The 57671-nt window shown below is 43.5% G+C and carries 15 protein-coding genes (1 of these 15 running past the window's edge); 6 read left to right on the forward strand and 9 right to left on the reverse strand.

The window, feature by feature from the left end; translation table 11 throughout:
* Positions 1-377, reverse strand: a 377-nt coding sequence (locus F7734_RS04745; protein ID WP_155743615.1) for a DUF92 domain-containing protein, incomplete at its 3' end; no start/stop codon positions are given.
* Between the two features lie 371 nt (positions 378-748).
* Between F7734_RS04745 and F7734_RS04750 the strand changes: the two genes are divergently transcribed.
* Positions 749-2842, forward strand: coding sequence for a S8 family serine peptidase (locus F7734_RS04750; protein ID WP_155743616.1), 2094 nt, complete (start codon positions 749-751; stop codon positions 2840-2842).
* A gap of 252 nt (positions 2843-3094) precedes the next feature.
* A complete protein-coding gene (locus F7734_RS04755; protein WP_155743617.1) occupies positions 3095-4831 on the forward strand; it encodes a C2 family cysteine protease in 1737 nt (578 codons plus the stop codon).
* Between the two features lie 16 nt (positions 4832-4847).
* Here the strand turns inward: F7734_RS04755 and F7734_RS04760 are convergent, their stop codons facing one another.
* The 8 genes from F7734_RS04760 to F7734_RS04800 form a co-directional block, all read right to left on the reverse strand.
* Positions 4848-5657, reverse strand: coding sequence for a class I SAM-dependent methyltransferase (locus tag F7734_RS04760; protein ID WP_155743618.1), 810 nt, complete (start codon positions 5655-5657; stop codon positions 4848-4850).
* 58 nt (positions 5658-5715) lie between these two features.
* The gene (locus F7734_RS04765; RefSeq protein WP_155743619.1) at positions 5716-6759 is read right to left on the reverse strand and encodes a thioesterase domain-containing protein; all 1044 of its coding nucleotides are present in this window, start codon (positions 6757-6759) and stop codon (positions 5716-5718) included.
* Positions 6756-12443 carry a type I polyketide synthase gene (locus tag F7734_RS04770; RefSeq protein ID WP_155743620.1) on the reverse strand — a complete coding sequence of 1896 codons (5688 nt, stop codon included), beginning with the start codon at positions 12441-12443 and terminating at the stop codon, positions 6756-6758. The genes F7734_RS04765 and F7734_RS04770 overlap by 4 nt, the downstream gene beginning before the upstream one ends.
* Position 12444: 1 nt before the next feature.
* Positions 12445-15669: a type I polyketide synthase gene (locus F7734_RS04775; protein ID WP_155743621.1), complete on the reverse strand. Its 3225-nt coding sequence runs from the start codon at positions 15667-15669 to the stop codon at positions 12445-12447.
* Between the two features lie 602 nt (positions 15670-16271).
* Positions 16272-18119, reverse strand: coding sequence for an AarF/UbiB family protein (locus F7734_RS04780; protein WP_207714018.1), 1848 nt, complete (start codon positions 18117-18119; stop codon positions 16272-16274).
* 289 nt (positions 18120-18408) lie between these two features.
* Positions 18409-21468, reverse strand: coding sequence for a hypothetical protein (locus F7734_RS04785; protein WP_155743623.1), 3060 nt, complete (start codon positions 21466-21468; stop codon positions 18409-18411).
* A 190-nt stretch (positions 21469-21658) separates the two neighbouring features.
* Complete coding sequence (locus tag F7734_RS04790; protein WP_166481735.1) at positions 21659-22846, reverse strand: glycosyltransferase family 4 protein; 1188 nt, start codon at positions 22844-22846, stop codon at positions 21659-21661.
* 676 nt (positions 22847-23522) lie between these two features.
* Positions 23523-23762 (reverse strand): hypothetical protein, encoded by a 240-nt coding sequence (locus F7734_RS04800; RefSeq protein ID WP_155743624.1) that lies wholly within the window; start codon positions 23760-23762, stop codon positions 23523-23525.
* A 2508-nt stretch (positions 23763-26270) separates the two neighbouring features.
* Between F7734_RS04800 and F7734_RS04810 the strand changes: the two genes are divergently transcribed.
* The 4 genes from F7734_RS04810 to F7734_RS04825 all read left to right on the forward strand — a co-directional run.
* Positions 26271-40760: an amino acid adenylation domain-containing protein gene (locus tag F7734_RS04810; RefSeq protein WP_155743626.1), complete on the forward strand. Its 14490-nt coding sequence runs from the start codon at positions 26271-26273 to the stop codon at positions 40758-40760.
* A 39-nt stretch (positions 40761-40799) separates the two neighbouring features.
* Positions 40800-56039, forward strand: a complete 15240-nt coding sequence (locus F7734_RS04815) for an SDR family NAD(P)-dependent oxidoreductase (RefSeq protein ID WP_155743627.1) — start codon at positions 40800-40802, stop codon at positions 56037-56039.
* A gap of 203 nt (positions 56040-56242) precedes the next feature.
* Positions 56243-57169 (forward strand): phytanoyl-CoA dioxygenase family protein, encoded by a 927-nt coding sequence (locus tag F7734_RS04820; protein WP_155743628.1) that lies wholly within the window; start codon positions 56243-56245, stop codon positions 57167-57169.
* A gap of 4 nt (positions 57170-57173) precedes the next feature.
* Positions 57174-57671 carry the 5' portion of a phytanoyl-CoA dioxygenase family protein gene (locus F7734_RS04825; protein WP_155743629.1) on the forward strand. 411 nt of this gene lie beyond the right edge of the window, so 498 of the gene's 909 nt are visible here — the first part of the coding sequence; it begins with the start codon at positions 57174-57176; its stop codon lies beyond the right edge, outside the window.

The following is a 57671-nucleotide window of genomic DNA, read 5'->3' on the forward strand; positions in this document are numbered from 1 at the left end:
GGGCAAAGGGGGTAGGGAGTAGGGAGAACTCCGGAATGAATAACACCTACGCCGATAGCACATAATGCTCCAGTGAGGGCTGAACCCCAAACGTTTTCTGGACCTCTAGCACCAGAACGCTTTTCCGCTATACCTTCTGCTTCCTTTTGTGCCATACCGACACGGGTTACAAAAGAACCAACAAGAAAATAGAACATAACTACTACATATCCCTGCCAACCTAGTATTCCCCAAATCAGAGTCCCAAGTAACCATGCGTGAAAATATCCTGTCGGTGTTAGTAGCTTTTTAGGCGCAATCCAAGCCAAGCCAAGCAAGAAGGTGTTAAGTCCCACTCCAACCAACCAAGGATTTACAGAATTAAGTAAAGAAATCATTAACGTTTGATGTTTTCAAGTATTTTTGCCGAAGTACCAATAGGATATCTAATTTGGTGCATTTGCGGATTGCTTGCTGCAACCCCTAATTCTGTTAAAGCATTTAACTGACAACACACAAAAATTGTATAGAGTCAAGAAATATAGTATAAAAAAATACTTTATTTCTATCTCATAAGCAAGTTTAATGTGGGGATGTGTTGGTAGACACAAATAAATGTCTCTTTTAAGAATTTCTATCCAATTGCATAAATAGTCTTTAAAGTTCCAGTAAAATTTTCATTTTATTTTGATAAATTTATACACAAGGAGATTTTTTTTTGGGAAAAGAAAGATTGTGATGTAAGTAGATATCCCGTGCAGCATAGAGTATGTCCGTGACATTATCCCCAGATTCTCTAGAGACCAGTTGTAACTCGAATATTTTAAACAATGCGACCCACATTACAGATGCCGTAAATATACTTAGTAATGAATTATTCACAAAAAGTTGGTATAGTCGTAGTAGTTTTAAACACGACTTTTGTAATTTAAGCGATGATGTGGATGTAGACCCAAATCGATTTGAAAATGATAATGAAATTGATGTAGATGAAGCAATTAATGTTTCTCAACTTGGTAGTACAAGTCTTAAGTCAATTGACACAAAATTTGAAACAGGAAACGATCGCGATCGCGTTTATTCACATGAAAGTTTTGTTGCAGAATACACCCTAAGTATTTCAGCAACATCTACAGGTATTATTAGTAACACTTATGACACTTCTTCACCCATTGCAATTCATTCCTATACTGACAGCTTCAGCGATTGGGTAGAGAGTTTCGAGAGCGACTGCTATAAATTCAACCTTGAGTTCACTGGCAATCTTCAACTGGAACTCAACGATTTAAGTGCCAATGCTGATGTGGAGTTACAAGACATCAATGGTATCTCCCTTGGAAGTTCTAAAGGTGCAGGCAACACAGACAAAGCGAAAGCGACAAAGCTATCACCAGGCACGTATTACGTTAGGGTTTATGCAGACACTAACAGTAGTAAAACGTACTATACCCTAAGTATTTCAGCAACCCCTCTCAACGAAGATACATCTCCCATACCCACTTCTAGCGCTAGCAATACACAGTCAAATCCTACTGCTAGTAGCAACCCGCCAACACCTGCTACAGCAGTAACATCTCAAACTTCAAGCAACGGTACACGTATTGTCAGAGGAGATCTAGGAGCTAACACCTTTATTTATGAATCCAGTCCGGGAATCTCAGTATTCTTAGGTAATGGCAATGTTGACTTTGGTAGCGGACAGCGAGACTCGTTGCATTTATCAAACATTTCTTTCACAACAGTTTCTTTAAAACTTGCCAATACTAGCGGCGGAGGTGTACTTTATAACCCAGGTAACGGCACTCGTTTATTTGATGGCATTGAGTTGAGTGATGGCAGACAAATTCTTTTTGAAGGCATTGACTGCGTTGTATTTACAGACAAAGAGCTTAATTTGTCCGTAGAACCCAATGACCCTATGTTTAGTAAGCAATGGAACTTGCACATGATGGATGTGCAAGATGCTTGGCGTTTCACTCAAGGTAACTCAAATGTTCTTGTAGGAGTTCAGGATACAGGTCTACCTGTTCTCAATGGTAATACTCACTTAGATTTAGGAGTTACTACTTATATTCCAAATAACTACGTGGACGAGATGAGTACTAGCGGTGTCACTACTCATGGTCTTTCAACTCAATCAGTTATTAATGCCCAGATTAATAATGGTGTAGGAATGAGTGGTGTTGGAAATTTCGAGGTCTTTCACATTGATGTTCTGGGTGGCGACGCTCACGACTCTACTTTGGTAGATGCCACGCAAGAAATGATTCGTAAGGCAAATACAGAAAATCGGCGTTTGGTGATTAACTTTAGCTTAACTGGAGGATACTCGACCCTACTGGAGCAACTGGTTGTTAATAACCAAAACGTTTTATTTGTCTTTGCATCTGGTAACACTGGAGCAGACACTCTTACAGAACCGGCAATTTTAGCTCAATACAAAAACGCCATAGCAGTAGGTGCTTCTTGGGGACGTAAAGACTACTATGGTAATCCAAAAAACTTGGGAGAACGTATTTCCTACATTAACTGGTGGAGTTCTAATGGTGGCACAGAGCTAACCATTATGGCACCTGGTGAAGTCATTGCCGCTAATGGCACTCAACAAAGCACATCTTCTGCATTCGAGTTTGGTTTTAACTCCAACTTTAACGGAACTTCAGCCGCCGTACCACACGTGACTGGAATTGCTGGATTACTTTGGAGTGTTAACAAGAACCTGTCTGCTTTCCAAATCAAGGAAATTTTGTCGCAAACAGCTTACGATTTGGGTACTCCCGGTCATGACAAATATTACGGTCACGGTTTTGTGAATGCTGGTGCTGCGGTACGTAGAGCATTAGCTATTGGGATGGGTGCTTGACAATGACCAATGACCAATGACCAGTGACCACCGATCGGTGGTCACTGGTAAAAGTGTTTGTACTGAAAAGAAAAGATTTTTTTGTTAAAAAAAATACGTGCTTTTAGCGTGGCTGTTTTAAAGTTTCAACAAGCATTATTAAATAACATACCTTCAATCTCACGCATTAAGCTTTTTGTGAAACCTTAGCCTAGCTTAGGTTCTGATTGGTGTGTCTACCAAATCTCTGCGGCAATAGGACACATATATTTTATGCAAAACGATTTTACCAGTCATAGCCTTAACACGTCTTTAAGTATAAATCTTACTGCAAGCAACCAAACTTTTGCAGGCTCATTAGGTCGGCGCAATCCAGATGATTGCTATAGTTTTAGCCTCAGTGGTAGTAGTAGTCTGAGTCTAAGTCTTGATAGTCTTTCAGCAAATGCAGATTTACAGTTGCTCGATGGCAATGGTTCAACTATTGCAGGTTCACACAACCGTCACAACACGGATGAATCTTTAGGTATTACTGTAGGTGCAGGCACTTATTACATTCAAGTTTCTCGTGTTGGAAGTGCAAATACCAGTTATAACTTAAAAGCTTTTAAAAATGAAGCTCCACAATCCCTACAATTCAACACTTATAAAGGCTCTTATGAAGCTGGCGAGACAGTCAATCTCACCAATACTAGGGTTTTCGATCCTAACGGTGCAAATGACTTGGCACGAGTTGACTTTTGGTTGCAAAAAGATGGGAGTAATTGGCAAGATATTAGTGACGCCGTACAGTTTACTGTTGATAACGCTGACAGTCGTTACGGCAGTTTTACATACTCTCTGAATAGCCTATCTAGCGGTATTTACCAGTTACAAGCAAAAGCTTATGACAAACTGGGTAATAGCACTCAAAGTACGCAAACAACCTTCAAGGTTGGAGCAGCATCAGATTGGTTCGACCAAAATATTCAAGATGAAGTCATACGTTCGGCAACAAGGTCACGTTTTGGTGATGGTTTGTTAGATCGCAACGATATGGTCTCTATTCTTCGCGAGTCAAAAGATGGGAATGTGGTGGATGCCACTGAACTAGCAGATATCCGTACATTGATAGGTAATACCTCTTACATAAAAATATCCGAACACGTTAGAGTGTTATCTAACAAAGTTGCAAACAATGACACTGCTAATCAAAAGTATCAAGGAAATTCTTTAGGCAATTTGGTTGCTGGTAGTAGCGATGTTCAACTAGAAAACTTAATTAACAAGTGGTTTTATGGGAGCGATCGCCCGCAAACCTCTTACACCTATCAGTATGCAAGTGGCTCTTTGTTCCAAAATGGTGTTAGTTACGAGGACATAAAACAAGGCGGTATGAATGACTGCTATTTCCTAGCAGGGCTGGCATCAACAGCCTCTCGTACCCTCAATACAATAGAAAGCATGTTCATTGACAATGGTGACAATACCTTTACAATACGCTTTTGGCGAAATGGAGTTGCAGACTACGTTACAGTAGACAGATATTTACCCACTGATACCTCTGGAGCTTTTGTTTATGCAAGTAAAGGCAGTCACTACAGCAATGGTGGGAATGAATTATGGGTTGCTTTTGCGGAAAAAGCTTATGCTCAATTAAACGAATCGGGATGGATTTATCAAAACAATACCAATACTTACGAAGGTATTGGTAAAGGAGGGTACATGAGTGATGCTTTTGCACAAATCACTGGCAAAAAAGCTGCGCTGGGGAAAGCTATTGACTGTAACTCAATTATCAATGCCTTCAATTCCGGACAACTTGTTGGATTTGGTTCAAAAACTAATGGAGTGGCAGCAAATATAGTAGCCGGTCACGCTTACTCACTTGTAGGTTATGACGCTTCTACCCAAAAATTTACCCTTTTCAATCCTTGGGGGATGAACACAAACGCTTCCAAACCCGGTATTATCGAAGTCAGTTGGAGTGAAGTACAGTCAAACTTTAGTTACTGGGATACTACTGTGTAAGTGGTTAACAACCTTCTTATAACTTGGTTTCAAGAATCAAATAAGCATTACGAAAATAAGACAGTTGAGTAAGTAATTTTAACACCAATCTTACTAGCCAGGGCCAACGCTCTGGATATAGCTGATATAGAGACCAGACATTGACTAGATGCAATCCCATCGCTGTCACCTCTTGTTCATTCTTGACATACCACTGATGGGATGCTCCAATTTGACTAAAAACCTTACTACCCACCTTTGCATAATTGCCTAAAATGTCCAATACTAATGAAGCACCTGAAAACCGAGAACGCATTTGAGAGACTAAGTGCTGCACCTCATTGACCTTAAAGTAGGGCAGTAAGCCTTCTGCAATAAATAAAATGTTTTCAGGTGCTACATCGGGCACAGCACTCATCCAGTCAAAATCCATCACTGAAGCACTAATAAACTGGTGCTGCTGTGTCTGTGTATCTAACTTATGGCGTAGTTCAGTTACTACAGGCAAATCCAGTTCCAGCCAACGATAACTTTTCTCCCCGATGCGGTGAAACCGAGTAGATAATCCAGCCCCCAATTCCACGACAACAGGATTGGAATGATTAGCAATATGACGAGATGCTATTTGGTCATGATGGTAAGCTCGTACAGCAAAGCTAATTTGATTGAGCTTTGATTTGCTATAAATTGCTTCTAGCCCGTTATCCCAAGGCAAGAGTTTGCTCCACTCAACAGCTAGTGGGTCTTGAAAAAGAGGATGAGGATGAAGTTGTTCATCAGCTCGTCCCCTAAGGGTCAAGAGCATAGTGCTAGGCACACCAGTAAGTTCTGTAATGATTTGAGACATGAAAGTAATAGTCCGTTTATGCAGTCATACATCTGAAATGGAGAAGAGCTTAGATGAGTTACTGTTCATTGCTACTGAGAGCTTGCTCAATGCAGTCTTTTAGCTTCTGAGCGAGGATACTCACATTAGGTTGGTCAACCATATATTCGTGATAGCCTGGAATAACGTGTAACTCAATATTAGCGATCGCCTCTTCCCAACCCAAAGTTGGTTCCAACGCAGAAACATTTTGGGAGAAGCTCAACACTCCTTTTTCTGCCCGAAACAGAACGCTCCTACCTGAGTAAAGTGGTGGCGAGTAATTACGCATTGCTTCGCAGTTGAGCGATTGAACTCGTAGTAAACGTTCGACTTCAGAAGGAATCAGGTCTGCTTGTTTGAACTGCTCGCAAATCAAGACTGCTTGCTGCTTAATAGGCATTCTTCGTAACTCTTCCAACGAGATTGAAAGTGTTTCCCCTTCTATAACAACTTTTTGGGATAGTATTGACTGCTCGGGCAGATGAGACGGTGTATAAGTATCCAGCAATCCTAAAAAAGGGACCTGCTCGCCTTGGGTTTTCAGCTCGTGAGCCATTTGCAAAGCCACGATGCCACCGAAAGACCAGCCCATTAAGATGTATGGACCGTGGGGCTGGACTTCCCGTACAGCCCTTAGGTAAAGGGTAGCCATATCTTCCACCCGCGTGAGTGGCTCCTCTCCCTCTTCTATACCCAGCGATTTCAATCCGTAGAAGGGTCGATCGCTACCCAACAATCGGGCTAACTCATGGTAGCAAATAACTAGGCCAGTATAAGGGTGTACGCAAAAGATCGGCACCTTGGAGCCTCTCGACTGAATTGGAACCAGAGGAGAAGGGGAAACAACTCTCCTATTTTGATGCGGACTAGCAGTTAGCTGCTCCACATTTACGGAATCAACATTAAAAATATCTGGGCGATCGCGTAGCAACTCTAGGATTTCTGATTTGTGCTGCTTCAGTTGGGTTAATACTGAAGAAGTTAATTCTCCCTTGGAAGTGCGATAACGCAGCTTTTCACCCTCACTCCATAATTCCCAACCTTGGATGGCAAGATCCTGCAAAAACTCAATTAAATTCACAGTTCCCCTTCTAGAACATCTATACTTCCAAAAATTTTCGTAATTAAATGTTCGGCAAAGTCTTGAATATTGGAAAATTCAAACAAAACTGTTGCAGAAAGCACACAACCCAAATTGGTCTGTAGCAAATTCCTTAACTCTAAAGCCAGCAAAGAATCCATCCCCATATCAAAAAATCCTAGCTGTGGGTCTAGCATTTGAGAGTCAGGGAATCCTAATAACTGACCCACGACACCTTGGAGATAATTCGTCATAAGTTGGGGGCGATCGCTAGCCCGAGCTGCCTTTAGTTTTAGCAAAAACTCGTTGGTCTGAGTTTCTTTTGCTACAGACTGGGAATCAATAAATGCTTCCAATACAGGCATCTTCATCCCTGGTGGCAATTGTTTTGCAAACTGAGACCAGTTCACGGGAAATACCCCTACTAAAGTCGCTGATTGACCCAACAACCGATCCAAAATTTGCAAACCTTCCTCCGGCGGAATGCTACTCATACCCAGAGAGCGAATCCGGCTTTGGAACTGATCTGCCAAACGGGCTGCCATGCCTCCTTCTCCCCAAGCTCCCCAGTTCACGCTCAATCCGGGCAAACCTAGTGCCCGACGATGAGAAGCCAAGCCATCTAGAAAAGCGTTAGCCGCTGCATAATTACCTTGACCAGTGGAACCTAACAGAGATGCTGCTGAGGAGAAACACACAAAGAAGTCCAAAGGCAACTCTTGGGTTAATTGGTGCAGATGCCATGCTCCTTGAACTTTCGGAGCCATCACTTTCGTAAACCGTTCCCAGTTCATCTGCTGTAAAACCCCATCATCCAAAACTCCTGCTGCGTGAATCACACCTTGCAATGGCGGTAGGGATGCTTGAACCTTTTCCAAAATGCTGGCTGCATCTTGTTTGACAGAGACATCTCCCAACAGCACTGAGACTTCTACTCCGGCTTCCTCTAGTTGGGTGATGGTTTGTTGTGCTTTCTCTGAGGGTTTCCGTCGCCCAGTCAAGACCAAATGTTTAGCGCCCTTATCTGCTAGCCACTTAGCCAGCTGTAGTCCTAAAGCTCCCAGTCCACCAGTAATGAGGTAACTGCCTTCAGGGGTAATGATAATTTCTTGCTGCTGTTCGGTGGTTGTCTGCTTTTGTTGGCGCACAAGTCGCGCTACCCGACGTTCTCCCTGACGGTAAGCAATCTGGTTTTCGTCGTCTTTTGAGATAAGTTCTTGATATAGCAGTTGTACCAGTCCTTCTTCTTTGGTGTTTGGTTCCAAATCGAGTAACCGACATTGCAGTTCTGGATGTTCGAGAGCTACTACCCGACCTAATCCCCACACTGGTGTCTGTTGCACTTGCACTGCTTCATGGTCTGTACCTACACTCACCGCACCTTGGGTAACTACCCACAGAGGCGCTACCTGTTGCTGTTGGGTCTGTACCAAGGCTTGCACCAGATGCAGCAGACTGGCACAACCATATTCTATGGCTTTTTCTAACTGACTGTTAGTTGTTGGCACAGCCCACAGATGAACAATTCCCTGAAGTTGTGAGTTTTGAGAAGTGATTTCACCCAACAAACGTTTAAATTCTTCTGGAACAGTGGGGTTAAGTTGGTAGTGTTTGTTGTCTATCTGCTGATAACTTAAACCAGGAGATACTAAAATACATTCTTCACCCAATTTTTTCACTAATTCTTCTGCCACAGCACCAGGTTCTATAAACAGCAACCAGTTCCCTGTTGTCTGTTTTTGCTTTTGTTCTTCTGGAGTTGATTGTTTCTGGGGTTGCCATTCTAATTCGTAGAGCCAGCGCTGTGGTGTTACCTCTGAGTAAGATGACAGTTGAGCTAGCATTTGCTGATTCCACTCAGCAATTTTCTCTTTGGATAACTGCTGTTGCTTTTGCGCTGTTAGCAATACATAGCTGGCTATTCCCTTGCTGAGAACTTTCCCTAATTGATAGTAAGATTTGAACCCTGCTTTAACGTTTTCGTCGCGATTTTTTTGATACAACTGTTCCAAACGTTGCTCAAAGTCTGGATCGTACAAAAAGTTAGATATTTCCGGACTCACATCAATGGCTGCTACTAACTGGAGTTGATGTTGAGAGAGTAACTCTACCCACTCCGATTTAGTAATAAAGTAGGAAGATGTTTCTTGATGATCGATGGTAAATTCGCTGTTAGAGATGAAATCTGCTAACACCAAATATCCCTGTTGGTTTAAATGATTGCCGATATTAGTAAATAATGACTTTTTATCCAGAATGTGGTGGGCTACCTCAAACCCGAATACCAAATCATAGCGATCGGGAAATTCATCTTTGGCACTATCTCGATTAAAGATTTTTACTCGTTCTTGTAGTTGCTTTTCTGCTACTTTTGTGCTCCCCAGTTTTGCTTGTTCGCTGGAAATTGTGTATCCATTCAATTGCAGATGCTCATACTTTTGAGCTAGCTGAATTAAATCGGAAGCATATCCGCAGCCAAAGTCTAAAACTTTTTGACAAGATGAGAAATCTACTTGAGCAAACAATAATTTTCTCAAATCTTTTTGAGACTCAACAATCATCTGACGAGATTGTTCTTGATTCGCCTCTGTAAGACATTTAATCCAAGAAAAACCGGGAACTTTGTCCGGGAATAAACCAAAAGTTAAGAATGCTGATTCCGATCTTGCATCTGCCTGATTTCCTGCTTGCTCTTGACCCAAGATTGCTACGGCATTGTAATATTCGTGAACTATACCCCCTTTGAATTCCAGATAATTTTGCTGTCTTTTAACCAGAAGTTCGAGTAACTTTGGCAGTAATTGTCGCTCTTGTGCGGTCAGTTCCCCTGCTAGTTCTAATTCCTGAGCTAACTCCTCGGTTGCTCCTTGGTTCAGCAAGTTGACAATTGGTGTTGAAACAGTTTTATCGTTGTTTTCTTCCACTTCCCACCAATAGCGTTGCCTTTGAAACGGATAGGTTGGCAGTGCTACTTTACAACGGGGATAATCTCGGTCAAATCCTGACCAGTCTACTGCTACTCCTTGTGTGTATAATTGCCCTAAACTTGAAAGCATTTGTTGCCAATCTTGTTGAGGCGGACGTAACGAAGGCAGCCAGGTGCCTACGTCTTCTGGCAAACATTGACGACCCATTCCCAGGAGTGTTGGCTTTGGTCCAATTTCTAAAAACAGTTTATATCCTTCGCTATGCACGGTTTGCATACTCTGAGCAAAAAGCACGGGTTGCTGGACATGATCGATCCAATACTCTGGGGTAGCAATTTCAGGTGTTGCCTGTTGTCCGGTAACATTAGAAATTAACGGAATTCGCGGTTGAGTGTAGGTGATTTCTTTGGCTACGACTTCAAACTCCGCAAGCATGGGTTCCATGAGAGGGGAGTGGAAGGCATGAGACACTTGTAGGGGTTTGGTCTTGATTCCCATCTCTGCCAAACTGCTACAAATTGCTTGGATGGCTTCACCAACACCGGAAATCACAATGCTGTCGGGACCGTTGATGGCTGCGATTGCTACCTTGCCTGCATAAGATGCGATCGCCGAGCGCACCTGCGCCTCTGATGCTAACACTGACACCATCTCTCCGCCACTAGGCAACTGCTGCATTAACCTTCCCCTGGTCGCAATCAGTTTCAGCCCTTCTTCTAGGCTGAATACTCCTGCTACAGCTGCTGCCACATATTCACCTACACTATGACCCATGACCACGTCTGGTTTGATGCCCCAAGACTGCCACAACTGAGCCAAGGCATATTCTACTGCAAATAAGGCACTTTGAGTGTAGGCAGTTCGATCTAGAAGTGAGGTATTTTCTCCTTGTGCTGTTTCCTGTGGATAAAGCACTTCTAACAAGGGCTTGTCTAGTAGTGGTCGTAGAATTTCGTTGCATTGTTCTAGGGTTTTCCGAAAGGTGGGTTGAGTCTGGTACAACTCCAAACCCATGTTGACATACTGAGAACCCTGACCCGTAAAGAGAAAAGCTATTTTGGGCAAGCTCGTGCTGTTGGGGATTTGACCAGAAAATAGTCCTGTCACCTCTTTACATGCTGTCAGGTTGCTGAGTTTTGTAGCAAGTTCAGCTTTATCAGAGGTCATCAATGCTAGTCGATAATTAAAATGAGCTCGCCCTGTATTTGCGGTGTGGCAAATGTCTTCTAGTGCTAATTCTGGATAATTTTTTAGATGATTGGAATAACTATTAACGAGTTCTTCAAGAGCTTTTTGAGTTTTCGCTGAAAGCGCTAGTATGTGTGATGTACGCTCTAAAGACTTTTCAGTTTTGACTTGTTCTGGCGCTTCTTCTAGAATCATATGTACGTTTGTACCACTAATTCCGAAGGCACTGATACCTGCTTTCCTAGGTTGATTGCCTTGATGCCAGGGGATTGCTGAAGTGGGAACGACTAGAGGAAGTTGATGCCAAGGGATATGGGGATTGGGTTTTTTAAGGTGCAAATGGGGCGGTATTTCTTGATTCTGAAGCGATAAAACCACCTTAATCAAAGCTGAGATTCCTGCTGCTGCTTCCAAATGCCCGACATTTGTTTTTACTGAACCAACTACCAAGGGTTGATTGTGAGGACGGTTTTTACCATAAACTGCTGCTAAAGACTCTAGCTCAATGGGGTCTCCAAGGGATGTTCCTGTCCCGTGAGCTTCGACGTAGCTCACCTGATTCGGCTCTACTCTGGCATTTTGTAGTGCTTGCTGAATCACTTCTTTCTGAGCCATCTTGTTGGGAACTGTCAGACCGCTACTAGGTCCGTCGTGGTTGGTAGCCGAACCTCGAATCACCGCTAAAATTGAATCCCCATCTGCTATGGCATCACTGAGACGCTTTAGGACTACCATCCCACATCCTTCCCCCTGCCCGTAACCATCTGCTGCGGCATCAAAAGTTTTGCAGCGACCATCTGGAGCTAATGCTTTCAAGCTGCAACGACCGATAGTGCTTAATGGCGATAGAATCAGATTGACTCCGCCTGCGAGGGCGAGATTGCATTCTTTTAAACGCAAACTCTGGCAAGCTAGATGTACGGTTAATAAAGAAGAGGAACAAGCAGTATCTAACTGAATATTTGGTCCTTGTAAGCCAAGGAAGTGAGAAATGCGACCTACAGCCATACTGCGGGAGTTACCCGTGCCAGAATGGACATCCATTGAGGAGAGTTTCTCAAAATCTTGAAACCGTTGGCCATAGTCGTCTGTGCAAATGCCCACATATACACCTGTTTGACTGTGCCTGAGTTTTGCTGGTGTTTGTCCTGCGTTTTCTAGGGCTTCCCAGGTGACTTCTAAAAGCAGTCTTTGTTGGGGGTCTAAACTCGCTGTTTCCCTGGGGGAAATACCAAAAAATAAGGGATCGAACCGATCCACTTGTTGGATGAAGCCACCTTGTTTGGTGTAGGTTTTCCCTTGAGCTTCAGGGTTTGGATCGTAGTAGGCATCAACATCCCATCGACCAGAAGGTACTTCTGTTACAGCATCGAGCCCTTCGTGTAATAAACGCCAGAATGAGGAAGGGTCATTTGCATTACCAGGAAACCGACAACCTATACCAATAATAGCGATTGGTTCAGTTTTTTCTTTGTTGACTGCTTCAAGTCTATTTCGCATCTCTTTAATAGTTTGAAGCACTTCTTGAGAGGAAACCGCTTGTTGTTCTGTTTGTGAAATATTGGTCATTTTAGATTTCTTGGTTAAGTAGAAGTTGAATTTCTTTAAGTTCGTCTTGAAGAGCCGTTGCAATTAATTCCTCTTTAATGGCATTCGCGATCGCATCTTCACATAGTGGTTTGAGTTCAGTCTCTACAATAGTTTGTTTCTTCTCATATTTATCAATTTCATATTTTTCCTCTAGTTCCCCTACAAAAATTTTTGTTATTAAATACTTAGCCAGATCTTGAATGTTATAGTGCTCAGATAATGTTGTGACTGAAATTGAACAGCCGAAACTTCTCTCTAACAGATTCTTGAGTTCCAGCATCATCGTATGGTTCATGCCCATATCAAAGAACCCCAACTGTGAATCTGGGATTTGGGAGTCATCAAACCCTAACAGTTCACCAACTACACCTTGTAGGTAATGTAGCATTAGTTGCAGGCGTTCTCTGGTTGGAGTTTTCTCAAGTTGCTGTAAAATGCCTGAGTATTGTTCTGAAGATTGACCAAATTTTTGAGTTCGAGTCGTTAAAATTTTCAAAAGTTTAGGTAGCAATTTTTGCTCTTGTTCTGTCAATTCTTCCGAAAAGTTTAGCTCCTCTAGCAACTTATCTGTATCAATTTGACTCAGTATTTCAGCTATTGGATTTAGGCTATTTTCTAGGATACCTTTTTGATGTCCATTTGCACAAGCTTCCAGTCGGTAGCGTTGTCTTTGAAATGGATAAGTAGGCAGTGCTACTTTATAACGGGGATAATCTTGGTCAAACCTTGACCAATCCACCTTCACCCCTTTCACATACAACTGCCCTAAACTGGAGAGCATCTGTTGCCAATCTTCTTGAGGCGGGTTTAATGAAGGCAACCATAATCCCACATTCTCTGGCAACAATTGACGAACCATTTCCAAGAGTATTGGCTTTGGTCCTATTTCCAAGAACAGTTCATATCCTGACTGATGCAGGATTTGCATACTTTGAGCAAAATACACGGGTTGCCCGACATGGTCTATCCAATATTCAGGGGTGGCGATTTCTGGTGTTGCCTTTTGTCCAGTAAAATTAGAGATTATGGGTATCTGAGGCTGATTGTAGGTGACTTCTTTGGCTACGGCTTCAAACTCCCCTGGCATAGATTCCATTTGCCTTCCCCTAGTGGCAACCAGTTTCAGACCATCTTCTAAGCTGAATACTCCTGCGACGGTTGCTGCCACATATTCTCCAACACCATAACCCATAACCACATCTGGTTTGATGCCCCAAGATTGCCACAACTGAGCCAAGGCATATTCTATTGCCAACAGAGCCGATTGACTGTAAGTGCTTCGATTTAGAAGTGAGGAATTTTCTGTAAGTTCTGTTGATTGTGGATAAAGCACTGATAATAAGGGTGTCTCTAGTAATGGTCGCAGAATGCGATCGCATTCCTCTAAAGTTTGACGAAAAGTGGGTTGAGTTTGGTATAACTGCCAACCCATATTGACATCCTGGGAACCCTCACCCGTAAAGATAAAAGCTACTTTTGGACTTTCGCCTCTTGCTTGTCCTCTCACCAGTCCATTTATCCGATCGACCTTCATGAAAGCTGTCAGTTGTTTGTGCAATTCAACGTTAGATTCAGCGACTACCGCTAATCTTTGTTCAAAATGGGCACGCCCCGTATTGGCTGTGAAGCAAATATTTGCCGTTGATGCTTCTTGATGTGACTGCAAATATCCTTGATATTTTTTGACCAGTTCCCCCAAAGCCAACTCATTCTTTGCCGAAAGAGTTAAGATGTGTAAGGGTCGCTCAACTTCTGTTACCCTTTGAGTTTTTGGCTCTGGTGCCTCTTCAAGAACCACATGAGCATTAACACCCCCAACTCCAAAGGAGCTTACACCAGCTCTCCGAGGTACGACTTCCCCATCTGGCGTTTTTAACTGTTGCCATTCTTGGGTTTCAGAGACTATATAAAAGGGGCTATTCTCTAACTGAATACGCGGATTTAATTGCTGAAAATTTAGAATCTTGGGCAATTTTTTGTGCTTCATTGCCAAGAGAACCTTAATCACCCCAGCAATTCCTGCTGCTCCTTCCAAATGTCCAATATTTGTTTTAACTGTCCCTAGACCACAATAGTGTTTTGCAGACCTTGGCAGTTTATACTCTTGATAGAGTTGTTTGAAACTTCGTTTCAGAGCATTAATTTCAATTGGGTCTCCCAAGGGAGTCCCAGTGCCATGAGCTTCAATATAGGAAACTGTATTAGGGGGGACATTGGCTTTGCTATACGCAGCACGTACCACTTGGGCTTGGGCATAAATACTGGGAGAAGTCAAAGTTCTTGATTTTCCGCCATGATTCACAGCCATCCCTTTAATCACACCATAGATCTGGTCTCGATCCTCAATAGCTTTTGCCAGAGGTTTTAATAAAATTATCCCTGCTCCTTCCCCTCTAACATACCCATCTGCATGGCTGTCAAAACTATGGCATTGTCCTGTTGGAGACAACATCCCTAATTGGCTCATTTGGATGTATACTGTTGGTAAATTCATAACACTAATTCCACCCACCAGTGCTATTTCACATTCTTTTTCTTTTAGAGCATTGATGGCTAGATGGAGCGCTACTAGTGAACTGGAGCAAGCTGTGTCCACAGGAACACTTGGACCGCGAAAATCAAAGAAGTAAGAAATTCGGTTAGGAATCATGCAAGTCCAAGTTCCTGTTCCAATATGTCCCTCTATGTTTTCTCTATCTTGGTTCAAAAAAAGGATTGAATCGTAATTACAAGCTCCAATAAAAACACCAACGGAACTTCCTGATAGTTGAGATGGTGAATACCCAGCGTCTTCCAAACAAGACCAACTCAATTCGAGCATCAACCTCTGCTGCGGGTCGATCGCTTTAGCTTCACGAGGAGAGATTCCAAAAAATTGGGGATCGAACTCGTCTGAAGCCTCTATCAGTCCAGACCATTTACTAATACTTTTATTGCGCTCTTGAGGATTGAGAGAATAATACTTCTGCACATCCCACCTTTCGGGAGGAATTTCGTTAATGCTATTGACTCCTTGTTCCAGGTTGAACCAGAATTGTTCGCAGTCATTAGCTCCTGGAAAGCGACAACTAATACCGATAACAGCGATCGCTTGACTCTTGTGTTGTTTTGTCTCTTCGTTTTGGGTGCTTGCTTGCTTTTGTACTTCAACTTCCTCTTGGTTGGAAGAAAAAGACTCCTTGTCTGGTTGGAAATTTTGATTCATCTTAAAACTTCGCTTGAGTTCGTAAACCTTAGCTTCTTTAAAAAAGGATAATGTACAACATGAGTGATTTTAATCGCTGCCGAGTTATGGAGAACGAATTGTCAGATTTCGACTGATAATCGTTTGTAAAATATTAGCTTATCTGGTCTAAAATTTTGTTGAATTAACGCTTTCAAAGTATTTGCCGTTTAATCAACAGCTTAAGATAATAATAAGATAATATTGTATTGCTTGCAATCCTTCCTGCAATAATTATCTAAGCAGTGTTGATAAAACATAAGAAGCAGCTTTAGCATACTTTATACTGAGTCTAAACACTTACCCTATAAATCTAACACATAAACAGAGCGGTGAGGAAGGCGAGTTCGGTGACTTTTACTACTAAGGCAAACGCATTAAAATTCGGCAAGAACAAGCGTAAAAGGGAACAGGCAACGCTTAACAGGGAGGAACGACCTGTTAAGCGTTGCCTTGTTGTTGAATCTTTCGACTACATTAGTTTATACATATACAATTGAAGATTATACGCATCTTTTGGGGGGGTTAAAATTTTAATGCGTTTACCCTGATGTATAAAATTGGTACAGATGTTTTCTGAAGCTTTATAAAATACTTTTTCCTTCATATTCCTTTTGCTCCAAAATAACCGAACAAACTGATAAGGTTCGGAGAAACAATATCATGGCTATAAAGATCAAAATCCATTCTAGGTATGGTATTGACGGTAACTGTCTGGCAACTTCATCAAACAGTCGATTATGAATGAGTTTAATGCTTTCAAAATGATGCTGAAATAAGAAAGAATACCCTAAGACAACTCCGCAGACCAATGTGGCAAATGAGAACATACGTAAACCGAACGCCAGAGCAAGACCAAACTTGTTATTTTTCCCTTCAAAAGGTAACGTTCGCTCCCGTAATTTGGGAAGAATCAAAGTGTTATATTCATCCACAGTTTCAAAAAAGTCCCTCATGGATGCCACAATACTCTCAATACGAATCCTCTGAATGAAAGCACGGCGCTCCGCCTGTTTATTATACGTCCTAATAGTTTTTAAGTAATTAAAATCTGGTGTGAGGTACTGCAGGGAGCCATCCAATGTTAAAAGAGATCTGCTTAGCTTCAAAAATCCCCAGTTGCTTGGTAAATTATATTTAGAAGCTACTTTTGCAATTTCACTAGTAACTCCATCCAAGGATTTTTCCTTATATGACAACCCATCGAGCCGGGATTTATCTGCCCAAGTTTCAATTCCACGAGCCATTTCCGCACGTAATCTCGGTATGTCTACTCTGGGAACATCTATGGCAAAGCGGATGAAATAGTCAGCTGCTTTCACGTAATCCTCTTTCCCTATTGCATTAGTGTAGTTTGAGTAGTTAGTCCTCAAATCTTTGTCTAGAGAACCAATGCTTCCAAAGTCAATCATCACAAACTTGCTATTACGCACTAAAAATATATTACCAGGATGTAGATCTGCATGATATAAATTATCTTCAAATATTTGTCGAAATAAGGATAAAACTAATTTTTTTCCCAACTTTTCGCGGTTAAAATTATTTTCCTCATCCCATTTTCTCGCTCTTTCAGGATCGTTATTTAAAGTGTTGATGTAATCAGCCATCAATACACCCGGAATGTACTCCATAACCAAAACTCGACGTTTGGAATATTTTTTATATACTGACGGACTGTAAACACCGTGGTTTCTGAGAGTCTTTTTCATCCGACGCATATTAGATGCTTCATAGCGGTAATCTAGCTCCTCAGTAAAAATTTTTTCCAGTGATACTACAGCTTCATCCAAACGCAAATAATTGCCAATATTCAACGTTTTCAGCAAATTGATCAAAAGTTTAATGATATCCAAATCCCGCTTGAAAGACTCCTCTAAGCCGGGACGTTGTACTTTGACCACTACAGGGGTTTTGTTTTTGGACAAAACTGCAGTGTGAATTTGAGCAATAGAGGCAGCTGCTAGCGGTTCTCGATCGAAATCAGCAAAGATTTCATCAATTGGAGCACCCAATTCCGATTCAATAGTTGAGCGTACTAACTCTATTGGAAATCCAAGAGCACCATATTGCAGGCGTGTTAATTCGTCGCATATTTCTTGGGGAAAGATGTCTGTTCTTAATGCTAGTAACTGGCCTGTTTTAACCCATAGACCACCTAACTCTTCAAATATTGCTCGCAACTCGTTTGCTGTTTTTTGTATATCCTGCTTTTTGACCAATCTGGCAAATAATATGCCTAAAAAATAAATGATAAATCGCCATATTACGTAAATGAGTGAAAACCGCCGAGTGTTAAGTTTCTCAACTATTTTTACTTTTTTTCGTTGTTTTTTTTCAATAATTGGTGTAGGAATATATTTTTCCTTAAGCATTTGTTCAAGCAGACGTAAATTATCAACCAGTCTAGAAATACTAGCAGCGAATACAGGCAAAAGGCAAAAAATCCCAGGATATGCCAGAAAAATAAATTCCCTAATATTTTAGTTCTTTTGGTGCATCAGTCCTAGATATATTGAACAACCCCGCCAAGGCTTAGCCAAAAGGCGGGGATTCTATTTTAATGAGCTTGTCCGATTGGCACAAGATTGATTAATGTGGTGGACTAATAGTCCAAGATTGTCTTTCTAGATTTTTTTTGCCTAACAATAGCAATCACCGGCTGTACATCATCATCTATTTCCCCTGATTTACGCATAAGAGAAATCGTCTTTTTTACTTTTTTCAAAAGCCGACCCCTACCTTGCAGAAAATTGTGGATATCATCCTTCTTTTGGCTGCCGAATTCAAGAACAATAGTGTCTGCTTTTTTCCGTTTACCTTCTTTCTTCTCAATTTTTCTTCTTTCTTCTCAATTTTTTCTTCTTTACTCTCAATTTTTTCTTCTTTCTTTTCCTTTTTTTCTTTCTTTTCCTTTTGTTTACTTTCTTGAGTGTTGATTTCTTGACTCTTCTTTAATAGCAACCGCAAACAATCGATCCAATGGGAACCAGTACCCCTATCTGTTACGATCGTCAGTGTATGCTCCCCTTGAGCCAGCGCACCCAAAGGAATTTGGTTTTGTTTGAGTTTCCCTTCCCCCTCCCCTAAAATTTGAATCAAGTTCTTTCCATCTAGGAACAAGGTATCTATTTCCGAGCCAAAGAAATCGTAGAAGAGTATCAGTTCCCCTTCGTCATAATTGCGCTCCAGCACAAAGCGAATATTCAGCTTATCGGTTGAAGGAATGGGTTTCCCTTCGCGCTCGGGTTTTGGAGTTAGCCCCGGTTTTACTAGAAGGAATGGCATACTAGATTCATTTACCGGATCGCGATCGACTCCGACGGTATAGGTAAACTCCTGTTGCCAGCCACCTGCTGGCACAAAATCTTTACCACACTTACCAGGTTTGCCGATTTGCCAAAGCGTTTGTGTTTGAGAGCTTCCTGTTAGTTCTGATGAAGAAAGTGTATTTGTCTTGTCACTAACCGCAACAGCAATCAGCCCTTGCCCGGTTGTATGAGTGAGGAGAATTTGATTAGTTTGAGACGCTGGATCTAAATCAACAATGGAGTTGCCATTATTTTGATAAATAGCTTTCACGCCTGCAAAAATTGGATGAGAACTATTAACGGGTTGATTACCACTAATTTCGTTATATACACCCAAAAGTTTTAAACCAAAAGCATTGAGAAAAGTATTCCAACGGTCGGCTTCCTGCTGAGGTCCACCCGCACCTGTTCCTGCACCTAAATAAACGTTACCTCCAGCTTTGACATAATCAATTAACACTTGATTATCAGCCAAATCTCCACACAGAAAGATACCATCATAGGTTAACAAAGTTGGCAGATCGAATTTAATAATTTTGCCAGTAGTCCACGTGTAACCTGCTTTAGCTATTGTCTGTGCTAACACAGATTCGGTCAATCCAAAATTAGTGGAGTAGGCATGGAATTTCCCCGTGCTACGCCCCCCAGTAAACCATTTAGCAATGTTGGTGACAAACGTCGCCGTGTCAGGAGCTTGTGTAAACCCCGTATTACTTAAAGTCCATTCGTCTGCGTTGACAACTATCTTACCAATTTGAACATTATTCAAAGGCGTTTGTGTTTGAGAGCTTTCTGTTGGTTTTGATGAAAGTGTACTTGTCTTTTCACTAACCGTAACGGCAATCAGCCCTTGTCCGGTTGTATGAGTGAGGAGCAGCTCGGTAGTTTCAGACGCTGGATCTAAATCAACAATGGAGTTGCCATTATTTTGATAAATAGCTTTCACGCCTGCAAAAATTGGATGAGAACTATTAACGGGTTGATTACCACTAATTTCGTTATATACACCCAAAAGTTTTAAACCAAAAGCATTGAGAAAAGTATTCCAACGGTCGGCTTCCTGCTGAGGTCCACCCGCACCTGTTCCTGCACCTAAATAAACGTTACCTCCAGCTTTGACATAATCAATTAACACTTGATTATCAGCCAAATCTCCACACAGAAAGATACCATCATAGGTTAACAAAGTTGGCAGATCGAATTTAATAATTTTGCCAGTAGTCCACGTGTAACCTGCTTTAGCTATTGTCTGTGCTAACACAGATTCGGTCAATCCAAAATTAGTGGAGTAGGCATGGAATTTCCCCGTGCTACGCCCCCCAGTAAACCATTTAGCAATGTTGGTGACAAACGTCGCCGTGTCAGGAGCTTGTGTAAACCCCGTATTACTTAAAGTCCATTCGTCTGCGTTGACAACTATCTTACCAATTTGAACATTATTCAAAGGCGTTTGTGTTTGAGAGCTTTCTGTTGGTTTTGATGAAAGTGTACTTGTCTTTTCACTAACCGTAACGGCAATCAGCCCTTGTCCGGTTGTATGAGTGAGGAGCAGCTCGGTAGTTTCAGACGCTGGATCTAAATCAACAATGGAGTTGCCATTATTTTGATAAATAGCTTTCACGCCTGCAAAAATTGGATGAGAACTATTAACGGGTTGATTACCACTAATTTCGTTATATACACCCAAAAGTTTTAAACCAAAAGCATTGAGAAAAGTATTCCAACGGTCGGCTTCCTGCTGAGGTCCACCCGCACCTGTTCCTGCACCTAAATAAACGTTACCTCCAGCTTTGACATAATCAATTAACACTTGATTATCAGCCAAATCTCCACACAGAAAGATACCATCATAGGTTAACAAAGTTGGCAGATCGAATTTAATAATTTTGCCAGTAGTCCACGTGTAACCTGCTTTAGCTATTGTCTGTGCTAACACAGATTCGGTCAATCCAAAATTAGTGGAGTAGGCATGGAATTTCCCCGTGCTACGCCCCCCAGTAAACCATTTAGCAATGTTGGTGACAAACGTCGCCGTGTCAGGAGCTTGTGTAAACCCCGTATTACTTAAAGTCCATTCGTCTGCGTTAACAACTATCTTACCGATTTGAGATGTTTGAGAGCTTTCTGGTGAAGGTGCTTGAGTACTGGTTCCTTGTCCTTGCCCTGAGAAAGCTTCAATGATAGCATCTTTGCGTTCGCTCTCAGGCTGGAAGATTCCCAAACATCCTCCTTGTTCATCGGTAACCACCCAAGGATGATGAACATAAGTTGATTGTGTGTACGACTCTCCTGATTTTAAATCTTTGTATAATTGGCGCTGTCCTTGGTAGTTAATCCAGTAAACTTTCACTAAAGCGCTGGTTTTGTTAACGAAATTTACGCTGGTAGCAGCTCCTCCCTCGAGGGAACGAAGCTGACTTTCATTCTCGCAAGCCTGCTTTGACAATTGATTTGTCTGGTTAACGGTTGTCATGGTTTTAACTTTTGATTTTCAGCGTTGGATGTGTTAAAAAGAGCGGAGCCTTCCCTACGTTCTGCTCAAAATGAGCTGAATTTTTAGAATTGCTCATTAACATAGAATAAACAGTTCTATGCTGAGTCTGGTGAAGTCAGTTAACCGAATTACTTCAATTAACTACGAATTCCTTCGTTTTGCCTACTTCTCAAGTCAGTACTGTATCTTTAGGATCGTCTAACAAAATTCTATTGCTCCTGCGGTCGTCTGCCAAAATCTTCAAAATATCTGAAGCAACTCGAGACCAGCTATAGTAAACCTCACTCAGGTAACGCCCCCTCCGACCCATTTCTTCAGCTAAATCTGGTCTAGACAAAAGGTAGTTGATCTGAGTAGCAAAAGCATGAGGGTTTTGGTAATCATTAATGATGAGACCATTTTGGTCTGGAACGATCACCTCAGCGTTACCACCCCTAGCAGTGGTAACGATCGATAACCCCGTTGCCATCCCTTCATAGTGGACTCGAGCTAATGGCTCCTGCCATTGAGAGGCGCAAACAAATATATCCCCTAGCAGGAAGTAATCTGGAATGTTAACTGGTGGAATGAAACCACTGAAGCGTACAGAGTCACCCAAGCTTTTTGCTTGCTCCTTGAGTTCAAGAACGTAGCTATCTTCTTCATTCTTTCCATACCATTTACTGCCAACTAGCAAGAGTACTGCAGACGGATGTTGCTCAATGACTTCAGGGAAAGCAGATATCAAAATATGAGGTCCCTTTTTCTTAGACAGACGCCCTACGCTTAGCACCACTTTTCTGTCCTTCAACCCATGTGCAGCTAGCAGCTCCGCTCGTCGCTCAGCAGCATCTGGTGCCCATCGCGGTTGGAAGCGCTTTAGGTTTACTCCAGCATAAACTGGTTGTAGCTTGTGTCGGTATTCAGGAAAGAGATTGGCAATTCCATGTGCAATAAACTCACTAACCGTAACCACCCTCTCAACTCTCTGTAGGCAATGCCGAGCTTCATCAGGAGCAATCTTGCCATCTTCAAACATCTCGTTATGCATGCTGAGTAGAAAACGACTCTTCGGAGTCGCTGCTGCAACCATTGGGAGATATTTAGGTCGATTGTAAATAATCACCCAATCAAACATCTCCCCAGCAACAAAATTGGCTACCGCCTGATAGTACTCTTCAACATCGCCAGCAGCCCGTTCGTAGCGAATTCCATCCCGAACTTCACGGTCGGGCAGATCTGGGTCAGACACCGAGAAAACTGTGATTTTATGTTCTCGACTCAAATAAGGCAATATCTCATCAATGTAAGTCTGAATAGCCCCACCTCGGATAAAAGGAACAGGTAACTTTTCTGTACAGACTAATAAGATCTTCACGTTATTGATTTGACCTCTTACGTTGATTTTGCAAACAGTGATTCAAGAAAATGCTCCGTATAAATCTTTGTCCCTTTCCCTTCTACCCTAACCCTAATACCCTATTTACAAGTCAGTCAGTCTTCTTCACCCCCTTTTTCCCACCTGCTGAATGCTAGTGGGCGCTTATAACTGTTCCATCAACGTTCTGAGTCGCTTACATATCTTCGCAGACTTGGTTCCAAACGCTGGCTTTTGACCACCGAAACCGTGTTGCTATACTCTCCCACAGACCATAGCGTTCTCACATATCCCGCCACGGTGCTCCAGTTCTTAATGTCCATAAACACAGATCGGTGATAACCGTGCGGGGGTCATTATTTGGGTTGCCTGTTCGCGGTAAACATGGTTGTAAAAACTAGGTTTGCCACTAGGGTGTTGATTCTAATGGTTTTTAGGCGATAATTTTTGATACGGAATCCGTGTTCCAAGGCGCGAGGAGAAAGACTTAGATTTAATGAGGGACTTCTCCCTACTTGAGCACTCAAAAGCTACATAAAATGCCTTGGGCACATTTCTTGCAAAATCAACACCCTAGTTGACTACTTAGAAAGCTGAGTTAAAAGTTGCTTTAAGAGATTAAAGCAACTACGTATCTAAATTTTATTGTGTTGTGGTTATAGTTTTAAAACAAATCCTAGTCCCACAGTCCTTTACTAGAAGATCTTTTCTGCTTGACAATCACAATAACTGGCTGCACAGAATCGCCTACTTCCCCTGCCTTCTGTAGCTCAGAAATCGTCCTTGCTACTTTCTTGAAGAGCCGCCCCCTACCTTCTCGAAGGTCGCGGATTCGATTCTTTTTTTGGCGACCGAATTCAAGAATAATAGTATTTGCTTCCTTTGATTTACTACTTTCACTCTTAGTTTCTGCCATTAGCTTACCTCGCTGTTCTTTGCTATATTTTATACGACTACACAATCCCTCAATCCGCTGACTGTCATCGTTTCACGGAGGGTTGTGATTTATCAATGTTTCGAGAAATCAAGGTGATTTTTTTCACTCAAAACCAAGACTTATTGTCGCGACTTACTTTTTTAAGAGGATGGCTTAAAAGTCACAGAAGGCACTGTTTTCCGTTTCTAAGTAGAGTCAGTTACATCAAAAACCTAGGTTTGGTCTATGTATTGACATACTTTGCTCTACTAACATATGAAAACAAAGTGCCCTAGAAAAACATCCTCATAAGGGAAGATAAGCCTCCTTAATGGCGGCTACTTTTTTCTACGTCTTGGGAATACTGCTTGCAGAGGAAACTAATATAGGTCTAGTTTGTATATACTATATAGACCTCCCATCTTAGACAAAGACTTGCTCACATTTTTATTTAAATCACGAAGCCAGCCGTTTTTCTTCTTTCTATTCGATCTTTCGTGCCGATCTAGGTAAGTTTTAGTTGCTTTGACTTGATTTCTAGCCATACGCCTGACGTTCTTCTCCCAAGGGCTCAAAAGTTTCGATTGCTTCTTTTTCTTCTTTCTCTTTCTCTTTACACTCTTACCGTAGACAGTTTCTGGATAACCACCAATGGAAGAATCCTCGCTATGGAGGACTACAACTCGTTTAAGATCTACTTTGTCGCTCATGTCTGTTGTTTTTTGACAAAATTAGTTTTACGGTTCATGTAAACTCTAACATAGATAATAGCTCAAAATAAAACAAAAATAAGTATCTCAGCAGAAGAAAACTGATGTTTTGTTTTCAACCCAGTTGGCAACCGCAAAAAGGCTTTTTTCAAGGTATGCTTATACCCTATGCCCCCTAATTTATTGCCATCCTAAATTATTCATAAGAAATTGATAACTGCTAGGGGAGAATATAATTTGCGACTATACAACAAAGTCCACCTAAGTGGACTTTACTAGAATAACATGCGCCTGTCTGGCTTTATCTGTACGATCGCGATTTCTAATAGCCAAGGCTAAATTAAATTTGACATGGATATATGATAATATTTCTACGTATTTTCTCTCAAAACATTTAGGATTGCTATACAAGTAGGGTTTTGGAGTTGAGGTAAAGGGTAAGGGGCAAAGGAACAAAGCTACTTACACTCATGGTGGTGAAATGATTTGCATTGGCTTGGGTTAAGCGGAGAGCATACCTACATTTAACTAATTCATCCCGCATTTACGCAACGCCTTTTTCCTCACCTGAGAGAAATCCGGGAGTAAACTGCAACTATGGCGCAGGATGTGAAGTTTGTTTACCACGTGGCTAAAATTGGTTGATTTTTACCCACTAATTAATAAGCAAACCTTATAATTTATCCCAGAGCGTCAGCTTCTGTAAATTTCCCAAAAAATGGTCTTTTTCCTCAAACCTTTAGAAACCACGGGACTTGGCGATGCAATTAACAACTTTCTCAGTCGCGTAAAGCGATCGCCAGAAGAAGTCGTCGGAGAGTAATTCTCAGAAACGGTCATTTGATTTCCTCCAAATCGCTGCTTGTCAATCGATTGAAACACTGGAAAATTTCTACATAATAAACTCTCCTATAATCTGTAAAAATTCAATGACAGTTAAGACACTTAAGAAGTCAAGTTAAAAAATTTTTGGGACAGTTAAGACATTTAAGACAGTTAAGATAGTTAAGATAGTTAAGATAGTTAACAGCAGTTCTTAATCGAATGTAACAGGGCGATCGTCAAGATACGCGCAAAAAGAGACACTTTAATAAACTCTTATAAAGATAATTGCTGAAACCCCTTGATTTACCGTTGTTTTATTGCCAAACTGTAAAATGGAAATATTGGGCTAATACCAACAGTCTTCTCTTTATCTTGCAGCAAGCAGCACTACTCAAGCCTACCCCCAAGACCAACCACTTTTGACCACACCCGTTGAATGTTAAGTAATATTTCCCCAACAGTATTCGTATTCCCCTTGGTGTAATTATGTATGAGGAAGTAATTGCTGTACGTTCGCTTATTTTTAAATCTGAAGGGGAATTAAAGCCTTAGCTCAAAAGGGAAAAAGCTATTTTTAAGTAAACCGTTATTTATAAGTAAAATTTATGATTATTACAGAAGGCTACTAGAGGCTATTATTGAAAAGGGTGTTTATAAATAAAAAATAAAGAGCACCTCAATCATTCCCCAGGACAAATATTTTGGGAAAGACAGTCGTCGTATTTGAGTCGAGTGCCATGAGTCGAAAGCTTTATCTCACAGACATTTCAGAATTAAATCTTGCTCTAAAAAATGAGCGAACCTACAGTCATTGGTTGTATTTGTGGATTAGTTCGTTTACAGGTGTAGTATGCTTAAAATGTGACGTTTAAAGGTTTGGTATGTCTATTTTTCCTATTTTTGAAGATGCCAAATAATCAAGAAAACCAAGCGATAAATTCCAGTCACTATTTAATTGCTTTGTCGCCGAAGAATGAAAATAGTAAAGCATATAGCCGACTTTGTTGACGGCAAGACTAACGTCCGTGCAGAGATGCCGTCAATCCTGTCGCGTATCGGATGTGAAAACAATACTCAAAAGCTCCGATGTTATCTAATCGGAGAGGGAACATTATTACTTTCATGCAGTGAATATCTTATTGAACAAGGGCACGAAATTTGTGGTATCATCTCCGGAAACCCGTTAATTGCTCAATGGGCGGGGGAGCAAAAAATCGCTCTGACCGATCCAAGCGAGAATTGGATAGAGGCGTTAAAAAAGGCTCCTTTCGATTATTTATTTAGTATCTACAGCTTTTCCTTAATCCCCGATGAGGTTTTGTCGTTACCGAGTAGACAATCCGTTAATTTTCACGACTCTTTACTACCTAAGTACGCTGGTTTTCATGCGACCTCATGGGCCATTATGAAAGGGGAAAAGCAGCATGGAGTGAGTTGGCATGTGATGACACCAAAGGCGGATGCCGGAGGAATTCTCAAACAACATATCATTGATATTGACAAAAATGAAACGGCACTTGAAATTAATATGAAGTGCTATCAGGCTGGTATCCGATCCTTCGCGGAACTAATTGATGATTTTGTTCGTGGAACTGTAGATATTAAGGAGCAAAATCTAGATCGGAGAAGCTATTTTCCCCGCTATAAACGTCCGCCAGACGGGGGTGTTGTTTCATGGAAGACAAACGCAGAGGAAATTCATAATTTAGTCCGGGCTTTGGACTTGGGACCTTACCCCAATTCCCTCGGCGTCGCCAAGTTCCTTGTAAAGGAAGAGTTTTTTATTATAAAAGCCTGTTCCCTCCTTCCGCCAAAGAAGAAGGCGCAGCCCGGAGAAGTTGTCAATATAGGCGATCGCACGATCCAAGTCGCTGCAGAGAATGGGGACATTTTGCTCGAACAAATCCTGACAATTGAGGGGGAAACATTATCCATAGGAGATTTCGTCGAACGTGTTGGTCTCCATAAGGGGACTATCCTTACGGAATTAGACACCCGAATTGCTAAGAAGATAGATGTTTTTCTTAAGAAGATTGCGCCGCATGAAGCTGCTTGGCTAAAACAATGGGAGGATTATCAGCCTTTGAGGCTAAATTGGCGTTCTCCTGAAAATACACCCATTAATCTTAGCGATCGCACCATCTTTTATGAAACTTTACCCCTAAAAATTCCCCCAAAATTATCGGCTTTTTTCGAGAATCATAAATCCGAAAATTATTGTGATTTTTTGGCGGCTGCCTTCTTTTACCACCTTGTTAATATCACCCAACAACCATGTTTTGATATCGGGTATGGAGATCGAGGGCTGATTGAAACCTTTGATGAATCGATGGGTTTCTTCGCCCCCTATGTGCCCCTCCGGGTAGACATGAAGTTTGGCAAAACCTTTGCGGAATTTCTTTCCTATTGTCAGAAAACCCTAGAATCGACGAGGCAAAAGCATACTCACGCACGAGATCTTTGGAGCCGATATCCCTCTGTTCAGTCTCAAACAGCCGGAAAATCATTGGCTTTCCCTGTTGTTGCGCTACAAATAGACAATCCGGAAGATTATAAACCGGAGGGAGGAGATGTTATTTTTCTTATCGGAAATAAAAAACTCTCTTGTTATTTAAAGTTCAATTCCAAAGTGTTGGAGCGATCCAAAGCGGAAGAATTTGTTCGGAATTTTGAATCGTTTCTCATGACGCTGGAAATAACCACTGGCTCCGGAGACAATGATGTTTCGCTTCTCAACAACGCATCCGAAGAAAGAAGGAACTCGGATAAGGATCGAGTCGAGCAATGGAGGTTTGTTTACGATCGAGTCTATGAGGAAGACAGAAAAGACCCAGGACAAGACCCATTCTTTAACATAAAGTGTTGGCAGAATAGTTATACCGGAAATAGGATGTCCAATGACGAGATGAGAGAATGGGTTGATTCTACGGTTCGAAGAATCAAAGAAGAATGTAAGCCCTCGCGGATATTGGAGATTGGTTGTGGGACAGGGCTTCTTTTGTCTCGTCTTCTTCCTAACGCTCTCTATTACTATGGAACGGATTTTTCCGAAAATGCCCTCGCCTATATTAAAGAATCCTACAATCAATGCGGGGAAAATATTAAGCAGTTAGAACTCTCGCACAGGTCGGCTGACGATTTTTCTTCATGGCCGGAACAAAGCTTTGACACCGCGATTTTAAATTCCGTTATTCAATACTTCCCCAGTCTTGCTTATTTAAAGAAAGTCATAAAAGGGGTGGTGGAAAAACTGGATCCAGGGGGAACCTGTTTTATTGGCGATGTCCGCAATGCCCTTTTATTGCCAATCTATCATTCTTCTGTCGCTTTATTTAAAGCGTCAAAGGAAACTTCTTTGGAGCAATTGCGGAAACAAGTACGGATGCGCGAAACTCAGGAAGAGGAACTCTGTGTTGCTCCGGAATTTTTTCTGAAAATCGGTGAGGAGTTCCCCGAAGTTAATAACGTCGAAGTTTTGTTAAAGGAAGGAAACACTTCCAATGAGTTAACCAAGTTTCGGTATGACGTTATTTTACACCTGGGAGAGAAAAAGACAAGATCGGTTGAGATTCCCTGGCTCGATTGGCGAAAGGAAAACGTAAATCGGGAAAGAGTTCAGAAAATCCTGCGTCACGAACGACCACAGTATTTGGGAATTGTCGGTGTTCCCAATCGTCGTGTTTCAAAGGACGTAATGGCGTTGGATTATATAAAATCGGGGGGAAGCGATGAAACTGTTGAATATCTACGTAGCCTGCTAAAGGAACGGGAGACGATCGGCGAATCCCCCCAAGACTGGCAGCTTCTTGCTAAAGAAGAAGGTTATGCTGTGGCTATAAGTTGGTTGGGGTGCAATGCTATAGGCGACTTTGACGTAATTTTTAGATTACCTTCGGTAGAAAAAATCACTCTCGATAATTTCAGCACAGGATCTCAGCGCTTCGCTACTTCAGAGGAAACAACGATGTATTCTGTAGAAAAATATACTATTCCTGTCGCCTATTCCCGAGAAAAAAGGATGGTGGATTTGTTCTTCGAACAAGCTCGAAAAACACCAAATGCTACGGCACTGGTTTACAAGAGCCAGAGGTTGACTTATCAAGAGTTGGCTGAACAGACTGAGCGGTTGGTGACTTATATACGCAGTCAGGGAGTAAAAGAAGGGGACTTGGTCGGCCTTTTTGTTCAACCTTCGCCGGAAATGCTGATATCCTTGCTTGGTGTGATGAAAGCCGGAGCTGCATACTTGCCATTGGACCCCTCTTACCCTCGGGAACGGATCGCTTATATACTTGAGGATGCCCGAGTACTCTGGGTAATTACTCAAAAAGAAATTGCGGAAAATTTACCCCCAGGCAACAGAAAAACTTTATACGTAGAAGATAGAGACAGAACGGAGCAAATCGAGCAGCAGCTCGAACGGGAAGGAGAAAAGGAAGAGAATCCGCTCTGCGATCGCGGAGATTCCCTGGCTTATGTTATTTATACGTCCGGGTCTACCGGCAAACCAAAAGGAGTTGCTATTGAGCACCATAGTTTGACCAATTTTTTATGCTCAATGGCGGCTGAATTCAATTGCGGGCAGGACGATTATTTGTTGGCGCTGACTACCTTTTGTTTTGATATCTCGGCGCTGGAGCTATATTTGCCCCTCATTACCGGAGGTTGTGTGGAAGTCCTCCCTAGCGAAGTCACGCGGGATGGCTTGCTCTTACGAGAAAAAATAGAGAGCAATGACTCCATTACTATCATGCAGGCAACGCCGGCTACTTGGCAGATGTTGCTGGCGGCGGGATGGGAACCAAAAAAATCACTCAAACTTTTGTGTGGTGGGGAAGCTCTGAGCGAAGAATTAGCGCAGCGGCTATTGAAGAAAGAAATACAACTGTGGAACCTATATGGACCTACGGAAACAACGATTTGGTCTACCGTAACCAAGATAAATTCTGGCGATCGAGTCACGATTGGTCGCCCCATCGCAAATACCCAATGTTATATCCTTGATGAGAACCAAAATCCCGTTCCTGAGGGGGAATTGGGGGAATTGTATATTGGTGGCGAAGGGGTAGCTAGGGGATACTTGGGACGAACAGAAGAAACCAAGAAGAAATTTGTGAGCAATCCCTTTACTCCAGAAGGTTTGCCACGCTTGTATCGAACCGGCGATCTAGTAAAACGTTTGCCCGATGGACGGATGATCTATGCCGGACGCATCGATTTTCAAGTCAAGTTGAGAGGGTTCCGGATTGAATTAGGGGAGATCGAAAGCGCCCTGAGAAAATTGGAAAATGTAGACGAAGCGGTGGTCGTGTTGAGGGAAGATGGACTCGATAAGCGACTGGTGGCATTCATTCTTTACAAACAAGGATACCTCTTACCCCATGCAAGGGAATGGGCGGAAGAATTAAAAGACTGGTTGCCCCAGTATATGATTCCCTCAACCTTCATTGGTTTGCGAACCTTCCCACAAACGCTGAATCGAAAGATAGATCGGAAATGCTTGTCTACAGCTCCCCTCAATAAGCTGAAAGAAGATTATGGCCTTCCGGAAAGGTCTTTTAGTCAAATATTGGAACGAGACCTGCGTCAAATGGTTGCCAAGGTTTTAAAGCTTGACAATACATCCTTGGACGTAAATTTAAATATCGGAGAGTATGGATATAATTCATTACGTTTTACCAGTTTGAGTGTGGAACTGAATAGAACGTATGGTATTAAAACAAATCCGACGATGTTTTATCAACATTCGTCGCTCAAAAAAATTGCCAAATATCTAGAGGATAATTTTCGAGAAACCCTAACAGAATATTATCACCAAGAACTGAAAACATTGTCTTCTGACTCAGAACAATCTGGAAAAGAAAAGCAGGTTTTACCATTGTCTCAAGAGTACCGGAAGCCGACTCCAAATAAAGCGGACGACGATGCGATCGCAATTGTAGGGATAGGTGGCATTCTACCAGGGGGAAATACATTGGCAGCCTTCTGGGATTCCTTACTCCAGGGAAAAGATGTTGTCCGAGAATTGCCGCCAGACAGATACGATGGTGATTATTATCGCCAGAAAATGCGAGAAGTTGGGGTAAAACAGGTTTTAGGAGGCTTTATTGACAATGTCGATAAATTTGATGCTTCTTTCTTTGGATTGTCACCAAGAGAAGCTGAGTTGATGGACCCGCGCCAGCGGCTTTTGTTGCAAACGGTATGGGAAGCCATTGAAGACTCAGGTCATAAACCTTCGGATTTTGCTGCCAAAGAAGTAGGAGTGTTTATCGGCGCGACTGGCTCAGATTATTGGGAATTGCAGCAACAACGGAACCAACAAATAGATGGTTACACCCTGTCTGGCTATTCGACTGCGGTGATTGCCAACCGGATTTCTTATTTGTTGAACTTCAAAGGACCGAGCTTTGTGGTGGACACTGCGTGTTCGAGCTCCCTGGTTGCAGTCCATCGGGCCATACAGGCGCTCAAGACAAAGTCTTGTGAACTGGCGCTGGCGGGAGGAGTCAACCTCATGCTCAGCCCCCTGTTTCACATGGCATTGAAGAAAGGAGGTTACTTGAGTGAGGATGGTCGATGTAAAACATTTGACAGTTCGGCTAACGGATACGTTCGAGGAGAAGGGGTTGGAATTGTTTTACTTCGTCCCCTGAGTCAGGCGCTGGCAGATGGAGACCCGGTGTATGCTGTGATTCGCAGCTCGGCAGAGAACCACAGTGGTCGTACTAATTCTTTAACCGCGCCAAGTGTAGACTCCCAAAAAGAATTGTTAGTAGCAGCATATGATGAGGCAAACATCGATCCTGATACCTTGGGTTATATCGAGGTTCACGGCACAGGCACGAGTTTAGGCGACCCCATAGAAATCAATGCGCTGAAGGAAGCATTTCAAACCATTTATAAAAAATGGGGGAAAGAGGGAGCACTTAAGAATCATCACTGTGGTTTAGGAGCGTTAAAAACAAATATTGGACACCTGGAAAGCGCTGCTGGGATTTCTAGCTTGCTTAAGGTTGTTTTGGCTATGAAATATGGCTGTCTTCCTAAATCGCTGCATTTTAAGGAACAAAATCCCTATATCGACTTACAGCACAGCCCATTTCGTATCATTAAAGACCGTGAAAATTGGCAACGCCTACGAGATGATGCGGGTCGAGAATTGCCCAGACGAGCAGGGTTGAGTTCTTTTGGCTTTGGAGGAGCAAATGTTCATCTTGTCCTTGAGGAATATGTCTACGAACAGTCCGAAGCCAGAAACTCGAAACCCGTCAGCAATGATTCTCACTCCTACTTGGCGGTGTTGTCGGCAAAAAATGAGCAGCAACTCAAAGCATATGCCAAAAAATTACGCGACTTCCTCAAGAACCAAACTGAGAACCATCACTTAGACGCGATCGCTTTCAGAGACATAACATACACATTGCAAGTAGGGCGCGAGTCGATGGAAGAAAAGGTCGCCTGGGTTGTATCGGGAATAGAAGATTTCATCGTTCGGCTTTCCGCTTATGTTCAAGGGCGACAGGAAGATCTTCTTTGTATTCGGGGAAGATCTGATCCCGGTAAAAGAGTCCCGGCATTGGAGGGACAAGAAGGAGCCACCTTTATTCAAAGTTTGGCTAAAAACCAATGTTGGCAAGATATAGCCAGCCTATGGGTTATGGGATGCAAAATCAAGTGGGAAGCTTTATATCCTCCAGAAAATTATCCGCAACGTTTACATTTACCCACTTATCCCTTTGCAGAAGAGAGCTACTGGTTGCCAGATGTACAGCCGGAAAATATCAAACCAGAAAGTATAAAACCGGAAAGTATAAAACCGGAAAATGGCAAAGCAAAGAATATAAACTTGATACGGAACAATCCTGAGTTCCACCCCTTAATTCAACGACAGGTTTCAGCAAACGGGAGACAGGTTTTTACAAGTCTATTGAGAGCCGACGCTTTTTATTTAAGCGACCATATTGTTGATGGAGAAAAAGTGTTGCCTGGGGTTGCCACCATAGAAATGGCACGTGCCGCAGCAGAGATGGCTGAAGGAAAAAAAGTGCGGAAAATCCGACAAATAACTTGGGCACGTCCGATTCGGGTCAACAATTCCAGTTTGAATGTAGAATTACATTTGCGACGGACTGATAAAGCTGTCACCTTTGAGATTCGTGATGAACAAGGAACGGATAGGAACTCGATTTATACCCAGGGGAAAGTGGTTTATGAGGAAGAACTTGCAGATTCAAACCACGCTCGAATAATAGATATCGATTCGATTAAACAAGGCTGTTCAAAACATATAACAGGTGAGGAAATATACGCTCGAATACGCGTTTTCGGTCTCGACTTAGGGAACGGATTTCAACCCCTCAAAGAGCTATTTAGTAGTGACACGGAAGCTTTGTCTTTGCTCGAATTAACTCCTGCCTTACAAGAGGATGCCAACCAATTCATGCTTCATCCTTCTTTAATGGATGGCGCTTTGCAAACAGTGCTTGGCGGGCCTTGGGGTTTGACTTCTTCTTCATTACACATTCCTTATACGATTGGTGAGGTTGAAATTTTAGGTCAAGTTGCCCAATCCTGTTATGCATATGCGGTTTCTTCAGACAAAGGGACAGATGCGAATAACCGGGGGCTTGGGGGTCGCTATGATGCCTATATTCTGGATAAAACGGGCAAGGAACTTGTTAGAATAAAAAATTTCCTGTTACGACCTTTTCATCACAAAAATCAGCCGCCAGTGGAAGCGTCCTATGTTCTAGATGACCAAACTTTATTTGACTCGACGCTCAATGATTTGGTTGGGATGGCTGCTGCTATTTTGAAGATGCCGAAGGAAGCGGTTGTCGCGACAAGAAATATGAGCGATTATGGCTTTGATTCCATCAGTTTTATGGAATTGGTCAATCCGATTAACGAAACATTTGGTATTGAAATTACCCCCGACCTTTTCTTCGAGCATTCTTCATTGGAAAAACTGGCAAATTATTTGTGTCAGACTTTCCGGAGCCAATTAATTGAACATTACGAGCTTATTTTGTCAACGGAGGTTACCGCACCCGAGCGTGTAAATAAAAAGACCGATTGGGAGCCAGTTAACCATAAAAGCATTGAATTGAAAAACCCGGATGAAGCGATCGCCATCATTGGTATGAGCGGTATATTTGCCGATGCTCGAGATTTGGAATCTTTTTGGGAAGGTCTTATAGAGGGGAAAGATTGGATTGTTGAAGTCCCTCCAAGCCGCTGGGATTGGAAGACCTATTATGGCGACCCCATGACAGAGGACAATAAGACTAAGTCCAAATGGGGCGGATTCATGACGGAGGTAGATACTTTTGACGCTTCCTTCTTCGGTATTTCACCACACGAAGCAAGATTGATGGACCCACAACAGAGGTTTTTCTTACAGGCTGTATGGAAAACGGTCGAAAATGCTGGGTTGCAGATGTCCGCTTTAGCAGGTACAAAAACTGGGGTTTTTGTGGGTGTGGCAAATACCGATTACGGCGATTTGCTAAAACAAAATGCTCCTACGGTTGAAGCCCATACATCAACGGGAACTTGTCCTTCTGTTCTGGCTAACCGCATTTCTTATTTGTTCGATTTACGCGGACCTAGTCTACCCGTGGACACAGCCTGTTCTAGTTCGTTGGTAGCCGTGAATTATGCTGTTGAAGCTATTCGTAACGGGAGTTGCGATATGGCGATCGCCGGAGGAGTCAATATTATCCTCACACCCCACTTCACCCTCTCCTTTAGTAAGTCCGGAATGCTGAGCGAAGATGGCCGCTGCAAAACCTTCGACAGTAGGGCGGACGGCTATGCTCGCGGAGAGGGGGTTGGGGCGATTTTGTTAAAACCGTTAAAGCAGGCACAAGCAGATGGCGATATCATCCATGCTGTCATTCGCAGCACAGCCATAAATCATGGGGGCCATGCCAATTCACTAACCGCGCCCGATCCCAACTCCCAAGCTGAGGTACTGATTGAGGCCTATGAAAAAGCGGGTATCGATCCTTTCACCGTAAGTTATATCGAAGCTCATGGCACTGGCACCAGTTTAGGAGATCCAATTGAAATCAATGGTTTGAAAAAGTCATTTGCCCAATTGCAAAAGCAGTGGGGAACACCAAAGCCGAATGAAGTCTATTGCGGAATTGGTTCTGTGAAGACTCAAATCGGTCATTTGGAAGCAGCAGCAGGCATCGCGGGGCTCTTAAAAGTTGTTCTTTCTATAAAACACGGGAAATTACCCGCTATTCTTCATTTCAAAAAACTCAATCCTTACATTAACCTGGAAAACAGCCCGTTTTATATTGTTGACCGGACAAAAACCTGGGAACCTCTACGCAATGCTGACGGACAGCCAATACTTCGGCGGGCGGGAGTCAGTTCTTTTGGCTTTGGCGGAGTGAACGCTCACGTCGTTTTGGAAGAGTATCAAGAGAAAAAGCCCTCTGGCGCTCTCACACATCCGTACCGAAATCAAGATTATTTAATCGTGCTTTCGGCAAAAAGCAAAGAGCGCTTGGGAGAAGTGGTCAACAATCTCTTTAATTATCTGGAAAACAAACTTCACACTCGCCAAAGGGTTGCCATAGCTGATGTCGCTTATACACTCCAGGTTGGTAGGGAAGCCATGCAGGAACGATTGGCTTTGGTCGTGTCGAGTATTGAGGATTCGCTCGAAAAATTAGATGCCTGGAAGAGGGGAGTTTCACCAATAGCTGGAGTCTTCTACGGCAGTGCAAAGCTGTCACAAACAAAACTTGATAGACACTCAGAAAAAGCAACCAACAACACTTTAGTTCAGCAGGCTGTCCGGCAACAAGCACTGGAAAAGGTGGCTCAACTGTGGATTTCGGGTGGTTGGATTGATTGGAATTTATTGTATTCGGAATCTCCAAAACGGATTGAACTGCCAACGTATCCCTTTGCCAAAACTCGTTATTGGCTTCCTACCAATCGTCAAGAAGAAAATAAATCTCCGGCTGCCACAATAGACACTAAAGCTGTCGAAAACAAGACTTTGGATGGTGAGACGCGCTTTTTGGAGCTGTATCGACCGGAATGGGTGCCACAACCTCTAGGGATTCAACAATTAAAAGAAACCAAATCTTATCAGGTTACCACAAAAAAAGTACTCGTGGTGACTCCGCCCGGAGGTGTGTGGCTCGAACGCCTGCTGACCAAAGCCCACGCTCAAGATGAGGTTCTGTCCATAACATCAGAGGACATTCAAAACCCTCAAGGGTGGTTGACCAGTCTCGGTCGTCTTGACGATCTCGATACTATCTATTTCCTCGGCGGTATACAACACTTTCAAGATGACGATGGTGATAACATAGACCAATTGGAGCGCAGCCAAGAGTTAGGAGTGTTTTCTTTATTCCGGCTGCTTAAGGCATTGCACAAGCGGTTACTGGGAGGAGCGGCTCTGTCTTTGAAAGTGATGACTTGTGGTGTTCACTGCATTGTACCCGAGACTAGGGTATATCCCTTCGGAGCCAGTTTGAATGGGATGAGTATTACTCTTGCTAAAGAATATCCGTTACTTAAGGTCACTTGTTTTGATATCGACCCCGATGCCCTGGATGAACATTATCCCCAGCAACAAAAAGAATTTCTCATCAAATCGATTTTGGAAGAGTCGGCACACGATCGCGGACAGGAGATAGTGCTGAGGGCAGGGCAACGGTTTGTACATGCACTCCACCCACTGGTGCTTCCTCAACCTCCACAAGATCATCTCCGAACAAACGGTGTGTATGTCATTCTGGGCGGAATGGGAGGAATCGGATTAACGTTAAGTCGATATTTAGCAGAAAACTATCAAGCCCGGTTGATTTTGATAGGCAGGAGCAAGCTGGATGATAAGAAAAAAGACCAGATTGCCGATATTGAATCCAGAGGGGGTAGCGTATTTTACGGTCAAGCGGATGCTACGGACTTCGATAGTATGCAACAAGTGATTGTCCGGGCTAAAGCTCGATTCGGCTCGATTCATGGGGTTTTCCATTCAGCTCTGGTGTTAGAGGATAAGAGCTTGGCTACTATGGATGAAACTGCTTTCCGTGTTGCCTTAGCTCCTAAGGTCAAAGGAAGTGTCGTTTTACACCAGGTAGTCAAAGAGGAAGATTTGGATTTTATCATGTTTTTCTCTTCCATTCAGACCTTTATGGGCAACCCAGGACAGAGTAATTATGGTGCAGCCTGTGCGTTTAAGGATGCCTATGCTCACTATCTGAATGTTACAAAAACCTGCCCGGTTTATATCATTAATTGGGGATATTGGGGAAGTGTCGGAATAGTAGCCCAAAAATCCTATCAGCAGCGTTTGGCTAAACAGGGCATATATTCCATTGAACCTGAAGAAGGGATGGAAGTTATCCGGCGGATATTTGGTTCTCCAGCAAATCAAGCGATCGCGATGAAGACTGACGTTGCATTTCAGGAGAGTCTGGGTGTAAACCGCCAATACCAAGTAGAGGTTTTGCCCGAGTCCAAATCCACCCTGCCTTTAATTGAAACGCTGGCAACAAAAATCAAACAATCTGTCACCCTCGCACCGGAGGTGCTAAGATTCCGAGAAGCTCTCACACAATTGGAACAGTGGGGCGCAAGATTTCTACTTAAAGTCATGCAAGAGATGGGAGGGCTGGATAAAGAAACGCTGCAGATTTTACCCCAGTATTCTCGTTTATGTGACTGTATACTAGATATCCTAACTCGAGCGGGTTTTACACAACCCGATCGTCAAGGCAACATTGCTTTCATAGAGAATAAGCAACAGGGCGAATTCTACGATGTTGAAAAAGAAAAACAACGATTGTTGTCCACTTATCCCAATCTCAAAGCACATATACGCTTGTTGGAAAAATGTCTGAGCCAATTCCATGAAATTTTGACAGGAAGGTGTTTGGCAACTGACGTCATGTTTCCCCATTCCTCTGTGGAGTTGGTAGAGGGCATTTATAAAGGAAATCCAATTGCAAATCATTTTAATGAATTGGTTGCCGACAGTGTAGTTTCCTATGTTCAGGCTCGTCTCGCACAAAGAAAGGGGGATGAGAAAATCACAATCCTCGAAATAGGAGCGGGAACTGGTGGAACTAGCGCAAATGTACTTAAGGCGCTCTTACCCTACGGTAATTTTATTCACTACATATACACGGACATTTCTTTAGCTTTTGTAAACTATGGAAGAGAACAGTTCGGAGCAAGCTATCCTTTTGTAGAGTTCCGGGTTCTCAACATTGAAAAGGAGGTGTCGGCTCAGGGCTTTAACGAAGGAAACGTCGATGTCGTTTTGGCGACAAACGTGCTGCACGCTACCCAAAATATTCGTCGGACTCTTGCCCATGCTAAGGTTCTGTTAAAGAAAAATGGTTGGCTCGTACTGAATGAAGCTACTGCCGTTCAGGATTTTGCTACCCTGACTTTCGGGTTATTATCAGGTTGGTGGCTTTATGAAGACGAAACATTTAGATTGCCGGGAGCGCCATTACTCAGCACGAGGATGTGGGAAAATGCCTTGCAGAAAGAGGGTTTTCAAAAATGTGTTTTCCTCAAGGATAAGGAGGATTTTGCTAACCTGCGCCAGCATGTCATTATTTCCGAAAGTAACGGTTTAGTAAAACAACGGATTTCTCATGAAGTGGAGGGGAATAATAGAGTTGAATTTATCCCTACTAGGGCAGAAACGGAGCGATCGATAACTCAATCCTTAACCAAGAAGAAACAGCCAGTAAAAGAGGTACAAGAACAAGAAAATTTCCCCAGCAAAAATGACAATGAGTCTTCGGATTTGTCCGAAAGAACAGAGGGATTCTTGAAACAGATGATGGCTGAAATTCTGAAAATGCCCCTGGATGAAATCGATGCTGACACAGACTTTGTGTATTACGGTATGGATTCGATTTTGCTCAACCGTTTCAACCACGTTTTAGAGCAACAAATCGGGAATTTGTCGAAAAGCCTGCTTTTGGAATACCAGACGGTGAGGGAATTGACAAATTATTTGTTATCGCATCGCCGGACGGAAGTTGTAAAAGCAATAGGTGGCTCAAATCAAGATCTGGAAGAGAAAAACCCTCAGACAAAAACTCTGGCGATCGCAAACAATAACGTGGGGGATATTCCCAAGCAAAATGCAGTCACTGGAGAGGACATTGCCATTGTGGGGCTCTACGGGCGTTATCCACAAGCGGAAAATCCCGACCAATTCTGGGAGAATCTGAAGTCCGATACCAGTTCCATTACTGAGATTCCGAAAGAACGTTGGGATTATCGGGATTTTTACGATTCCCAAAAGGGGCGTGAAAATAAAATGTACTGCATACGCGGAGGCTTTTTAACAGATATAGACAAATTTGACCCCATTTTCTTTGGGATAACACCCTTGGAAGCAAAAACCATGAATCCGGAAGAGCGGATTATGCTGGAAGTGGTGTGGTCAACCCTGGAAGACGCTGGTTACTCTCGGCAAGCACTGAGCCAGCAAAAAGTTGGTGTATATTTAGGAGCAAATGCCTTTGGGTATCCACTGACAAAAATCAATGGAAATATCAACACTCCCATCGACTTTACCACGTATAATTTACCAAACAGAATTTCTTATTTCTTCAATTTCACTGGTCCCAGCATGGCAATAGATACGTCTTGTTCCTCCTCGCTGGCGGCAGTGCATTTAGCTTGTGAGAGTATCAAACGCGGAGAGTGCGACACGGCAATTGCAGGAGGAATCAATTTATATTTGCATCCATCGAAGTACTTGGTATTAAGCAAATTTAGACTGTTATCATCCCAACCGTCTTACAGTTTGTTTTCCAAGGATGGAGATGGGTTTATTCCTGGAGAAGGTGCTGGGGCAGTTTTATTAAAATCGTTACGACAAGCCGAACAAGACAAAGACCATATTTATGGTGTCATTAAGGCTTCTGCAATGCTTCATAAAGGTCGAAGCAATGATTTTCTTCTGCCTTCACCCCATGCACAAGAATTGTTGGTGAAAGAGGTGACCAAAAATGCGGGGCTCGATGTAGATAGCATCAGTTACTTTGAAAGTCAAGCTATGGGCTCTGCCGTGGTAGACTCTGCCGAATGGGCGGGTATCAGTCGGGCTTATCGTTCCTTAACTGATAAAACAAACTTCTGTGCCTACGGCTCATTAAAACCAAATATCGGTCATTTGGAGACAGCTTCCGGTATAGCGCAATTAACCAAAGTCCTGCTTCAGATGAAACACGGCCAATTATTACCAACCCGCTTTTCATCGAAACTCGATCCAGCGATCGAATTGGAAGGTTCTCCTTTCTATCTCCAACGAGAACTCAGCCCTTGGGAGAGAATTCGAGTCAAGAACAACGGCTCTTGGAAGGAATTTCCTAGGCGTGCTGCTATCAGTTCTGGTGGCGGCGGTGGAATGCTGTCCCATCTTATCGTGGAGGAATACAATCCGCTTTAGAGAAATTCAGGCATATAAGGGCATATAAGGAGAAAGAGCGTGGGTGAAGAACTGATTGTAGTTTCGGCTAGAACAGAAGAACAACTGAGGGTTTATCTCAAGACTTTAAGAGATTATTTGTTGTCTCAAACTTCGGTCTCTTTGGCTGATATTGCTTTCACCTTGCAGAGAGGTAGAGAGAGCCTTGACGAGCGATTTGCGGTAGTCGTAAAAACCCAATCAGAACTTTTAGATCTGCTCGCTCTTTACCTGGAGTCAGGGGTGACTTCTTCCATTTTTAGAGGAGGAAAGAAAGAATCTCGGGAGCGCTTAAAAGTGAACCCTGAGGAACAAAAACAGCTATACAGAAATAAAGATTTGCGGATAGCGGCAGCCTGGTGGACACAACATATTGATGTTGATTGGGAACAACTGAATAAACATCCGAATGCCAGACGCATTTCCCTGCCAACTTATCCATTTGAACGAAAGCGTTGTTGGGTAGATAGTGAAACCTTATCTCAACCCGATAAACCAATGGAAACAGGAGAATTGGTCGCCAATTTTTATAATAAAATGACTCCTTATATGAAGGAGTTATTAGGGACAGAAGATTCCCATTTAATCTTTTCTCCTCTAGCGGAAAAAATAGAAGGGTTTTCCTGGTTATTGATTTATAACGAACCAGAAAAACATCCCGAATATGCGGCGATTATAGCTTCCAAACAAAAAGAAGCAAAACGGATTCTTTATCATGGAGTCGATTTTTCCAAAGTCCACAACGTCATGGATATTGGATGTGGCTTTGCGACAGATTTAATAGATTTGTCCTTGGCTTATCCGCATATAATCGGCGACGGTTTTACGATCGCATCCAACCAAGCAGAAGAGGGGGCTAACCGAGTCCGCAACAAAGGCTTGGACAATCGCCTGCGTATTTTCTGTAAAGACAGTAGCAAAGACCCCTTTCCAGGTTTTTATGACCTGTTTATTGGCTTTGAAGTTTTCCCCCATATCGAACACAAACAAAAAACCTTTGAAAATATTTATCGACATCTCAACCAGGACGGTCGTATTCTGTTGGCAGATTGTGTCGCCAATACGGTGACCGAAATCAATATGCCTCAATTGGCGATGTTTACCAGCACCGCCCCCCAGTACAGTAAAATTCTCAGCGATGTGGGGCTGAAACTTATCGAGTGTGTAGACATCAGCGTTGAAATTTCCAATTTCCTCGACGATCCTCAATTTGAAAGTAATTTTGCTTATTTGTGTTCCGTTAATCCTGTTATTAAACAATTTGAACAAGAATACCGTGGCTGGTATAGCTTTGGGCAAGGAATAAAGAAAAAAGTTTTACGTTATCTTCTCTTAACTATCGGAAAGGCGGCTCCTAACGAAACTACGAAGGAGTTGCTCGAATTCAACCAGCGTCAATTCGATTATCCCGTGTTTTATAAAGAGGCAAGCGATCGCCTCCCGGACGCACAGAGGAAACCAATTGCACTACAGCCTGCCCTTTTACAGACTCCTCCCTTAGAAGAAGAGAGCCCCATTACAACTGCACCCGATGGAATCGATCGCAAGTCTCTTGAGAAGAAACTGGTGGAGATAACCAGCCGAGAGATGGAAATGAAACCGGAGGAGATCGATGTCACGGCTCGATTTGCCGATTACGGAGTGGGCTCCTTGCAGGGTGTGTTACTCATAGACGCCATCAACCGGGAGTTTGACCTGAAATTAAAAATTCAAGCCATCTATGATTATTCAAGCATCACAGACCTCAGCCAGTTGATTGTCGATCGCTATGGTAAAACACTGAAAACCACTCTCCTGAAAAGCGCTCCCCCGAATAAAGTTGCAGAGAAAATCCCATCCCAAGTCGCGGCGAAGCCTCCTGAAAGCGCTCCCCCGAATAAAGTTGCAGCAAAAATCCCCGCCCAAGTCGCGGCGAAGCCTCCCGAAGCAAAAAACACAACAGATATTGCCGTGATTGGGATGTCCGGACGTTTTCCGGGCGCAGATAACCTATCGGAGTTCTGGGAAAATCTCCGACAAGGTGTAGATTCTATCACAGAGGTTCCCCCAAGTCGTTGGGACTTGCAAAAATATTATGACCCCGATCCGCAGAAACCAAATTGCAGCTATAGCAAATGGGGTGGATTCCTTCGGGATGTTGATAAATTCGATCCCCTGTTTTTTAACCTTTCGCCCGTGGAAGCGGAGGTGATGGACCCACAACAACGTCTTTTTCTGGAAACCTGTTGGCATACCCTCGAAGATGCTGGGTATGTGGGGCAGCGGCTAAATAGCGTGAAATGTGGCGTATTTGCAGGGGTTATTTATAACGATTATAAAGCGCTTCTATACAAACACGGTCAAATCAAGAGTCTCGGGCAAGTCATGCTGGGCAATGCCAACTCGATTCTTGCCTCTCGCGTTGCCTACTTTTTAAACTTGAGAGGACCGGTCATGACCGTAGACACCGCATGTTCTTCCTCTTTGATGGCGGTTCACTTGGCTTGCAAAAGTCTCCGCGACGGAGAAGCGGATATCATGCTAGCCGGTGGCGTGACACTTTACCTGTCGGAACAACTTTATGTTGAAATGAGTAAGGCAGGGATGGTTTCGCCGACAGGTAAGTGCAGGGCTTTTGATAACGATGCTGATGGGATTGTTGTCGGCGAGGCTGTTGCTGTGGTCGCCCTGAAACGTTTGGATCGGGCTATAGCAGATGGAGATACAATCTACGGAGTTATCAAGGGAACGGGTACCAATCAGGATGGAAAGACCAACGGAATTACCGCTCCCAGTGGCAAGTCCCAATCAGAATTGGAATTGGCGGTCTACCAACAGTACGGTATTCACCCTGAAAGTATTTCCTATGTTGAAGCCCACGGAACGGGTACTAAGTTAGGCGATCCTATCGAAGTGGAGGCGCTGACAGAGGCATTCCGTACTTATACCGCGAAAAAGCAGTACTGTGCCCTTGCCTCGGTTAAGAGTAATATCGGACACACCTCTGCGCCTGCGGGGGTGGTGAGTTTGATTAAAGTGCTCCTTTCGTTACGTCACAAAATGATTCCTCCCACTCTTTATGTGGAAAAGGAGAATACCCATAATGATTTTGCTGAAAGCCCCTTCTATGTAAACAAAACTTTGCGTGATTGGCAGCCGAATTTCCCTTATCCTAGGAGAGCAGCAATCAATTCCTTTGGGTTTAGCGGATCGAATTGTCATATCGTTGTTGAAGAATATCAAGAGGAGTTGGCTCCTAGTTCCCCTTCTTGGAGAAAGGGAGAACCCGTACTTATTGTCCTATCCGCTAGGAACAAAGAGCGGCTCAAAGAAATGGCGGAAAATTTCTGCCATTATCTTGATGATGCAAATAATGTAGACCTATCGCGTTTAGCCTACACGCTTCAGATCGGGCGGCTGGCTATGGAAGAACGCCTGTCTTTCGTTGTGTCCAGTCATGAAGAATTCAGAGAAAAGTTGCGGGGCTATATTGAAGGTCGCGAGAACCAAGCCCATGTTTATCGCGGAACTATAAAAGCAGAGGTCGTCTCGTCCTTATCAGGAGAAGAAATCCAAAAAGACTCTCTGTCTTCACTTGACAAATTGGCAAAATTGTGGGTAGAGGGAGTGAAGTTCGATTGGTTGGCGCTGTACCCTGATTCGACTCCCAAAATCATGTCTTTGCCCACCTACCCCTTCGCGAGAGAACGGTACTGGATTCCGGGAGAGTTGCACACTCCGGGGGAAGAAGCAACGGCTACTAGGGAGGAAAAAACCCAAGACAAAGGGGAGAAAGACAACCCATCCGGCGATCGCGAAACTTCAAAAAATTTAGAGAATTTTCGTCAAGAAATTGAGAGTTATCTAAAAGAGATTCTGTCAAAAGCCCTCAAAATTCCTGTAGGCAAAATTCAAGCCTCAGCGCCTTTTGAAAGATACGGAATTGATTCGGTTGCGATTTTAAGCTTAAATCAGGAATTGGAATCCCATTTCGGGGAATTGCCTAAAACCCTATTCTTTGAGCGACAAAATCTGTCCGAGCTAACTGAATATTTTATCGAACACCATCAAACCCTATTGCTCAAGAATTGGGAAAAGGTAGCGACTGAAGAAAAATCGAATACCGGAGCGAGAGCCGTCAACAGTTCCGATTCTGCCACAAAAAAGCTGGATGTCGATCTGCAGCCAACATCTGCGGTTAAAGCTGTTAGCAGCAAACAGCCTGACCAACAATGCCAGGAAATTGCGATTATAGGCATCAGCGGTCGCTATCCACAGGCAGACGACTTGGAAACCTTTTGGGAAAACCTGAAGACAGGAAAAAACTGTGTTACCGAAATCCCTCGGGAACGTTGGGATTACCGTCAGTATTATGACCCAGAGAAGAATAAAAGAGGAAAAAGCTATTGTAAGTGGGGAGGGTTCATCAACAATGTCGATCGCTTCGACCCCCTGTTTTTTAACATAGCTCCCAAAGAAGCCCAAATTATGGATCCACAGGAACGCCTGTTTTTACAGGTAGCCTGGGAAACCATCGAAGATAGCAGCTATACGAGGGCTAAACTTCAAACAGAAAAAGTCGGCGTTTTTGTTGGAGCGCTTTACCTGGAATACCAGTTGCTGGGAGTCGAAGAAACCGCCAAGGGTAAGCCGATGTTCCTCGGTTACTCTCTCTCCTCCATTGCTAACCGGGTATCCTACTTCTTTAACTTTAGCGGCCCAAGTCTGGCTGTAGATACCATGTGCTCTTCCTCCCTAACTGCTATCCATCTCGCATGCGAATCCATCAAACGCGGGGACTGTGATTTAGCTTTGGCTGGCGGAGTTAATTTATCTCTTCACCCAAATAAATATCTGCAATTGGGTCAAAATGGATTTGCTGCCAGTGACGGACGTTGTCGTAGCTTTGGTGAGGGAGGCGATGGTTACGTACCGGGGGAAGGCATAGGGGCAATTCTGCTGAAGCCATTAGATAAGGCAATCAGGGATGAAGACCATATTTATGCCGTTATTAAAGGAAGTTCCCTCAATCACGGAGGCAAGACTAACGGCTACACCGTGCCCAATCCCAACGCGCAGGGTGCGTTGATTAAGGAGGTTCTGGAAAAAGCAAATGTCAACGCCCGCACTATTAGTTATATAGAGGCACACGGTACCGGCACGGAGTTAGGCGATCCTATTGAAATTTCTGGTTTAGTACAAGCTTACCAACAAGACACTAAGGAGACACAATTTTGCAGCATCGGTTCTGCAAAGGCTAATATCGGTCATTTGGAAGCCGCTGCCGGTATAGCAGCCGTGAGCAAGGTCGTTCTACAGCTGAAACACAAACAACTCCCACCCTCAATCCACTCAGAAACCGTAAATCCGAACATCCGTTTTGAGCAGTCTCCCTTTTATCTACAGCAGCAACTCGAAACATGGGAAAGGCCAGTTATTAAGGAAGGGGATAGTGAAAAGACTTATCCTCTCAGAGCAGGTATTAGTTCCTTTGGAGCGGGTGGGGCAAACGCACACCTCATCTTGGAGGAATATATAGAAAGGAGAAACAACGAAAAGCAAAGCGCGGAGATAAACGGGCAGCCCGTCTTGATTCTCTTGTCTGCGAAGAATGAAAATTCCCTGAAGGAATACGCTAGGAAGCTTGCTGAGTTCATCCCTGTTTCCGCCGCCGCCGATGTTCATCCGTCGCTGCAGAGCATTGCCTATACTTTACAAGTGGGTCGTGAGGCGATGGAGGAACGATTAGCCTTGATTGCATCCAGTCTGGAAGAACTTCGGGAAAAATTGTTGCAGTATTACCAAGGATTGGCAGAGAGGGAACACTGTTACCGAGGTAGCGTGCAAACCACAGACACAGAGATTGAAACACTCCTTCAAGGAGAAATCGGAGAAACTTTTGTCCGGCAATTGCTCCACGGTCAAGAGCTAGGTAAATTAGCTGCACTGTGGACTAAAGGTGTAAGCATTGATTGGCAGCTCCTGTACGGCGAATCTCAGCCACAACGTTCTTCTTTGCCAACTTATCCCTTCGCTCAGAAACGCTATTGGATTCCTGAAGTGGGGATATCTCAAGACACAAAATCCCAGATCGTTTCCTCTCATCCTTTACTAGATGGATTTGATGTTCGAGAGAGTGCAGGCGTTGGAGCCGTATTTCACAAGACTTTGTCCGATACGGATTGGATTGTGAGCGACCATCAAGTGAAAAATCAGCCCGTTCTCCCAGGGGTGGGAATTCTTGAAATTGCGATCGCAGCTTTTTCCTCGGTTCGACCAAATGAACAATACGATATTGCCAAAGTTCTCTGGCTACAGCCCGTGATTATACCCGAAGAAGGAAAAAAAATCAATATCGTCATTACCCAAAAGGACAAAGAGTTCGGTTTTGAAATTCGTTGCGGAGATACTATCCACGCCCAAGGTGAGTTCGTTTTGGTTAAGGAAAAAGAGGTTACTCAAGAACCACCACTTTCCATAGAAGATATCAAAACACGTTGCTCCCGCAGGACAATAGACAAACCAACTCATTACACCATTTGCCGGGAAAAGGGTGTTGATTATGGAATTCAGTTCCAAGGGCTCGAACAAATCTGGGGAAACGATGAAGAAGCCATCGGTTTGCTTCAGTTACCGACTGCTTGCGAAAGCGACTTTAAACGATACGAACTGCATCCCACTATAGTAGATAGCGCTCTCCAGGTCATCGGTGGTCTTTTCGACCCTCTTCAAACAAGAAGCGGACAACCGATGCTACCTTATGCTGTCGAGAAGGTGGAGCGGATTCGCCCGTTACCACCCCGTGGTTATGCATATGTCAAAAATCTGGGCAAATCGCGGTATAATGTAATACTTACAGATGAACGGGGTCAGGTGTGCCTCAAGCTGAGTGACGTTGTCCTAAGAAAACTCAAAGACCCCTTAGCTGAATTTTTCTATGCCCCTAGTTGGACGCTGCAAGAAAACGATCGCCCTTCCCTGCCAACCTCAACCGAAGAAAGCTGTTTGTTGGTGTATCCCCTGTCTTGTTTGCCTTTGGCAGATGCTCTTGCCAGTGCCCACAGCAGTCATAAATGTTTTCGGGTTCAATTGGGCTTAGGGTCTGGAAGACTGGGGGAAAACCTTTGGGAGGTAAAAGCCGACGATCCGCTTGCCTGGAATAACTGCATCCCCGCTTTAATAGAAAAGGTCGGATCGTCTCCTCTCACCATCTACTTTTTGAGTGGGAACCAAACAAAATGGGGTGATGACGATCTTGAAATTCTCGAACAAAGCCAGCAACAGGGCACAATATCACTCTTTCGACTCTTTAAAGGAATTACTTCGCACAACTTTACCGCTCGTCTGCGCTTGAAAGTACTCACAAACCGAGTGTATCAAATAAAACCGGAAGAAGCGCTCGATCCTTGCACTGCCAGCTTACAGGGTTTTACCTCTTCCCTGGCTAGAGAATACCCCCAACTGGAAGTGAGTTGCTTGGATATCGACCTTGACGATTTTGCAGTTGCGGTAACAGAGGAAACACGACGGTTGTGGGTAGCCCCTATCTTGACCGAACCACCTCATCCTCAAGGTGAAGCCGTAGCGTTGCGTAGAGGAAGACGTTATGTACGCAAATTGCTTCCTATCAACTTGCCTTCCGTTCCAAAAATGCCTTTCCGCACAAAAGGTGTCTATTTCATTCTAGGAGGGGCAGGTGGTATCGGCTTAGAACTTTGTCGTTATCTCACGGAAACCGTCCAAGCCAAAGTTATTCTTGTGGGCAGAAGCGAATTAGACGCACAAAGGCAAGAAACAATCCGAACCATAGAATCTAAAGGTGGCGAGATCCTGTACTTAAAAGCCAATGCCACCGATTTGGATAGTATGAAAAAGGTGGTGACACAGGTTCGCGCCCGATACGGAAAGATTCATGGAGTTTTTCATTCGGCTATTATCTTAAAGGATAAGACCCTGGAAAACATGGATGAGCCCACTTTACGTATGGCTTTGGATATCAAAGTACGGGGCAGTGTTATCTTACATAAAGCCTTTGAGGGGGAATCTCTTGACTTTATGTTGTTCTTCTCATCGGCAATCTCCTTTTCGGGCAACGCAGGTCAAGCGAATTACACGGCAGGTTGTACCTTCAAAGATGCCTATGCTCACAGCCTAGCTAAGAAAGAAGATTTTCCTGTCAAGGTGATAAACTGGGGTTACTGGGGAACTGTAGGAATTGTCGCCTCCGAGGACTTTAACAAAAAGCTGGCTGCTGCCGGTCTCTACTCGATTCAACCAGAACAGGGGATGGAGTCGATTACCAGAGTTCTGTCCCATCCGTTGAATCAGGTGATGCCCATAAACGCGAATGAAAAATTTCTCACAGGGATTAATGTTGACTTCAGCCAAGAGTTATCCTTCTCTCCGGAAGAAACTCCTCCTACCCTAAATACCCTTATAGACCGCACCCTAGGGGGATTTAACGAATCGGAAAAAACTAAGCAGTGTTTTGTTGAGATCGATCGCCTGGGGTTACACCTCACCCTGCTGTGTTTTCATAAGGCAGGGGTATTCCGAAATGCTTATGAGGAATACGACAAACAACAGATGAGAACAAGGTTATCCGTTATACCTGACTATTGGCGTCTATTCGATGAATTACTGAACATTCTCTCTCGTGCCGGATGGATTTGGATTCAAGGACAAAAAGTTGTGTCTACCACCGCAGTGGAGAGTGCTTCGGTGCGGGAAGCAATTAAACGTGTTGAAGAAGAAAAGAATCAATTGCTTTCCTCTTACCCTGAAATGAAAACTCATATCAACCTGGTATGGGTTTGTATGCATTCCTGTTTGGACGTACTTCGTGGGGAAATCGCCGGGACAGACGTTATGTTTCCGAATTCCTCAATGGAGAGGGTTGAGGGTATTTACAAAGGGAACGCCCAGGTAGACCATTACAACCGATGTGTAGCACGTAACGTCGCTGCCTATGTTCGTCACCATATTCCAAAGTTAGGCAAAAACGGAAAAATCAAGATTCTTGAAGTGGGTGCAGGAACCGGCTCTACAAGTACTATGGTTTTTGATGCGGTGCGGGGATACGGCGAACATCTCTCTTATGTCTATACCGATATTTCTCCGGGCTTGATTAATTATGGCAGGAAGACTTTTGAGGCAGACAATCCTTTTGTGGATTTCAAAATACTGGATGTCGAAAAGGATGTGGAAACTCAAGGTTACGAACTTTTCGATTTTGATATCGTTATTGCCACCAATGTATTCCATGCAACACGCAGAATAAATAATACCCTTCGTTATACCAAAGCCCTTCTCAAGACTAATGGCTGGCTTATCATTAATGAGGGGGTGAAAAATCTGGACTTCTTGACCTACACCTTCGGGTTACTGAAGGGCTGGTGGCTCTACGATGATGAAGAGGGACGGCTGCCCGGTGGTCCCACCCTCAGCTTAGCTATGTGGAGAGATGTTTTACATGCGGAAGGTTTCCGCTCTATTTTAAACCTCAACGAATCTTCTCAGGCGCGTTTGGATTTTGGGCAAGATGTCATTATTACAGAGAGTAACGGTATAATCAGACGCTATCGAAAGTCGGCAGAAACGACAACCGTAACAAAAGCTAACCCGGTGAAGTCGCGATCGCCATTAATTCGGCAGGCTAAACCTGAAAGAGTACGAAAAGAAACGGATCTCAAAACCTATATTGAGGAGAAGATTGCCGAAAACCTTGTCCAAGCATTAGACGTGAGCCAGGAAGAGATCAATATCAAAAAACCACTCTCCGATTACGGGGTAGATTCTATTACCGGGGTAGATCTCATCAACAGGATTAATAAAACTCTTAAACTTCAGCTAAGAACGACAGCACTCTTCGATCACGCCAATATAGAAGGTTTTTCCAATGCCATTCTCGATGAATACGGCGAACAGATTAAGGCATTGTTAGAATTTGAACACTCAGATCCCCCGGAATATTTGGAACAATCAGCTCCCGTAGAATCTCCAGAAACCATGGAATCTGGGAAAAGTGTGGAATACTCGAAACATTCAGAAGTCTCAATGTCTGTGTCCCATAACACCTGGGAGACTGTTGATTCATTCGAGGTCAATAACACGCAGGTAGAGAAAATTGAAGAGGAGGAGCGATCGCCTTCGCCATATCAGGCGGTTTTTGTGACAAAACCGGGTTCCCCTGAAGATTTAGAAATTCGTGCCATCCAACCCACCGCGCCCGGTGAGGGAGAAGTAGAAATCGAGGTCAGAGCTTTCTCTCTCAATTTTGCAGATGTGCTATGCGTGCGTGGGTTATACCCCAATATGCCGCCTTATCCATTTACGCCGGGAGCGGAAGTCTCCGGTGTGGTTTTGCGTACTGGGGCAAAGGTACGGCGTTTTCAACCTGGAGATGAAGCGATCGCTGTAATGGGGACATCTATGGGAGGGCACTCCGGGCTAGTCGTAGTCCGGGAAGAGAATGCAGTCAAAAAACCTTCCGGTTTAACCCACGAAGAGGCGTGTTCTTTCCCCGTAGCCTTTTTAACCATGAACCACGCCTTTAACTTAGCCAACGTGAAACCGGGTGAAAAGGTTCTCATTCAAACGGCTGCGGGGGGCGTAGGATTGATTGGGATTCAATTAGCCTTGTTGAAAGGAGCGGAGATTTATGCTACAGCTGGTTCCTCGGCAAAATTGGAATACTTGAAAAAGAAAGGCGTTCGCAATCTTATCAACTATCGTAAGGAGGATTTTGCCCAAAGAATTTTAGAGATGACCAACGGACAAGGTGTTGATGTAGTTTTTAATACCTTGTCAGATGAAGCAATCCAGAAGGGTTTAAATCTTCTTGCTCCCGGTGGACGCTATATCGAAATTGCTATGGCTGGGCTGAGGAATTCTCGGCAGCTTGACTTGTCCCACTTGGTAGATAATCAGACTTTCCAGTCCATTGACATGAGCAGATTGTATACCAAGCAGCCAAAACTTCTGACGGAACACTTAGCACTTATGGCACAAGCACTTGCGGAAAGAAAGATAGTGCCAACCTTAAGCCACAGTTTCTCCTTCGATGGCATTCGCGATGCCTATTACTGTCTGCAACAACGGGAAAACATTGGCAAAGTTGTTGTGACGGTTCCTCCCAAAACAAAGCAGTTTATTCCGCCAGCGCCTCCCAAACAAAAGCAGTCTGTTTCGGCGATCGCTGTCATAGGTATGTCCGGACGTTTTCCGGGAGCTTCCAATGTCGAGGGATTTTGGAATAACCTGGCTAACGGTAAAAATAGCATCACCGAAGTTCCTTCCGAGCGATGGGACATCAACGCATACTACGACTCGAATCCACAGCATCTCGATAAAACCTACTGCAAATGGGGAGGATTTTTAACCGATATCGATAAATTTGACGCGCTCTTTTTTAAACTGTCCGGCAGAGAAGCGGAACTCACCGATCCACAACAGCGGCTCTTTTTAGAAGAAGCATGGAAAGCCCTAGAAGATGCCGGTTATGCCAATGCATCCATCTCTAACACAAAATGTGGTGTTTTTGTTGGTGCAGACCCTGGCGATTATCGCATGAAAATGCGGGAAGCAGGAGTTCCGTATGAGCCCCAATCCTTTTGGGGGAATGCTGGTTCGCTGATTGCTGCACGCATTTCTTATTTCTTAAACCTCAAAGGACCGAGTATTACAGTTGACACCGCCTGTTCGTCATCGCTGGTGGCGATACACCTGGGTTGTCAGAGTATCCTTCAGGGTGAAAGCGATATGGCGATCGCTGGCGGTGTCTATATTGGTACAACCCCTCATTTCCATATTGTGGCCAGTAATGCGAGGATGCTGGCACCGGATGGAAAATGTAAAACATTTGATGATAGAGCGGATGGGTTTGTTCCTGGGGAAGGAGTCGGGGCTGTGGTCTTAAAGCCCCTTGAAGCGGCTCGCAAAGATGGCGACCATATCTATGGGGTCATCCTGGGGTCGGGCTGCAATCAAGATGGACGGACTTATGGTATCACTGCTCCTAGCGTTGCTTCCCAGTGTGAATTAGAACAAAGTGTATACCAGTATGCAAACCTCGACCCAGCTACAATCGGTTACGTTGAAGCACACGGTACGGGGACAAAATTGGGTGACCCTATCGAAATCGATGCTCTGACGAAAGCCTTTCGAGCTTACACTGATAAAAAACGCTACTGTGCTATAGGGTCGGTTAAAAGCAACATCGGTCATGCAGCTACAGCAGCTGGAATTATGGGTTTTATTAAGGTCTTGTTATGTTTGCAGCACCGCAAATTAGTGCCATCGTTGAATTTTGAAAAGAGCAACGAACATATTGATTTTGAGAACAGCCCCTTTTATGTCAATACGGAACTCAAGGATTGGTCTGTTGGGGAAGGAGAGATGAGGCGATCTGCTATTAGCAGTTTTGGCTTTAGCGGAACCAATGCACATATTGTGGTTGAAGAGTATGGAGCACAGGATGAAAAACAGTACGCAGGAACAACGGAAGAAGGAGCAGCTTTAATTCTCCTATCGGCAAAAAGTAAGGAGCGGCTCAAGGAAGTTGCCAAAAATCTCTATCGTTTTATGCTAGATGCACCATCCTATGCTCTTTCCGACATAGCATATACTCTACAGGTGGGACGCGAAGCGATGGAAAAACGGGTGGCTTTTATCGTAGATACGAAAGATGCTTTAAAGCAAAAATTGTCTGATTTTCTGGCAGACAAGACGAATGATGGGAATTTTTACTTGGGTGAGGTTAAGGAAGGAGAAGTGAAATCTTCTACGGTTTCTGCCGATGAGGTGTTGACTGCCCTGAACAATCGGGAACTGGAGAAACTTGCTCGGGCGTGGGTATCGGGTTTGACTCTGGATTGGACTCAATTACCGAGGGCGGTGAAACCCCAGCGAGTTCCTTTACCCACCTATCCTTTTTCTAAAGACCGTTACTGGTTTGATTCATCCGTTCCAGTGGAGGTTTCTCAACCCCGAAAAAGCTATGTTTTCAAAAAAGTCTTAAAATCCACAGAACCGCTTTTGGCGCAACACACTATTGATGGCAAACCTGTTTTTCCAGCTGTGGGTTTCCTAGACATGGTGTTGACTGGTTTAAACGAGATTGTGCCCAATAAAGTTGCCGTTTTACAAGATTTATTCTGGCTTACTCCACTTTATGTTCTTGATGAATGCCCCGTTCAACTGGTGGTGGAAGTAGAACAGAATACTTTTAAATACCGGGTCATCGGTGGTGAAACGGATGAAAACACGATTTATTGTCGTGGCAATGGCTATTGGACGCAGACTTTGGAACCACCCAAAGCGCTGGATATCAATCGCTTGAAAAGCACCATGCTCAAACAAGAGTTGCCGGAAGAACCATACCGATCGCTTGAAACAAACCAGGTTGTGGGAACTCTTTATCAAGGGGCGACAGAAGCTTGGGCTGGAGAAAGGGAAGCACTCATAGCCATTGATAGACCAGTTCCACAGAACGCCGAATACCTTTTCCATCCAGCAGCTTTTGTTGCAGCTTTGCTTGCCTGTCGTTGGATTGATTCCTCTCAACAAGGAGCCGGAATTCCCTTTTTCGTGCAAAAAGTAGAACGATGGGATGATGCGGAGCAACCAGCCTATGCCTATGTCGTGGAAGGAGCGCAGAAGGAACTCGACGTGCAAATTTTAGACCGATGGGGTCAGGTGGCGGTTCGTTACAGTGGTATTAAACTCAAAACCTTGAAGAAGGCAAGCTTGGAAAAACTGCTTTATGTTCCGGTTTGGCAGCGTTTGGCTCATGAGAATACAACTTCTCAGGAACGGCAGGCTGAGGGCACAAGCTTGCTAGTATACCATGAAGAAAACGCATCAGAGGCTCAAAGGCTGTTGAAAATTTATCGCCAGCAGAAACGTGAGATTCTCTCTGTTTGTTTTCCATACGCGGAGAGTCTTCAGTCCGATGACTTGGGAAATCAATTAAAGCAACTTACGTCGTCGGTGTGCAATGTTTGTTTTCTCGCGACTTCAAATGAAACATTCCTTCTATCCCAAAATGGTTTCCGGAAAACTGTTCGCGAGCCTTGGTACGTGATGGGTTTACTAGCTTTGGTGAGAAGATTGGAGCAGTTGGGTTATGCTGAGAAGCCCTTGCAATGGATATTGTTTACGAATGATGCCTATGCCTTGCACGAAGAAGACCGAATCGACCCCTATGCATCTGTCATCGTAGGATTGGCCACTTCTTTGGCTCAGGAACACGTTCACTGGCAGGTTAATCTCTACGATCGCCAAAATATATCGCCGTCTTCTGGAAGCACGGGGGATTCTCTGTTTCCTCCCTTGTTGGCGCAAAATGGCGATCGCCAAAGTTTAAATGTGGTTGTGGAACGAAACGGGAATGCTTACACCAGAAAACTGGAGCGGTTGGATTTACCTCGCCCAGTACGCAGTCGCCTACGCAACAAAGGAATTTACGTAGTAGCTGGCGGAGCGGGACACGTAGGTAGTCTCCTGACTCGATACCTGGTACAAACTTATCAGGCAGAGGTTATATGGGTGGGGAGACGGGAGCGGGATGAGCGGATAGACAAAAAAATAGAAGCGATCGCTGCGTTGGGTTCTCGCCCCCGATACATGACTTTGAAAAATTGGTCTGAGGAAGAAACCAGAGCGGTGTTTGATGAGATTAAAAAAGAAAAGAAAAACATTCACGGTGTATTTAACCTGGTGATGGTTCCTCAAGGCGTGCCCATAGGCAGTCTTAGTGAAGAGCAGTTCCGCGCTGGCTCGTTTGATGGCAAAGTGAAATCTGCTCTGGCTCTTTACTCCGTGCTCAAAAACGAACCGCTGGATTTTCTGGTGTTTTTCTCCTCCATGCAAAGTTTTGCTCAACGCTTAAAATTTATGTCAGCAAATATGAGTAGTTACATAGCGGGGTGTATGTTTCAAGATGCCTTTGCCCGTGAAATGAACAGGCAGGTGGCCTATCCCGTAAAAACTATAAACTGGGGTTATTGGTCGCACAAGCAACAAGCCGATTTCGAGAGTACACACGAACAGTACGAAGCTTATCTCAGAAAGAAAGGAATTTACAGCCTTAATGCTGAGGAAGGAATGGAATCTTTAGAACGAATATTGGCTCACGAATCAGAACAAGTGGTTGTGACTAAGGCATCGGATGAAATTTTGAAAAATTTGGGGGTTGCGCCGAGCGAAAATACTCTGATTGCTTCATTGCCAGATCGTTCTTCTATGCTAAACCGCTTATTGACCGAGGCTGACAAGTTTTAGACCCTCTCAGCCCATAAAGGGAGATAAGTAAAATGTCAAACAGCTCCACAAATCACCGCGTATAAAGCTTATGTTGATGCCTTATTTATTACCAAATTTCTGTCATGATTCCTAATTGACAAAAGTAACGTTGTCTTAACTTGTCACCAATGGTCGTACTCTGTAGAATGACAAAAAATGACCTTTATTTAGGATGAAGTTTTATGAATAATAAATTGCCTTTGCTTACTGATGAACAAATTACTCAGTTTCGTGAAGATGGGTTTTTAGTTGTGGAAAACCTGCTTGACGAAGAATTAGTTAATCGTCTAATTAATCGGTTTGAACCTATATTTTCAGGTGAGTTTGAGACTGGAATTTACCCCGATGATTTGACTTGGAACCCCAATTCAGGAATTCCTAATTCTACTAGGCAAGTGGTAGGAGTTTGGAGAAGCGATCTGACTTGTGCATCGGTTGTTCTTTCCGAAAAGCTCGGTCAGATGACGAGCATGCTTGGAGGCTGGAATGGAGCGCGTTTTTTAGGAGATAGCATTTATCTAAAACCTTACGGAGCTAGTGAAACAGTCTTACATCAGGATTTAATATACCCCTTCTATCCCTTCTATCATCAACCCCTTGAATTTGTGGGTTGCTGGATTGCCCTCAGTGATGCCATTCCAGGTGCAAGCACAATTGAATATGTTAAGGGTTCTCATCGATGGCTATCCACAGATAATGGACCAGTATATTATGTTCCAGGTGAAGGCTATCTTTGGTACATGGAACAAGCTGCTAAGCAAGCAGGTGTTGAGCATCCAGAAGTGTCGCAAATACAACTAAAGCCAGGAAGTTGTACATTTCATCATTGTCGTGTTTGGCATGGCTCGGGTAGAAACGTTATGCCCAACACCATTAGGCGTTGTCTTGCGTTTGCTCACATTCCTGCTGAATCTCGATTTAGATCGACTGGGGAAGAAAGTTATATCCCAAACAGTTTTCACGCCGGACGCTATAAGCGTTACGGAGATGACTCAATTGATGAGAGCTTTTTCCCGATTGTCTGGCGGCAAGATGGCTACCGTAGCTCTTTCCTAGCTGATTATTGTGATGATGCACTAGCAAAAACTGCTACTTTTATAGGAGGTTAAGCTAATGGTACATCAACCAGTCCAATTAAGTGATGAACTTGTTCATCAGTTCCGCGAGCAAGGGTTTTTGATTCTCGATAAATTCTTGGATTTGGAGCTAGTAGATCAAATCAATACTAGGCTAGATCTCATTTCTGGAAGTCAGTATGAAACAGGTACTTGTCCAGATGAGTTTCATGGACGAACAGGATCGAGTCAACCTAATGCAGTTCAACAAATAACCAATGTGTGGCGATGCGATCGCACCATTGCCAGCTTTTCATTTTCAGCAGAGATTGCTCGGTTAAATGCCACCTTGGGAGGTTGGGTTGGTGCTCGCTTTGCCCTAGATAACTGCTGGGTTAAACCACCAGGCTCCTCAGAAGTCGCGTTTCATCGCAATCGCGCTTATGTGTCTTGTATCGATCCATCTTCGGTGATAACTTGCTGGATTGCGCTGACAGACTTGATTCCAGAAGCAGGGACTTTAGAGGTGGCAAGTCAATCTCATCAATGGGTCTGT

Source organism: Scytonema sp. UIC 10036 (genome assembly GCF_009725235.1).

Coding starts and splice junctions, on each gene's coding strand:
- F7734_RS04785 (WP_155743623.1), bottom strand. CDS start 21,468: ATGACAACCGTTAACCAGACAAATCAATTGTCAAAGCAGGCTTGCGAG.
- F7734_RS04775 (WP_155743621.1), bottom strand. CDS start 15,669: ATGAATCAAAATTTCCAACCAGACAAGGAGTCTTTTTCTTCCAACCAA.
- F7734_RS04770 (WP_155743620.1), bottom strand. CDS start 12,443: ATGACCAATATTTCACAAACAGAACAACAAGCGGTTTCCTCTCAAGAA.
- F7734_RS04800 (WP_155743624.1), bottom strand. CDS start 23,762: ATGGCAGAAACTAAGAGTGAAAGTAGTAAATCAAAGGAAGCAAATACT.
- F7734_RS04750 (WP_155743616.1), top strand. CDS start 749: ATGTCCGTGACATTATCCCCAGATTCTCTAGAGACCAGTTGTAACTCG.
- F7734_RS04820 (WP_155743628.1), top strand. CDS start 56,243: ATGAATAATAAATTGCCTTTGCTTACTGATGAACAAATTACTCAGTTT.
- F7734_RS04810 (WP_155743626.1), top strand. CDS start 26,271: ATGAAAATAGTAAAGCATATAGCCGACTTTGTTGACGGCAAGACTAAC.
- F7734_RS04760 (WP_155743618.1), bottom strand. CDS start 5,657: ATGTCTCAAATCATTACAGAACTTACTGGTGTGCCTAGCACTATGCTC.
- F7734_RS04755 (WP_155743617.1), top strand. CDS start 3,095: ATGCAAAACGATTTTACCAGTCATAGCCTTAACACGTCTTTAAGTATA.